The organism is Rhodovibrio salinarum DSM 9154 (assembly GCF_000515255.1).
GTDB lineage: Bacteria > Pseudomonadota > Alphaproteobacteria > Kiloniellales > Rhodovibrionaceae > Rhodovibrio > Rhodovibrio salinarum.
Window position 1 is genome coordinate 2,356,573 of sequence record NZ_KI911559.1, and the last position, 55,655, is coordinate 2,412,227.

Genomic DNA, 55,655 nt, shown 5'->3' on the forward strand with positions numbered 1-55,655 from the left:
AGGCGGATGGCGTCGTTCGTTTCCTGCGACGGGATGCCGTAGCGGGGATAGGCGTAATCTTCCATGAGCACGACATCCTCGGCCTCGATCGCGTGGGATAGTCCGACCAGATCGCCCGTATTGCGGGCGATATCGAGTACCTGGTTGCGCGCTTGGTCCGGTGTTGCGGACGCGTCGATGCCGATCACCTGACGTTGGCGACCGTCGGCGGCGAAGCCAACCACCATGCCCGCGTGCGTGGAGCCGGTCACCGTGCACACAACGATGTAGTCGAACTGGATACCGAGTTTACGCTCTTGCGCGCGCACTTCTTCGGCGAAGCCGACGTAGCCAAGACCGCCCAGGCGGTGGACCGATGCGCCGGCCGGGATTGCGTACGGCGTGCCCCCGTTGGCCTTGACGTCCTCGATCGCCGCTTCCCAGCTTTCGCGGATGCCGATATCGAAGCCCCGGTTCCAAAGCTCCACGTCGGCGCCCATCAGCCGGCTCATCAGAATGTTGCCGACGCGGTCATAAACGGCGTCGGGATAGGGGACCCAATCCTCCTGAACCAAGCGGCACTTAAGCCCGAGCTTCGCGGCGACGGCCGCGACCTGTCGGGTGTGGTTGGATTGGATGCCGCCGATGCTCACCAGCGTGTCCGCGCCAGAGGCAAGGATGTCCGGAACGATGTACTCCAGCTTGCGCAGCTTGTTGCCGCCGAAGGCGAGCCCGGAATTGCAATCTTCGCGCTTGGCGTACAGCTCAACGTTTCCGCCCAGTTCCGCGCTCAGCCGGTTCAGGGGCTCGATCGGGCTCGGTCCGAAGGTCAACGGGTAGCGGTCGAAGGAATCCAGCATCTCGGTATTTCCCTGCGGTTTAAGGGGGGCGGACTTCTGGGCGGGTGCTGTCACGCAGAAGACGGTAATCGGATCGCGCAGCGAATGCCAAATCTCTGTGCTGGATCGAATGCCTTGCCTGTTACGCAAGACCCTTTTGCCGTCACGGCGGCTCCCGGATTCGGCAGGTTGAGGGTATATTGCAGTGCAGCATTAGGGCTGTTCAAAACCTGCAAGGAGGTCTGTGATGACCCGTAAGGCCCATATGTCTGAGACCTTCGTGAGCCGTCAGCCGACGCCCGTGGAAATCGCCCGGCACATTCGACGCGGCCGTCAGCAACGGGCGATCTTCGTCGCTTTCATGCTGCGGCGCGGCCTTAAGCACCTATCCAGGGCGGTTGACGGCTTGGTGCACGGTTTGACCCGGCGCATCGCACGCCGACCGCAGATTGCCCGCACCGGACACTAGGGTGGCTCGGGTAAGGTATCTTCGCTTTGCCCGTGAGCTCTCCCTGGCTTCGATGCAGGAGAGGACGATTAACGCTTAGGGCGCTCGCGCCTGCAGTGGATGCTTCTGGGTCGAAGCCAGGCACCTTGGCTGGTGCTATTCGTGCAGCCATGCTTTCCCATCTACGCGGTGTCGCGTAGGCTTGTTGCAGTGCAACAAGAGGGGGCTGCCATGGATCTGCCCAGCCAAATGATTCTGTTCGCGCGCGTCGTCGAGACCGGCAGCTTCTCGGCGGCCGCCCGGTCGCTCGGCCATACGCCATCGGCCGTGAGCCGGCAGATCGGGCATCTCGAAGACCAAATCGGATTGCGGCTGCTCCACCGGAGTCAGAACGGCATCGTTCTGACGGGCGAAGGCGAGGCGTTCCACGAACGCTGCCGCACCGTGGCCGAGGAGGTGCACGCCGCCGAGGAATTGCTCGCCGGCCTGGGCGAGGTGCGCGGCACGCTACGGGTGGTGTCGACGGTTGCCTTCGGCAAGGCCCAGCTTTTGCCGGTCCTGCCTGCGTTTCTGGAGGCCTATCCCGACCTGCGTATGGACCTTGAGCTGACGGATCGGCACGTCGATCTTGCGACGGATCAGGTCGACGTAGCGATTCGGTTCGGCGAGCAGATCGATGATCCCGATGCGATCACCCGGAAGCTGCTTCCGAACGAGCGTGTGATTTGTGCCGCCCCCTCCTACATCGAGCGCTATGGCCGGCCGGAGACGCCGGCGGACCTCGTGCATCACAACTGCCTTGGCCTGACGACCGTGTCGTCTTGGAACGACTGGGTGTTTGGCCCGGACAGCGAACAGACGTTGCACGTCGACGGCAACTTGCGGGCCAATAGCGCGGACGCGATCTACCACGCAGCGCTCGCGGGTCTGGGGGTTGCGCGCTTGTCGACCTATTTGATCGACAATGACCTGCAGTCGGGCCGGCTTGTTCGGCTTTTGCCGGATTACGTCCAGGAGGCCGGTAGCATTACGGCGATCTTTGCCAACCGACGTAACCTAGCGCCCAAAACTCGGGTATTCATCGATTACTTGGCTGAACGGTTCGTCGGGCGGGCAAATCCCCACACCTGGGAGGCGATGCCCGATACGAAAACACCCGTGAAACAGAAAACAACCTGAGGCTGCTGCTGCTTGGGTGCTTGCGACCCCTAAGCATTGTCCCATACGGCACATGGGGTTTGACTTAGAGACAAAGCGTGAATTGTTGCGGTGTGAGGGCACCTGTATCAGGGTCAATACAGCACGGCGATGACCGTCGTCGTGTTGTTAACGCGCTCTATGAGCGGTTACCTCCCCAGACTTTGGGCCACGCAGAGCATTCTGCGTGGCCCCGTTTTTTTTGACCAATGGGTCATAATCCACCGCGTCGGCCCGCGAAGCCCGAATCCCCGATCTTGATGGGGACGCTTCCGGGCACGCAGGGCTTACGTCGCGGTTGATTTCAGCGTCGCCATGTCGATGACGAAGCGATACTTCACGTCGCCGCGCTTCACCCGCTCATAGGCGTCGTTGATGTTGTTGATGTCGAGCATCTCGATATCGCAGGTGACGCCATGCTCGGCGCAGAAGTCGAGGACTTCCTGCGTCTCTGGCATCCCGCCGATCAACGAACCGGCCAGCACGCGCCGCTGGGTCACGAGGGCGCCGGCCTGCAGCGGGGGGTCCACAGGCTCGAGCAGGCCCACTAGAATGTGCGTGCCGTCGTAGGTCAGGGCCTGCAGATAGGGGTTCAGGTCGTGTTGGACCGGGACAGTATCCAGGATGAAGTCCAGCGTCCCAGCCGCGTTGGCCATCTGATCTTCATCGGTCGAGATCACGACGTGGTCAGCGCCCTGGCGGCGGGCCTCGCCGGCCTTGCTTTCGGAGCGGGTGAACATCGTGACCTCGGCGCCTAGGGCCTTGGCGAACTTGATGCCCATATGGCCAAGGCCGCCCATACCGACGACGCCAACCTTGTGGCCCGGTTTGACGCCATAGTGGCGCAGCGGGGAGTAGGTGGTGATGCCGGCACATAGCAGCGGTGCGGCCTGTGCCATATCGAGCTGATCGGGTACACGCACGACGAAACGGTCGCTGACGACGATGCTGTCGGAGTAGCCGCCGAAGGTGACCGATCCGTCATGGCGGTCGTGCCCGTTGTAGGTCACCACAGGGCCTTCCTGGCAGTACTGCTCCAGCCCTTGCTCGCAAGCGGAACACTCGCGGCAGGAATCGACCATGCAGCCGACGCCGACACGATCGCCGGGCTGGAAGTTGCTGACCGAGCTGCCAACCGCGGTCACCCGACCGACGATTTCGTGGCCTGGCACGACCGGGTAGATCGTGCCGCCCCAGTCGTTCTGCACGAAGTGGATATCGGTGTGGCAGACGCCGCAGTAGTCGATCTCGATCGCGACGTCATCGGCTCGCAGGTCGCGGCGCTCGAAGTTGATCGGCGCCAGGCCAGACTCAGGCGACCGCGCGGCATAGCCGTGGGCTTCGCTCATCGCAGAAGTCTCCTTGCTTGGTTTCGTTGGCGGACGGTTGTCGCCAGATAGACAGATGGCTCCGTCTGCTGCGCTGCACCATGGCGGATCGTGGCGAAGGTTTGCCAAATTCTGCAAGAAAGACCGTGACAGATGGCCTGGCGGATCGGATAAGCTGACCGAAAATCCGCAACCCACATTCGGATGGGGCAGCAGGAGGTGGCATGGAGCGCGTGCAACATCCCCGGACCAGGCCGGCGGCCAGCGATCTGGCGGACCTGATCGCGCCACTGGTGCGGGCAGACGGTTACGCCGACACCTCACTCGACGGCGTCCGGCTGATGGCCAGCCATCGGCCGATTCCGCGCACGCCGTTGCTCTACGAACCCAGTATCATCGTCGTGGCGCAGGGCGGAAAGCTTGGCTACCTGGGCGAGCGGACGATTCGTTACGGGCCTGGGACCTATCTGGTGCAGACGTTGCCGTTGCCGTTTGAATGCGAAACGCGCGCCTCGTCCGATGCACCGCTGCTCGGCGTATCGGTGCGGATCGACCCGGCGATGCTGAATGAACTGGCGTCGGCGGGCGGGCCGGTTGACGAGTCGCAAGATCAGGCAATGCTGTCGCCGATGGCCGCGGTGACAATGAGCGAGGAGATGCACGGGGCCGTCGCGCGGCTGCTGCGGGCGCTGCACGACCCGGTGGAGGCCCGAGCCATGGGCGAAGCCCGCATTCGCGACGTGATCTTCGCGGCGCTCCAGGGCGCCCAAGGGCCCGCGTTACGGGCGCTGGTGTTCGGCGAAGGTAACTATGCACGCATCGTGCAGGCGCTGTCGTTCATGCACGAGGCCTACAATCGCGATCTGTCGGTGGAGGCGCTGGCAGGCCGGGCCTACATGAGCGTGTCCTCTTTCCATCACCACTTCCGGGCGGTCGCGGGCACGACGCCGCTACAGTACTTGAAGAAGTTGCGCCTGATCAAAGCACGTCTGCTGCTGTGCCAGGACGGGCAGACAGTGCATCGCGCCGCTGGGGCGGTGGGCTACCGTAGCGTTCCCCAGTTCAGCCGCGACTACAAACGGACCTTTGGCATGCCGCCCTCGCGCGAACGGCAGGAGCCGGAAATCGTTGAGGCCGCCTCATAAGGGAAGGCGCCGATCGGCATGATTACGTCGGCTGTTGGGCGCCGGCTCCCTCACGTTCGTGACGGTAGAACATGCGGGCCATCAGGACCGCGAGGACGAGCGTCAGAAGCGCAGTTCCACTGGCTTCGATCATGGCGACTGCGTCCGATAGATCGAAGATCATCCGGCCCAACGACCAGACGAAGCCGAACAGGCAGGTGAAGATCTCGACCGAGATGGCGATGGTGGCGGACCAGACGGCGAGGTGGATTTCGCCGTTGGCGCGAGGCGTCGCCGTTTGGGCATTGGGCATTGGGTGTCTTCCTGATCAATAGCGTCATCAATGACAAAAACGGTCGCCGATGGGTGGCGCGGCCGTGGAACGCACTAGTTTTGGCTTTCGTCTTGCACCTCCGGTGCAGAAGCCCAGTCCCGGGCATCGACCGACCAGCTTTTGATCCCGTGATCGCTCAAGAACCGACCTGCGGCATCAAGCTGGGTAAAGGCCAAGGGATACTGGTCGGGCGTACAGACGAGACAACCGCCGTGGCCAACCCTGACACGGATATACCAATGGCAACGTACCGCCTCCACGACCACGGCCTGGAGAGCGCCGGCACGGGCCAAAGTCTTGAGATCCTGGGGGCGGACCACGACGGTGTCCTCATTGAGTTAGGCAGGGATGACGGGTCTCCGGCTCAGCTCGCCGCGGACCAGAGATTGCACCATCCGTTCGGCGAGATCTTGCCGGCAACGATCTGGCAGCTTCCCATCTCTTCGCCGGATTCTGGTTGAATGAAGAAATTGCAGTTAGCGCACTTGCTGTTCTGTTTTGGTTCTTCCTGATACTGAACAGATTGCTTCGGTGCCTTCTGGGCCCGTGCCGGCTTGCTGCGCGCCAGGACCACTGCGCCGCCGAGCGCCGCGAGCGCTGTGCCGGCAGTACTTAAGAATTTACGGCGGCTGGTCGGAATCTCTTTTTTCATTGTCTTCACTCCTCATATGCAAACTGTTTGTCTTATTGCTGGGGCGGCGAAGCCGCCGTGTTCCGGCATATGCCGGAAGATCGGCCCTAAGCATGGCGGGCAAGGCACGGCTACCGGCGGCCATGTCTTAGGGAAATCCGGTCAAGAGGTATTGGAGACTGCTCACCACGCGTCCGAGCGTCCCGACCTCCTCGACTCGCTTGCTGGCAAAGAGAGGAATCTGCCGTGCGTCTCGGCCGGGCACCTCGATTTCCAGTGTGGCTAATTGTGTATCGCGGTCGACAGGGGCCGGGATGGGGGACTCGTAGCGCACCCGCACCATGAGCTCGTCCAGCCGTTCAGTGGGCACTACGGCCCAGACGGGCTGGCGGCTGACCAGCGGGATGCTGGCTTGCGCGCCCATCCAAACCGACGCGCGGTCAACGGTTTCGCCTACCGCGAACAGTCTCAGCGACTTGAACGTGCGGAAGGCCCAGGAGATCAGGCGTGCACTCTCCCGGCCACGCCCTTCGGGGCGCTTAAGGCCGTTGACCACCGTGATGACCCGGCGTCCATTGCGCTCGGCCGAAGCGGTCAGGCCATAGCCGGCGTTGCGCGTATAGCCGGTCTTCAGTCCGTCGACGCCCTGCAGTTTGCCCAGCAGTGGGTTCCGGTTGGCCTGTCGGATACCGTTCCAGGTGAAGCTCCGCTGGGAGAAGAAACGGTGATAATAGTCCGGAAAGCGTTGGATGATCGCGCGCGCTAATCGGGCCAGACCGAGCGCGCTGGTCCGGTGCTTGGGGTTCGGCCAGCCGTTAGCGTTGGCGAAATGCGTCCCCGGCATGTTGAGCCGCTTGGCGGCAGCGTTCATTAGATCGGTGAAGGCGGCTTCGCTGCCGGCCACCCCTTCGGCGAGTACGATCGCGGCGTCGTTGCCAGACTGCACCAGCATGCCCTGCAGCAGGTTTTCGACCGAGACCTCCTTGCCGACTTCGACGAACATCTTGGAGCCACCCTTGCGCCAAGCCTTTTCGGAGACGCGGAAGGTGTCCTGCATCGTCAACTCACCGGCGCTCAACCGGTCGAAGACGACGTAGGCGGTCATCAACTTGGTCATCGAAGCCGGCGGCATCGGCCGGCGCGCGTGCTTGGCGAACAGCACCGTGCCGGTCGCGTAGTCCAGTACAACCGCCTCACGCGCATTCGTTTCGATTGCCCGGGCCGGGCCGGGCACAGCGGCAAGGGTCAGCGCGGCCAGGGCAAGCGCCGCGATCCGTACGACCAGGCGTTGGCACATCCCCTAGAGCACCGCACCGGTCTTGAGCAACGCGACCACGATCAGCAACGGGACGGTCGAGAACAACAGGGCGAGCGGCCACTCGACCTTGCCGAACACCTTGGTTGGGTTGCGGTTCTCGTCCTCGAGCATACCTTTTCGATCCTTCCCTTCGATGCACGGCGCACGCGGTCCCCGTCGGCTCGAAACCGACCGGGACCGCGTGGTCAGCCGGGATCCTCAGCGCCGCCCGGCATAGCCGGTATTCCCAACAACAAACTTTTGCAGAGCGGACCGGTGGTGTTGCGTTACGATTTGTTCATCCGGCGGCAAGACAGAAGCGGTGTGCCTAGGCGCGCCAAAAAGCGGGGGTGAACAGAACGAACAGGGTGAACACCTCGAGCCGGCCGATCAGCATGCCGGCGGCGAGCAGCCATTTCACCGTGTCGGGGAGGTCTGCGAAGTTGCCCGCCGGGCCGATCCGTTCGCCCAGCCCCGGTCCGACGTTGGCGATCGCCGTGGCGGCACCGCTGAGGGCGGTCGTGAAATCCATACCGAAGAAGCCAAGTGCGAGCGCCAGAATCCCAAAGGTACCGATGAAGAAGGTAAAGAAAGCGATCACGCCGGTGGTGACGTCGTCGCTCAGCGGCACCGAGCGATAGGTCAGGGGGTAGATGCGGTGGGGAGTCTGCAGTCCAGCCATCAGCCGGGAGACCATGCGCACCAGGATCTCGAACCGGAAGATCTTGATCCCGCCGGCGGTCGATCCGGTGCAGCCGCCAACGAAGGTCAGCACGAAGAAAAGTGCCACCGCGAAGCCGCCCCACTGGCCGTAATCGGCAACGGCGTAGCCGGTCGTGGTCGCCACAGACACGACGTTGAAGGCGGCAAGCCGTACCGCATCCATGCCGCTCGCCTGACCGGAGGCGGAAAGCCAGAGCGCTAGTCCCGCCACGATCGCGGCCAGCACGGCCAGGAAGACGCGCACCTGACTGTCGCGGAACAGGCTGTCGGGCCGGCGCTGGAGCGTGCGGACATAAAGTGCGAATGGCAGGCTGCCGGCCAGCATGAACACCGTCGCGATCCAGTGGACTGCCGGTTCCCGCCAGGTGCCGAGCGACCCGTCGGAGGTCGAATAGCCGCCGGTCGCGACCGTTGTCATGGCATGATTGATGGCGTCGAACCCGCTCATGCCGGCGGCGATATAGGCCAAGGTGCAGGCCGCGGTAAGTGCGAGGTAGACCGAGCCGATCGCTGTGGCAATTTGGCCTGGGCGCGGCAGAACCTTGTCCGAACGGTCGGAGGACTCGGTGTGGAACAACTGCATCCCCCCGACCCGCAGGAAGGGGAGGATCGCCATCCCCAGCACGATGATGCCGATCCCGCCCATCCATTGCAGCAGCGAGCGCCAGAGCAGAAGGCCGGGCGGCATGGTGTCGAGGCCGGTCAGTACCGTCGATCCGGTCGTGGTCAGCCCCGACATCGCTTCGAACAGGGCATCGGTGTAGCTCAGCCCGAGCGAGGAGAAGCTGAGCGGCAGGGCCGCGAACACGGCGGTCGCGATCCAGGCCGTGGCGGTTAGGACGAATGCCTGTCGCACTCCGATCTCGAGCGGTCCGCCGCGTGTCGTAAGTCCGCCCATGCCGGCCACCGACAACGTCACCGCAGCGGCGACCAGGAAGCTGTGCCAGTCCGGGTTGCCATAGGCGAGATCAACCGCCGCAGGGATCAGCATCGCCACGGACAAGCTTGCCAGAAGCAGGCTGATCAGAAACCCGACGGGTTGGAGACGTGGCATCCAGGCGGTCCAGAAGTTGGTATACGAAGCGGGAAGCCGCCGCTTGGAGGCGGTCGGAGACCCGCTGGGTCAGGAAGGGGTGTGAAGCATGCGCACGGCGATGTCGCTTCCCGTGCGGTTATCTTGCGTTAGCAGCTTGCCGCAGGTCAGCCCTTGTCGGCTTGCAGAAGATAGTGCTCGTGTTCCAGCTTATCCTGTCAGCAATGAAGAAAATTTAATGGCATGGGCGGCCTTGATAGCGCTGGCGCTGAAAGCCTCGTCTTGCAGTGGAAGCAGCTTAATCTGACGGTTGAGATGCGTCCGCAACAAGAGGAGTTCGTGATGCCAAGACGCTACGAAATCAAGGACGCGGATACGGGGGACACCGTGATGCAAGGAGACTCCTTGCGACAGGTGCTGACCAAGTGGTCGCAAGAGCACAGTGACCGGCCCGAGCGCAACCTACAACTCTGCAAGGATGGGAACAGAATCGTCATCCACCACGGCACGGTCGTGAACAAGGATCAGCTGAGCGACGAGGAGCTTCGGCTAATTTCGAACGAACACGATACATTGGTGCTGTAGCAGAGGGGCCGCCCAGTCAGGTTTTGTTCAGGCTGGCGTCGGTTCCGGTTGCGCCATGTTAGCCGGTCCCACGGCTGCCGCCTCTTGAATTCCCGCATGTGAGCCGTGTCCACGGTTCGCGTGCGGGTGAAATCAGTCTAGTGTACTGTGGCGATATCTCGGCGGCTGGCGCCGCTTACCTATATCGTTCCAGAGAACGGTCGATTGCGGCCGTTTCTCGAGGTCAGAGTGTTCGAGAATGCGCATACTTGTCATTGAAGATGACGCCGAGGCGGCCAGTTATCTGGCGAAGGGCCTGCGTGAGAGCGGTTACGCCGTCGATGTCGCCGACGAGGGATCTGACGGACTGTTTCTGGCCGCTAACGAGTCGTTCGATGCCATGATCATCGACCGGATGCTGCCGACGATCGATGGGCTGTCGATCGTGCAGTCGCTCCGGCAGAACGGCAACGACTGTCCGATCATGCTGTTGACCGCCGTCACCAAGGTGGACGAACGGGTGCGGGGGCTGCGCAGCGGGGCGGACGACTACCTGCCGAAACCCTTTGCCTTCTCGGAACTGCTCGCAAGACTGGAGGCGCTGCTGCGCCGTGGACAGGCGGCACCGGCCGAGACGATGTTGCGTGTCGGAGAGCTGCAGATGGACCTGCTGGCACGTACCGTGCATCGCGATGGCCGGGCGATCGATCTGCAACCGCGCGAGTTCCGTATCCTCGAATACCTGATGCGCCATGCCGACCAGGTGGTGACCCGCACGATGCTGCTGGAGCACGTCTGGAACTACCATTTCGATCCGCAGACCAACGTGATCGACGTTCACATCAGCCGGCTACGCCGTAAGCTCGATAAGGATTTCGATACGCCGTTGCTCCATACCATCCGCGGCGCGGGGTACTGTTTACGTGCGCCTCAATCGGCTGCTTCGTAGCTCCACCTTTCGGCTCACCCTGATCTACTTCCTGCTGTTCGGTCTGTCATCGGCCGGGCTGTTGGCGTTCGTCTATCTGACGACCGTTCAGGTCATCACGCACCAGACGGATGAAACGATCCGGGCGGAAGCGCTTGGCTTGGTCGAGCAGTATGAAGACGGCGGGTTGCCCGGCCTGGAACGGATCGTCACAGACCGCAGCCGATCAGGCATTGGGGAGATCGGCATCTATCTGCTGGCAGATGAGCAATATCAGCGTGTTGCGGGCAATCTTCCCCAGTGGCCGGAACAGGCGCGCGGGGTGGCGGACTGGTACCAGTTTCCCATCCAGGGGCTACATGGCGGCGGACACATGCAGGTGGCCCGGGCGCGCACCTACACCCTCAGCGACGATTATCACCTGCTGGTCGGCCGCGACATGACCGAACGCAGCGAATTCCGTACCTTGATCTCGGAGGCGCTGCTCGGTGCCCTTGGGCTGACAGTGATGTTCGGCGGCGCCGGCGGATTGTTCATGAGCCGTTGGCTGCTCGGCCGGATCGATCGGGTGAACCGGACCAGCCAGCAGATTCTGGAAGGCGATCTTAGCCACCGTGTGCCGCTTGACGGCAGTGACGACGAGTTCGACCGCTTGGCCGGCAACCTGAACCGCATGCTGGACCAGATCGAACAGCTGATCGCCAGCATGCGCTCGGTCAGCGACAACATCGCGCATGACCTGCGCACTCCGATCTCGCGCCTGCGTAGTCGACTTGAGGTCACGCTGCTGTCCGACCGTGATACCGAGGCGTATCGCGATGCGATCCAGGACGCGATCGGTGAGGCGGATCAAATTCTGAACACCTTCAACGCGCTGCTGGACATCGCGCTCGCGGAATCTGGCGCGCTGCGCGATCAGTTCGAGCAGGTCGATCTGACCGCGGTCGTCGACGATGTGGTGGATTTGTACGAGCCGCTGGCCGAGGAATTGGATGTCACCCTGTCCAAGCGGACGGCGTCTGATGTGTGGATCGACGGCAATGCCCATCTGCTGTCGCAGGCACTCGCCAATCTGATCGATAACGCGATCAAGTATACGCCCAGTGGCGGCGTGATCGTCGTGACCAACCAACAGCACGACGGCAAGGTCGATTTGTGCGTGAGCGATAGCGGTCCAGGCATTCCAGCGGACAAGCGTGCGGAGGTCCTGAAGCGCTTCTCGCGTCTTGAGCACAGCCGTAGCGCGGCTGGCAGTGGCCTGGGGCTCAGCCTGGTCGCAGCGGTGGCCCGGCTGCACGAGGCCGAGATCGAGCTGTCGGATAATGCGCCCGGGTTGGTCGTGCGCCTGCGGTTCGGCTGAGAGCGGAGGGGGCCGACGGCCCATAGGAAGGGGCCGCCGGCCAGACGAGAGCAGATCGCCTTGCTTCTTCAGCCCCTGTGCCGCCGTGGCATCTTTGGGGGACCATGCCCGCCGGGCACGTGGGGCTGCATGCTGACGACGGGACGTCGGGAGACCGTCGGAAACCGCGTCAAACTGCGTCGCGGACCGGGTCAGAAGCGTCGGCGGCGCAGGCGCAGGCGGCTGGACACGGGCACCACGTCCTTACGGGCGTGGGACCACCGCACACTACGCTCACCCGACGGTTCTCCGGGTACAAGCCGGCTGGGCAAGAGCCCGGGTGCCTTACACAGTGCCCGAACCCTGTCCTGACCGGCCCGTCCCGCCGTCAGCGCCTCCATATTTACCGAGCAGGCGGTTAAGTCGTTCTGCACGGCGCATGAAGGTTTATTCATACCGGCGTCTTTCGTGCGGGCCTCATCCCTGAAAGTGCCGCAGCACCTCGTGCCCGACATCGTCCAGGGAGATCACGCCACGTACGTCGTGAGTGCGTGGCACGCCCTCGGTGTCGATCACCAGTGCCAGACGCGCAGCCCCACGACCCAATCGACGCATCACGTCGTGCAGGATGTCGTCCGGACGGGCCAGCACGAAGGCCTCCGCCGGCAGGTCATGTCCGCGGGAATCCTTGGTGCGGCCGTAGCCGTGGTGATGCCCCTGACTATGATCGACATAGGCAGACGCGCTGCCATGTTGCGCCACGTCATAGACCGCGTGGGACGGGAGCACGCCAGCGATGTGGTCGCCCTCGTGCAGGATCACGAAAGCGGGGTAGGGGTCCATTTCGTCCAGCGTGTCGGAGGCTGTCTTGGCATCCATGTCCGCTGGCAAGAACGCCAGATGTGTTTCCATCACCTCGTGGGCATGGCGGACCAGGAACATGTTGGTGTGGCGTTCCTTGGGTATGTAGCGTCCGCGTGCGGCGAGCTTGATGGTGTAGATGTTCTCCGGCGACAGCACGCGGCGCACGCCGATTGCCAACGCTGTGGCGACGATCATCGGGACGATGATGTTGTAGTCCCGCGTCATCTCGAAAATCATCACGATCGCGGTCATCGCCGCGCCTGTGGCCCCGCCGACAACGCCGGACATACCAACCATCGCGAATTCGGGGATGGTAAAGCCAGCTTCAGGGAATAGCTGCGTCAGACCGGCACCCATTAGGCCGCCCAGGGTGCTGCCAAGGAAGAGTGACGGCGAAAAGATCCCGCCGGACGCGCCAGAGCCCAGACTGATCGTCGTGGCCAGCAGCTTGCCGACGAACAGCAGCATCAGCAGGCCGATCGTCGTGAAGTGGCCGTCCAGGATGCCCTGGATCGTGGCGTAGCCGACGCCCTCGACGAAATAATGACCGTAGACCTGCGAGAAGGTGTACATCATGACGCCCACCAGGCCCATGCCGAGGGCATGCTGGATGTAGGGATTAACCGGCAGCCGCGGGAACTGCTCTTCCAACACGGCGAGCAGTCGGACGAACACGAACGATCCGAGCCCGCAGGCCAGGCCGAGCATGACGAAGCCGCCCAAGCGCATCCAGTTGAGCGGTTCCACATCCGGCATCGAGGCGAGCGAGACAACGAAGGCCGGTTCGATGCCGAAGAACAGGCGCCCGACATAGGTGGCGGTGCCGGTCGCCAGAACGACTGGCAGGAAAGTCCGGCTCGAGACTTCCGGCATCATCAGCTCGATGGCGAACATCACCCCGCCCAGCGGTGTGTTGAAGGTCGCGGCGATGCCTGCGCCCGCGCCGCAGGCGATCAGCGTGACCCGTTGCCAGGCGGCCAGGCCGATGGCCTGGGCGAAACTGGAGCCGAACGACGAGCCGATCTGGATGATCGGTCCCTCGCGCCCGACGGCGGCACCGGAGCCGATCGATAGAGCGGACGCGAGCGATTTCACCACCGCCACGACCGGGCGAATTTTGCCTTCCTTGTAGTAGATCGCGTCCATCACCTCGGGCACGCCGTGGCCGCGCGCCTCGGGGGCGAAGGTATTAACCAGGAACACCACGCCCATACCGCCGATCACAGGGGCCAGAATAATCCAGGGGCCCCAAGCGCCGACCGGCGTCATCGCCGCGCTGTCCTCAAAAACCGATAGCTCGCCGAGAAAGAACCAGTTATGGATCAACGCGATTAGAAGACGAAAAAAGATTGCGCCAACACCGGTTACGACGCCGACAAGGACAGCAATCAGCGATAAGGTTACGAGATTTACCTGAGACTGTTTTGTTTTCATGAGGGCTGGTTAAATTTTCGTCATGTCAGTTGATGACTGTTGATTTGGGAACGAGATAGCCGTCAAAGCTAGGACTGGCGGCGCTGCGAACCCGAACGGATACCGCGCACAGATGCATTTCAGTGGACTCCATCAACTTCTCTCCCGCCGCACCTTGTTGTGGACGGCGGTGCTGTTCGGTCTGTGCGCGGTTTACCTGGGCGTTCTCGTGTACGAACAGCACCGCGCCGAACAGCGGTTGAGCCGGATGCGTGACAGTGATCCCGCGACCTATCTGGATACGATCCGGGGCCGCGAGAGCTTTGCCGAGTTCATGCGCGATGTTGCCGAGATTCGGGGTTACCGGACCTGGCGTCCCCGCGTGCCGGAATTCCTTGCCGGGCGCTGGGCGTTGTTCCGCGCCGAGCAACGCGTCGGCCCGGAGTTCGTTCCTGCGCCCTGCCATCCTTCCGTGCTGTTCGAAGACGGCGGGGTGCATGTCTATGCCGGAAGCGAACGCCGCTATGGCGCGCGGTATCGTATCCAGGACGGCGACGTCATGGTCGAACTTGACGGCAAATCCGCGCTGCGGGTTCACGTCGTCGGCCTCGAGCGGCGAATTCGCAATCTGAGTCTGGAGCTTCCGGAGGACGGACTGCGCTACGCGTATCGTTGCGGATAGCCCCGACCTTCGGCGGGCTGGCCGATCCGTCGGGTTGATCTGTTGGGATGGCATGCGTGCTCCGGATCGTCCGGCAGACTGAAACGCGCGACCGAAAAAAGCACATCACCCCTGATTCAGAGGTGTTACAAATTCTTCATCCGGTTCGGATGCCGGGCGTCAGCGCGCTTTGCGGGCAACGAAGAACACCGCCACACCCGCGTATCCGAGCAACAGCAGCATGCGTAGCAGCTTTGCCGTGCTCGTCTGGAAGCCGAGCCAGTGGGCACCGGCCCCGATTCCGCCGGCGATTAGCCCAACAGCCAGCAGCAAGAGTACGAACCGCCCGATACGCCGCGCCAATGCGGCAAGCGCCCGGACGATCGGGCGCAGCCGCGCGAGCGACACGTCGACCGTGGCTTTGTCGTCGAGGTCAGCTCGCATCGCTATGGAAGACCGCTGCCAGGAAGAGCGAGAGGACCGTTACCAGTGCCAGTACGGCCGCTACACGCGGGTCGACGAACTTGAGGGCGCCCGCGGTGGGCAGGCCGAGAAGAAGCCACTTCCAGGACAAGAGTATTACCTCGCAAACGATGGAGCTGTCCGGAGGCTGCGCCGCGGCAGCGCGGTCCGGTCTTCAATGGGCCGGCGACCCTGGGAGGTCAGCGGGCCGCCGGCCCGACCCAAGAGCAGGGTGAAACCGCTGCGGGCCAGGGTGGCTCACAGCGGTTCCATCCCGAGGGGCAGACGATGCACCCGGCGCGAAGCCGAGCGTTTGCGAGGCTATCGATCCAAAGCCTACGGTCGGCTAAAGGCAGGCTGAATTCGCGTTCATCTCACGCCACGATGAAGCTACCGGCGAGGCCGAGCAGGAAGCCGCCGACCGCCCCCAACGGCGGGGCCCAATGCCGGTCGAGGCGGACCTGCGGGGCGATGTCCTGGAAGGTCAGGTAAAGGATGCCGCCCGCAGCGAACAGCATGATCATGGATAACGCGTATGGGTGTGCTTCCAGCACGGTCATGCCGATCCAGGCTGCCGCGGGACCGAGCGGCACCAGCAGCACGAACGCGGCGATCAGCATTGCGGGATTATGTCGACGCGTGGCCTGCAGTTCGCGGTAGGCGTTGAATCCCTCGGGCAGGTTTTGCAGTCCGATCAGCAGGGCCAGCAGTACCCCGGCTTGGCTGCGTTGCGCCAGCATCGCGCCCATGGCGAGCGCTTCCGGCACGAAGTCCAGCAGCATCGCCATCAACTGCGCCGCCGCACCGCCGCGGCGTTCGATCGCCCGGTCGGCTATGAAGGCGATAATACCCCCTGCGGCGAAAGCTGCCAGGCACGCCCAGGGCGGTAGATCCCGGACCCCTTCGGGCACGAGCACGAGCGCGATCGCAGCCAGCAAGACCCCGCCCCCGAAAGCGATCACGCTGTGCCGGAATTCTGCTTCCAGCCAATCGGACTGAAGGCGCTCACGCACGGCCGCCAGCGCGCCCAGCGGCATCGCGGCTCCGGCGATCGTTGCAAACAGTAGCGCCTGCTCCAGGTTGGTCACCCCTGCGGTCTCCCTCGCGAGTGTACGGCTCTACATGCCCTACGGCGCGCGACGGCCCGTCGTCCAGCCTCCGGTCGCTGCCCACGATCGTGCGCGGCCAGGCGGAGCCGCACCAAAAGCATCCGGATCGCATAGAACGCAAGGCTGGCGTGAGAAAAGTGCAAACGCTGTTTACCGTCCAGACCCTTGCAAAGCGGTTGGTGGCCGTCAGACTGCGGGCAGTGTGATTTCCATCGAGGGATCGGTACACCGAATGCGCATGCCGAAGATACTCGCCCTCCTGATCGTTTGCGCCGGCCTTGTCGGGGGTGGTTATTGGGCGTGGTCGACCTATTGGCCGGCGGCGAAATCCGACTCGCTGACGCTTTATGGCAACGTTGATATTCGCCAGGTCGATCTGGCGTTCAACGCCGAAGGCAAGATCGCCGAGGTCTTGGTAGAGGAAGGCGATACGGTCGCGGCGGACCAGTTGCTCGCTCGCTTGGATGGCGCGATGTACGACGACCTCGTCGCCGCTGCCGAGGCACGGGTTGCGAAGAGCGAAGCGCAACTGGACGAACTGCATGCGGGCACGCGGCAGGAAGAGATCGCGCGCGCCCGGGCGGCGGTCCAGCAGGCCGAGGCGCGGGTGCAGGAGACCGAGTCCACTTTGGCGCGCCGGCGCAAGCTGCTGGCAACCGACAACGTCTCGGAGCAGGCGTTCGACGAAGCCCAGCGCGCCTACGATGAAGCCAAGGCGGTTCTGGCGCAGAACCGGGCGGAGTTGGAGCTTGCAGTAAAGGGACCGCGTACTGAGAAGATCCGCGCCGCCGAGGCGCAGCTGGCGTTCGACCGGGCGACCTTGCGCCTGGCCCGGGAGCGGCAGGATAAAACCAGTCTGCTTGCGCCGACCTCAGGCACGATTTTGACCCGTATCCGCGAGCCGGGCGCCACGGTAGGGCCGACCACACCCGTATTGACCCTGGCGGTACGTCGGCCGGTACGGGTGCGCACCTACGTCGGCGAGATGAACCTTGGCCGGATCGAGCCCGGTATGGCCGTGACGGTCACGACCGACAGCTTCCCGGACAAACGCTACCAGGGGCGGATCGGCTATATCTCGCCAACTGCGGAATTTACGCCCAAGAGCGTCGAGACTCCCGAGCTGCGTACGGATCTCGTCTATCGGGTGCGTGTGCTCGTCGACGCGCCGGACGAGGGCTTGCGCCAGGGCATGCCGGTGACGGTGCATGTCGACGCTGAGGGCGCGGGCCGGCCGGGCGACGCATGAGTGCTGCTGCGCTCTCGGTCGATGGCCTTGAGAAGCGCTTCGGTCAGCGCGGCGATCCAGCGCTTGCCGCGCTGACAGCGCAGGCGAAGACCGGGCAGATTACCGGGGTGATCGGCCCCGACGGCGCGGGCAAGACCACTTTGATGCGTCTCCTCGCGGGCCTTCTAAGCCCGAGTTCGGGGACGATCCGGATCGCGGGTACGGCGCATCCGACCCCGCTCGGTACCTTGGGCTATATGCCCCAGCAGTTTGGCCTCTACACCGACTTGAGCGTGCAGCAGAACCTCGATCTCTACGCTGATCTGCAAGGCGTTCAGAAACAGGCGCGGGCCGAGCGGTTCGACCAGCTCTTATCTTTCACCGGTTTGGGGCCGTTTACCGACCGGTTGGCGGGCCAGCTATCCGGTGGCATGAAGCAGAAGCTGGGGCTTGCCTGTGTGTTAATACGTCGCCCTAAGGTTCTGCTGCTCGACGAGCCCAGCGTCGGCGTCGATCCGCTGTCGCGCCGCGAGCTGTGGGACATGGTGCGCGCAGTTGCCCAAGACGGCATGGCGGTAATGTGGTCGACCGCCTATCTGGACGAGGCCGAGCGTTGCGACGACGTCTGGATCCTGGATCACGGGCAGCTCATCGCACGCGGTCCGCCAGATGATTTCCTGGCCGAGGTACAGGGGCGGTGTTGGCGGGTTGCGTTACCCGAACGGGGCCGCCGGGAGGTGCAGGCGCGCGCGCTGCGGGCGCCTGGCGTGCTCGATTCCCAGATCCAGGGGCGCACGCTGCGTCTGCTATTGGCCGCGGGTGCTGAGCCCCCGACAACAGCCGATCTGGGGGCGGTCGGCGCGCCCGAGCTGGTCACGCCGCGTTTTGAGGATGCCTTCGTCGCGCGGCTGCGGGCGCAGGCCGGCGACGATCACCCGCCGGGGACCCCAAAGGTTCCGGAAACCGCCGCCGCATTCGTGGGCGACGGTCCGGTCATCGCCGCACGGGATCTGGTCAAGCGCTTCGGTGACTTCACGGCCGTTGACCGTGTTTCCTTCGAGGTTGCCGCCGGCGAAATCTTTGGCCTGCTCGGCCCCAATGGCGCCGGCAAGTCGACGACCTTCCGCATGCTGTGCGGTCTATTGGCCGCCAGCGACGGGCAGGCGCGGGTTGCGGGCTACGACCTGGGACATGCCCGCGCGGCCGCACGGGCCAAGCTGGGCTACATGAGCCAGCGCTTCTCCCTCTACGGCGATCTGTCGGTGCGGCAGAACCTCGCGTTCTTTGCCGGCGTCTATGGCCTTGCAGGCCGGACCGCCCGACGGGCGATCGCGGATGCGCTTGAAAGCTTCGCGTTAGAGCCGCTGAGCACGACCAATGCGGGCGCATTGCCGCTTGGCTACAAGCAGCGCCTTGCTTTGGCCTGTGCTGTGATGCATCGGCCGGCGATCCTGTTTCTGGATGAGCCGACCAGCGGTGTCGACCCGCTGACCCGGCGCGAATTCTGGGCCCGGATCGCCGCGATGGCGGAGCAGGGCGTAACGGTCCTGGTCACCTCGCACTTTCTGGACGAGGCCGAGTATTGCGACCGGCTCGCCATCATGTACCAGGGCCGCCTGATCGCAACCGGAACGCCCGATCATCTGAAGGAAACGTACGCGGGCAGCCGCGAGGCCAGCCTGGACGATGCCTTTGTCGCCCTGGTTCAAGCGCAATCGCGTGGGCAGGCGGGGGGCGGCACATGACCGGCGCGGCTGGGCGCATCTGGGGGCTGGTTCGGAAGGAGGCTTGGCAGATTCTGCGCGATCCCTCGTCGGTTGCGATCGCGTTCGTGCTGCCAGTGGTCTTGCTGTTCCTGTTCGGCTACGGCGTCTCGCTGGATGCCCGCCGTGTGCCCCTTGCCGTTGTGATGGAAGAGCAAACGCCAGCGGCGAATGACTTTCTGGCCTCGCTGACGAACTCGTCCTATTTCGTGCCCACGGTCGTGCACCAACGCCCGGCGGCGAACCGCGCACTGCTCGCCGGGCGGGTCGATGGCATCGTCGTCCTGCGTCAGGACTTCGCCGAACGCCTGCATGGGCCGGCTTCGGCGGCGATCCAGGTGATCGTCGATGGGGTCAATCCGAACCGTGGGCGCATTCTCCAGGGCTATCTGCAAGGCGCTTGGGAGAACTGGCTGCGCCAGCGCCGGCTGGAAGACCCCGCGGAGCCGAAAAGCACGCTCCGGCTGCAAAGCCGCGTCTGGTACAATCCGGGCGTCGATAGCCGCGACTTCATCGTGCCCGGATTGGTCGCGATCATCATGACGTTGATCGGTGCGCTGCTGACCGCGCTGGTGATGGCGCGGGAGTGGGAGCGCGGGACGATGGAAGCGCTGTTTGCCACGCCCGTGCGGCCCGGCGAGGTCGTGCTGGGCAAGCTGCTGCCCTATTTCGTGCTTGGTATGGGCGGCATGGCGCTCTCGGTCGCCATGGCGGTCTGGCTGTTCGAGGTGCCGTTGCGTGGGTCGTTGGGTCTATTGATCCTGACGTCCGCCGTCTTCATGGCGAACGCGCTTGGCATGGGGCTGTTCATCTCGACCCTGACACGCAGTCAGTTCGTCGCCGCCCAGGCCGCGATCATGGCGACCATGCTGCCGGCGATCATGCTTTCGGGCTTCATCTTCGACATCTCCGCGATGCCGGGTTGGGTGCAGGCGATCACCTACCTGGTCTCCGCGCGCTATTTCGTGTCGATCCTGCAGACCCTGTTCCTGGTCGGGAACGTTTGGCCGCTGATCTGGCCGAACCTGGCTGCGCTTGCCGGCTTTGCGGTGCTTCTGATCGGAATTGCCGTGCTGCGCACCCGCAAGAGTCTGGAGTAGCGGCGATGTGGGGACGGCTCGCTGCGCTTGTTGTGAAGGAATTCCGGGCGATCTGGCGGGACCGCCGCAGCCGCGCGGTCCTGATCTTGCCGCCGCTGGTGCAATTGCTGATCTTCGCTTATGCGGCGACCTTCGACGTCGACAATGCGCGGCTGGCGATCCTGAACCAGGATATGAGTGCGGAGTCCCGGGATCTGGTCGCGCGTTTCACCGCCTCCGATGGCTTCCGCCCGGTCGCGCGTCTGGACCATGTTGACGAGATCGCCCCGACGATCGACGAGAAAAGGGCGCTTGCCGTGCTGCACATCGGTCCCGATTTCGCCGCGGACCTGAAGGGCAGTGGGGCGGCCGAGGTACAGCTGATCCTAGACGGCCGGCGGGCCAATTCCGCGCTCGTGGTCCTTGGTTACGCGGATGAGATCGTTGCGGGGTTCGTCCGTGACCAGGGTGAAACCGCAGGGGCCGCTGGCCCGCCGGCGACGCTGGTCAGCCGGGCATGGTTCAACCCGAACCTGAAAAGTCAGTGGTTCATCGTGCCTGGGCTAGTCGGAACCCTGACGTTGGTGGTCACGATGGTCGTGGCCGGGTTGTCCGTCGCCCGGGAGCGGGAACTCGGCACCTATGAGCAGCTCATGGTCACGCCGCTTCGACCGGTCGAGGTGCTGATCGGCAAGATGGTCCCCGCGCTTTTGATCGGCCTGTTCGAGGGCGCGGCGATCACAGCGATCGCGATCTACTGGTTCCAGGTCCCGTTCCGCGGAGACCTAGCCTTACTCGCGCTCGCGCTTGTCCTGTTCCTGATCTCATCGGTCAGCGTCGGATTGATGATCTCGGCCTATGCGCGTACCCAGCAGCAAGCGATCGTGGGCGCGTTCCTGTTCCTGATGCCGGCCATCATTCTGTCCGGGTTCGCGACCCCGATCGACAACATGCCGACGTTCGTCCAGTTGCTGACCTACGCCGATCCGCTGCGCTACATGCTGGTGATCTTGCGCGGACTGTTCCTGCGGGATCTGCCGGTGGAACTCGTCCTGCAACAGCTTTGGCCGATGCTGGTGATCGCGGTGGTGACCGGTGTGGTCGCGGTCTGGCTGTTTCGCAAGCGCGTCCAGTAAGCTGCTTTAAAGCACGCCTCAGCAGTTGGCTGTCCGGACAGAGTCGGGTTGCTGGCTTCACGGTGCTGTCAGAACGGGCCCGCGCCAGCCAGCAACCGGCCAGCGCGGGCATTTCTTGAAGATGGCCTTAGACAGTGCCGGCGAGCAGAAGCAGTCCGGCACAGGATGCGGCGGCGCCGGTCACGCGCATGAGTTTGGCGCCCGAGTCGAACCGGGCCAGAGCATACCCGGCCAGCAAGCCCGCGCCGTGCAGCAGGGCCGTCGCGAGAACGAAACCAAGCCCATAGGTGATCCCGGAAGCGGCCACGGGCATCTCCGCCCCGTGCGCATGCCCGTGGAAAACGGCAAACACGCCGACGACAGCGATGGCGAGGATGGATGGCAAGGCCCGGCCACTGGCGACGATGGCGCCCAGCACCACCACGGAGAGGACGATCGCGAGCTCGACGAGCGGCAGCGTAATCGCCGCGGCGCCGAGCACACCGCCAACCACCATCATACCGACGAAACTAGCCGGCACGGCCCAAGTGGCGCGACCTCCCATGTGGAAAGCCAGCAGGCCGACCGTCACCATTGCAAGAACGTGATCCAATCCACCGATCGGGTGCAGGAAGCCGGTTGTAAAGCCGCCCGTGGTCATCGCCCCAGTGTGCGCAGTTGCGCTGGAGGCGGTCAGGACGGTTGCGAGAAAAGCGAGTAGAAATCTCATAAAGTCTCCTTTCGGCGCCCACCGCGCCGTTGGTCTGAGGTCGGTCGTTTGAGTGCGGTCGGTCTCCTGGCTGAGGATGTTGCCGCGCTCGCCTTCCCAGCACGATGCCAGTGGCCTGATGAGCGTGGTTTCGTCCAACACAGTGGCGGGGGCCACACCGGACTTGCACCGGTTTCCCGTTCGCAGGGTGCGAATACCGCGTGGAAGAGGGTACCGACCGTTAATGACTTCGAGCAAGCATCCCGACCGATTTTTCGCTCGGGCGGATCAACTCTGATTCGGGCTATATCGCCTATTCGAAAGACGCACGCGGGTAAGTGTGGTCGCGGCAGTGGTGTTCTGATTGTTGCCACGCAACTGAGCTCTTGTACCTGCGCCAGCCGGCCCAAACCTACACCGGGTAAGATAGATGCACGGTGATGAAGAGGAGCGGTCCGGTGCCCACGCACAACCGCGATATCGCGGCGAAGTTCGACGAACTGGCGGATTTGCTCGAAATTCAAGGCGCCAACGTTTTCCGGGTGCGCGCCTACCGCAACGGCGCCCGGACCCTCCGCGATCTGCCGCACAGCGTCGTCCAGCTATTGCGTGACGGCACGGATTTGACGGAGTTACCCGGGATCGGCGCGGATTTGGCGCAGAAGACCCGCGAGATCGTCGAGACCGGCGAACTCAGCGACTTACAGGAAATCGTTCAGGACGTCCCGGAAAGCCTGATCGATGTGATGGGTATTGCCGGTCTCGGGCCTAAGCGGGTCAAGACGCTCTACGAAGCGCTTGGCGTGCGGGACCTGGCCGGTCTGAAGAAAGCGACTGAGTCCGGTGAAATTCAAGACCTCTCCGGGTTTGGTAAGAAGACCGAGCAGAACATTCTGGAGGAGCTGGCGACCCGTGGAAGTGGTGAGAAACGGTTCCGGCGCCGGGATGCCGAGGAGCTTGCCGAACCGTTGATCGAAATGCTGCGGCAGATCGACGGCGTCGACCAGGCGATCATTGCCGGCAGTTACCGGCGCCGGAAGGAGACGGTCGGCGATCTCGACATCCTGCTGAGCTGTTCGGACGCCGGCCCGGTGATGGACCGTTTCGTCGCTTACGACGACGTCCAGCGCGTGCTCTCGCACGGACAGACACGGGCGAGCGTGGTGCTTAAGGGTGGCCTGCAGGTCGATCTGCGGGCGGTTGCGCGGGAAAGCTATGGCGCCGCGCTGCACTACTTCACCGGCAGCCAGGCGCACAATATCAGGGTTCGCCAACTGGGCCAGCAGCGCGGCCTAAAGGTCAACGAATACGGCGTTTTTGAAGGCGAGACGCGGGTTGCCGGCAGGCGCGAGGTCGAGGTGTTCGAGGCCGTCGGTCTGCCCGAGATCGTGCCCGAGCTGCGCGAGGATCGCGGCGAGATCGAGGCGGCGCAGACTGACAAACTGCCCGATCTTGTCACGCTCGACGACATCTGCGGCAACCTCCACAGCCATACCGACTGGTCCGACGGAGCGGGCACGCTGGAGGAGATGGCCCAGGCGGCGAAAGCGCGTGGCTTGAGCTACCTGGCGATCACCGACCATTCCAAGGCGGTACGGGTTGCCGGCGGCCTGGACGCCGACCGGCTGGCCCGGCAGATCGACGCGATCGACGACCTGAACGAGTCGCTCGACGGTATCACCCTGTTGAAGGGGATCGAGGTCGACATTCTGGAGGACGGGACGCTCGATCTGCCGGACGCGGTCCTCGCGCGCCTTGATTTGACCGTCTGTTCGATCCACAGCCGGATGAACCTGTCTGGCGATAAGCAGACGACCCGGGTGCTCAAGGCGATGGAGAACCCGAACTTTACCATCCTGGGCCATCCCACCGGCCGGTTGCTGGGCGAACGGGCAGGCTACCAGCTCGACATGGAGCAGGTGATCGCCCAGGCCTCCCAGGGTGGCCACGTGCTGGAGATCAATGCCCAGCCGGCGCGCCTCGACCTGGACGATACGCACGCCAAGATGGCGCGTGAGGCCGGGGTGAAACTGTCGATCGCCACCGATGCGCACGCCGGTACGCACCTCGACCTGATGCGCTTCGGTGTGGATCAGGCCCGGCGCGGCTGGGTGACGGCTGACGACGTAATCAACACGCGGGACCTACAAGGGCTTCGGAAGCTTCTGCGCGGCTAACCGCCCAGCTATCCAAACCGAGAGGAGCGAGAGAACGCGGTATGCCCGAACTGCCGGACGTTGAAGCGAACGCGATAGAGCTGCGCGCACACGCCCTGGACCGTGAAATCGCACGGGTCGCCCTGCACGATCCGCAGCGCCTGCGCGGCAGCAACCCGGCGGATCTGGAAGCAGCGCTGACCGGTTATGCGTTCGAGGCCGTAGCACGCCACGGTAAGATGCTGTTTGTGAAGGTTTCTTGTGGTTGGCACCTGGTCGTGCACTTCGGCATGACCGGCCATCTGACGCGGCTCGATGATGGCGCGCGCGAGCCGGCGCACTGCCGTCTGCATCTGCTCTTTCGTGACGGCGGCGGGCTGGCCTTCACCGACCAGCGCCGTCTGGGCTGGGTCGAGTTGACCGACGATCCGGCGCACTACCTGCGCAGCCAGGATCTTGGTCCGGACGTGCTTGCGCTTGAGGCCGAGACGTTCGCCCGGCGGATCGGCGGCAAGCGGGGCCAGCTCAAGACCGCGCTGATGGATCAGAGCGTGGTCGCTGGTCTTGGGAACGTTTGGGCGGATGAAGTGCTGTTCCAGACTGGCCTGCGCCCGGACGTCAAGGCGCACGAGCAGAAACCGGAGGTGCTGCGCACGCTGCACGCCACTATCCGCAAGGTGTTGCCCGTCGCCGCCGAGCACGGCGCCGATCTGGCCCGGCTGCCCGCCAGCTTTCTGACGCCCCAGCGCGGGCAGGAACACCCGACGTGTCCCAACTGCGGCCACGCGCTGGAGACGCCGAAGATCGCCGGACGCACCGCCTACCTCTGTCCGGTGTGTCAGGCTTCGCGGTAGCCGACTGTCGCTGGCTGCCCGCTAAAAACCGAACAACGCTGGCAGGCCGGTCGTGATCGAAGGCACCAGGATGATCACGGCGAGCGCGACCAGGGCAGTCACCACGAACGGCCAGATCGTGCGGAACAGGTCTTCCAGCGGCACCCGTCCGACGGCGGAGACGATGTAGACGCATGCGCCCATCGGCGGGGTGATCAGCGCGATCGTGATGTTGAGCGTCATCACGATGCCGAAGTGAAAGGGATCGATCCCGGCAGCTGTCGCGACCGGCGCGAACACCGGGGTAAGCAGCACCAGCGCAGCGATCTCCTCCATGAACATGCCGATCACGAAGGTGATTGCGCTCAGGATCACCAACACCAGCAGCGGGCTGTGCGCGAATTCCAGGACGAAGCTGGCGAACGCTTGCGGCACTTGGTTGAATGACAGCAGCCAGCCGATCACCGCCGCTGCACCGATGATCAGGAAGATCGCGCTGGAAAGGCGCGCCGTCTCGGCGACGGAAGCGGCCAGGGCGCGTATGGTGAGCTGCCGGGTCAGTAGCAAGCCGGCGATCACGACGTAGGCCACGGCGAGCGCACCGGACTCGGTCGGGGTCACCACGCCCCAGATGATGCCGCCCAGGATGATCACCGGCGCGATCAGGGCTGGGAGCGCGTAGACCACGGCACGGCCGAGCGCGGCCATAGAGAAGCGTTCGCCGGTGGGCTGGAACCCATTGCGTTTGGCGTGCAGCCAGTTGAGCCCGATAAACGCGATGCCGAGCACCAGTCCCGGGATGATCCCGGCCACGAACAGGCCGCCGATCGAGGTGCCGGTCATCGTGCCGTACAGGATCATGAAGATCGACGGCGGGATGATCGGGCCGATCAGCGAGCTTCCCGCCGTCAGTCCGGCGGCGTAGGAGCGGGTAAAGCCGTCCTTCTCCATCGCCGGGATCAGGATCGAGCCAAGCGCGCTGGAATCCGCGGCCGCGGAGCCGTTGACGCCCGCGAACAGGATGCTCGCGACGACGTTGACGTACCCCAGTCCGCCGCGCAGGAAGCCGACGACCGCCCGGCACAGCACCAGCAGCCGGTCGGTTAGGCCAGCATGGTTCATCAACGTGCCGGCCAGCACGAAGAAGGGGATCGCCATCAGCGTGAAGACGTCGATCCCGCCGAAATACTGCTGGATCATCAGCCGCAGCATCGAGGGATCGCCGATCCACGCAAACCCGGTCAATCCAGCCGCCAGCAGCGAGACGAACAACGGCGCGCCGACCACCATCAGCACGATGAACACACCCAGCATGGCCCAGGTCACGGCACGACCTCCGTGTCGTTGCGGCCGGCCGGGCCGGCTAGCAGGATCAAGAGGTACTGCAGCACCATCAGGCCCATGCCGGCTGGGATCGATGCCGTGGGGACGCTGCGCGAGACGTTCATGGCAAGCGTGGTCATGGCCGAGACCTTCTGGGCATAGTAGGCGCCCATCACCGTCATGAAGATGAGGATGGCGAGCACCACGAGGCGCCGGAACGTCTGCACGACGACGGCGACTCTGGGCGGCAGCCGGTCGACGACGATGCGGATCTGCATGTGTTCGCCGCGCCTGAGCGCCGCGGCGCCGGCCAGCAGGACGGACCAGATCAGCGCATAGCGCGCCAGCTCTTCCGTCCAGATCGGGGAAACGTCAAAGCCGTAGCGCGCGACAACGGCGAACACGATCACGCCGACGTTGAGGGTGAGGCAAAGGCCGGCCGCCCAGGCGCTGACGTGTTCGACGCCACGCGCCCAGACGGCTGCCTTGCGTTGGAGGGAGTGAGTCATGCGGAGCTAGTGATGCGCTCAGGAACCGTCGGAAGCCATCTCGTTGGCTTTGGTCGCGCTTTCCTTGGCGAGGTCGATCCACTTCTGATCGATCTTCTCCGCCAGCCACTTGTTGTAGGCCGGCTGGCCCTGCTCCCGGAACGCCTGCATCTCCTCCTCGTTCGGGTGGTAGACCTCCATCCCGTTTTCCTTGAGGAAGTCGACGCGCTCCTGGACCTTTGCCTCGACCCAGATGCGGTTGATGACGTTGGCCTCGTGCGCGGCCGTGCGGATCGCCTCCCGCTGCGCGTCCGGCAACTGGTCCATCCAGGCCCCGTTCACCAGCAGGAACTGCATCGAGTACTGGATATTGGCCATCGTCAGGTACTTCTGCACTTCCTGCAGGCTGCCGATGATGATGTACATTGGCGGGTTCATCTGCCCGTCGGCGACGCCGGTCTTAAGCGCCGTGTAGACCTCGGTCCAGGGAATGGGCGCACCGGACGCGCCGAATGCCTGGTAGAGCGCCACCTGGCTCTGATCCATGGCGCGGAACTTCAGGCCTTCGAAGTCCTCCGGGGAATGGATCGGACGCTCGGAGTTGGTGAACGCGAGGAACCCGCCTTCCTCCACGGCTTCCAGCAGCTCGGCACCGGTGCGCTCGCGGAAGGCTTCCGTTGCCTGCTCCCAGTAGGCGCTGTCCTCGTAAAAGTGGTGCGCCGCTTCGAACGACTTGAACATGAACGGGGCGTTGCCGGCGAAGATTTCCGGGAAGACGGATTGCATGCCGGCGAGCGAGGCGACGTTGATCACGGGCCCGCTCATCACCTGCTCCATACGGGCGGATTCCTTGCCGAGCTGGCTGTTAGGGTATAGCTCGACCTCGATCGCGCCCCCGGTGCGCAGCTTGACGAGTTCCTTGAAATTGCTCGCGAAGCGGTGCACCGCGTTCTTGGTTGTTTCGGGCGGGCCGTTATAGGACATCTTGATCGTCATCGTGTCCTGCGCCGCCGCGGCGTTGCCGCCGATCGCTCCGATCGCCACGAGCGCGGCCGTGAGCCCGGCCACGACATGCCGGCGTTTCAGCACCCTTGTCATTCGAAGCCTCCCTGGTTGGTGTCAGGGCTTGAAACGAGCCGAAAGCCGATGAGGGTGTCAACTCTTCTTGTGTTTGTTTCGATAAAGAAATGCATGGTCGTCAGTCGTGAACAGAGTGGGTGTTACCAACACTTTGGTTTGGGCTGGGACTCGGACCATTCGAGTGTCGGTTGTGTCGGAAAAGACTGGCAGTCTGCAGTAACCTCGCATGGGGATAGGGGTTTAAATAGATCGGTGATTTTGATCCACGCGTAACACGACCCCCCGGTTTTGGCGGATGACGACCTGCACCGATCTGAATGCCTGATAGACACGCATCACGGTTACGCTGCGGCAGTTGACGCAACTGCACTGCATTCGCACTATCGCCGGGCGGGCGAGGAGGCGTGATGATCTCAGGTTGGTGTCGTGGGTTGGTCCGGCTGGCATGCGCGTGCGGCCTCGTCGGTAGTTTGGGCGCGAGCCCGCACCTAGCTTCAGCGGGGGCGGACACCACGATCTACAAAACGCAGCAACACGACGTGCGGCTAGTTACGGTCGCCGACGGGCTCAACGCGCCTTGGAGTCTGTGCTTCCTGCCGGACGGGCGCATGCTGGTCAGCGAGCAGGTCGGCCGCCTACGCCTCGTTCAGCCGGACGGCACGTTGGGGGCGCCGATCGGCGGCTTGCCGGATCTGTACGTGTTCAACCAGGGCGGGCTGCTCGACGTTGCCGTGGCCCCGGATTTCGCGCAGACGCAGCGGATCTATTTCACCTTCAGCGAGCCGGGAGAAAGCTTCGTCGGGACCGCTGTGGCGCGAGCCCGTCTGGACCTGCAGGCGCGTCGCCTGCGCGACGTGGAGGTGATCTTTCGCCAGCGGCCCAAGCTGCCGGGTAACCGTCACTTCGGCGCGCGCATCGTGTTCGGGCCGCAAGGCAACATCTTCGCGACGCTGGGCGATCGGGGCGAGCGTGGCCGGGTGCAGGACCTGTCCAACACCCTGGGGAGCGTGGTGCGGGTACGTCCAGACGGCCAGATACCAGCCGATAACCCCTTCGTCGACCAGGTCGGCCGGGTGCCGGCTCTTTGGAGCTATGGCCATCGCAACCCACAGGGGGCCGCCATCCATCCGCGCACCGGCGACCTTTGGATCGTCGAACACGGGCCCACCGGTGGGGACGAACTCAACCTCGTGAAGCCGGGGCACAACTATGGCTGGCCGACCGTCACGCATGGCGTCGACCGGGACGGCAGTCCGATCGGGGTGGGGAAGCACGCGCCTGGCATGACGCCGCCGATCCACACCTGGACGCCGTCGATCGCGCCCTCCGGCCTGAGCTTCTACACCGGCGATGCCTTTCCGAAGTGGCGCGGCGATCTGCTGGTGGGCGCGCTGGCGGGGCGGACCTTGATCCGTCTGCAGATGGAAGGGGCGCATGTCCGCGCCGAGGAACGCCTGCTGGACGGCCTCGACGAACGTATCCGCGACGTCGTCCAAGGGCCGCGTGGGCGCGTCTACCTCCTGACCGATATGCCGGAGGCCAAGCTGTATCGGCTGGAACCAGTGGGTCGTTGAGCCCTGAGGCGCTCTTGCCCTAACGCCCCATTCGCAGGCTCGGGTGTCGGTTCACGTCCTTGTACAGCAGGTAACGGAACGGTTCCGGTCCACCGGCGTAGCAGGCCTGCGGGCAGAAGGCGCGTAGCCACATGAAATCGCCGGCTTCGACCTCCACCCACTGGTCGTTAAGGCGGTAGACACCCTTGCCCTGCAGGACGTAAAGGCCGTGTTCCATCACATGGGTTTCCATGAACGGGATCACGCCGCCCGGCTGCAAGGTCACGACGGTGAGATGCATGTCGTGGCGCAGGTCATCGGGATCGATGAAGCGGGTGGTTGCCCAGACGCCGTCGGTTTCCGGCATGGGGGTTGGGGCGATGTCCTGTTCGTTGGCGATTACCGGGTCCGGGACATCCAGGCCGTCGACGAAATCGTAGGCCTTGCGGATCCAGTGGAACCGCACCGGCGCTGGACTTGAATTGTGCACGTGCCAGCCGCTATCGGGGGGAAGGTAGGCAAATCCCCCGGGGCTCAGACTGTGGCGCTGCTGGCCGATCGTCAGGTCGAGTGTGCCTTCCAGCACGAACAGCGCGCCCTCGGCGCCGGCGTCGGGCTCTGGAGTCTCGCTCCCGCCGCCGGGGCTGACCTCCATGAGGTATTGCGCGAATGTTTCGGCAAAGCCGGACAAGGGCCGTGCCAGGATCCAGGCGCGCGTGTGGTTCCAGAAGGGCAAGCGGCTGGTGACGATATCGCGCAGCACGCCCCGGGGAATCACGGCAAAGGCATCGGTGAAGATCGCTCGGTCGTGCAGCCGTTCGTGTTGGGATGGCAGGCCACCGTGCGGGGCGTAGTAGGTTGGAGCGGTCATAACCGAGGTCCCTTGGTCCTTCCGGATTTGAGGTTAGAGGCGGAACCGGCGCATCCGGGCCAAAGCGTCCCAGACACGCCGGTTCCAGGCGGTTTAGGCGCTTTCGCCGATGGCGTGCTTCATTTTGCGCATCGTCACGTAATAGAAGCCGGCGCCCAGCAGCGCGCCGATCACCCAGGCGTAACCGGACAGCGCATCCAGCGCCGGCACCCAGACCGAGGCGATCGAGAAGGCCGCGGCCGGCAACCACGCGATCAGCGCCCGGGTGTTCCAGCCGTCGACATACCAGTAGGTGCCGTTCTCGCTGGCCGAGAAGAGTTCCTGGATATCGAGCTTGCCGCGCTTAATCAGGTAATAGTCCAGCACCATGATGCCGTACACCGGGGCCAGGATCGCGCCCAGCGTGTTGACGAAGCCGGTGATGCCCATCTGACTGATCAGCGACACCCATAGCCCGCCGATGAAGAAGGCAGCGATGGCGGTGATCAGGCCGCCGATGCGGAAGTTGATCTTCTCCGGCCACAGATTTGCCAGGTCGAAGGCTGGCGGGATGAAGTTGGCCACGAGGTTGATGCCGACCGTGGCGGTGAAGAAGATCACGGCGGCCACGATGGTCAGGGCCAGATTGTCCACCCGTTCCACGATATCGGTCGGGTTGGTCAGGTGCTCGCCAAACAGGGCGACCGTGCCGGCCGTGATCACCAGGGCCAGGAACGAGAAGATCACCATGTTGACCGGCAAGCCCAGCAGGTTGCCGATCTTCATCTCGCGTTCGCTACGCACAAAGCGGGAGAAGTCGCCGAAGTTGATCACTACCGCGGCGAAGTAGGCGACCATCGTGCCGGTCACGGCCAGGAATGCGCCCAGCGTTCCGCCTTCTGGCTCCTGTTGTGCGGCGAAGATGTCGCCGAGTTCGGTGAACAGGCCGCTGCCGGCGCGCAGCACGATCACAATCGCCAGAATGATCATCACCAGATAGACGAAGGGGCCGGCCCAGTTCAGGAAACGGCGGATCCATTCGATGCCGTTCCAGAACAGGTAGAGCTGGAACAGCCAGACAAGCGCGAAGGATATCCAGCCAATCAGCGTCATGCCGAGGAAGCTGGCGCCGCCTTCGATCCCCGTGACCCCGGTGATCAGCAGGTCAACCGCGGTCGAGGCGAAATAGGTTTGTGCCCCGTACCAAAAGATCGCGACGATACCGCGGACCATCGCCGGGAAGTTCGCCCCGCGCACACCCATGCTGGTACGCGCGAAGACAGGGTAGGGGATGCCGTAACGCACGCTGGGCTGGCCCGATAGGTTGACCAGCACCATCACGATGAAGCCCGACAGGATGATTGCTGCGAACACCAGCCAGCCATTCAGCCCGTAGGTGAGGAACAGCGACGCAGCCAGCGTGTAGCCGAACAGGCTCTGAATATCGTTGGCCCAGACGTTGAAGATCTCGAACCACCCCCAGGAGCGGTTCGACATTTTCACGGGAGCCAAGTCTTGGTTATATAGCGATGGGTCCGGGTTTCGGACCTCAAGGTCTTGATTTGTCATCTCCGTGTGCGCCTCCCTTGCGCAGGTGAGCCGTCATTTTGTGACGGTCGATTGGCTGCCTCCCCGTGCAGCCCGCCTAGGTACCTTCGATCGTCGTTTCTGTGCCGGGTTCGAAGGCGCGTTCTTCGAGGCGTGCCCCTTTGGTCTGGAACTGGTCGCTGCTTTTGCAGCGCAGCTACATTGAACAGGTGGCAGTGTGCCCCGCTTAATGAGGTGATCGTTCAGCACGACGATGCCTTAGACCGGGGATGGTGGATGGCCTTTAGGGCCAATGACATGCCGCCTGCGGCCTAGCGTTTCCCAGGAGACAGGCGTGCGAACTCACCGGTGTAGTTTTTGGGAATGGGGTAGGCGAGATCCCCGTGTTTGCTGGTCGCAAGTCCGGCGCCGGCCAACGCTTCAACGAAGCGTACCGCCACCGAAACACCGTCAATCACAGGGATACCCAGTTCGTTGGTGAGTTCTTGGGTGAGGTCGGCCATGCCAGCGCACCCGAGCACGATGGCGCCGGCGCCGTCGGTATCGCGTGCCTGGCGGCATTTCTCGACGATCCGTTCCCAGGCCGCCCCGTGATCATCCAGCAGCCCGAGCACGGGGATTTCGCAGGCATAGATGCTGCGGCAGTGCTCGCGCATGCCATAGCGCTGGACTAAGTGTTCGGCGATTACGCACGTGCGCTCCAAAGAGGTCACCACCGAAAACCCGGTCGCCAGCATCGAGGCGGCGTGCATGGCAGCTTCGGCGATCCCGATAACCGGGCCGGTTGCCACCTCTCGCGCCGCATTCAGGCCTGGGTCGCCGAAGCAGGCGATGACGAAACCGTTGACCCCGTTGGCTTCACCATCGCGGACCATCTCCAGCATCGGGACCGTGGCAACGGCCTCGTCATAGTGATTCTCGATCGCTGGGGGGCCTGAGTCCGGGTTGACGGCGTTGATCGTGGCGTTCGGGGAGGCTGCGCGGGTCGCCGCATCTCCAATGATCCGGGTCATCTCTACGCTGGTATTCGGGTTGATGACGGTAATCCGCATGGTGGTTTGGCTCCGAGCGAACTGAGAATAAGGGGGCGATAGGCGGGGCAGGGGGCCGGGCCAGGCACCGTGGCACCTAGCCCGGCAACTGCGGCGATTAACTACTCAAGAAACCGCTGGCATGCCGGCCAGTGGCGCATGAGCAGGTAGTAGCTCAGTCCGGCCGGGATCAGACTGGCGTACCAGGAAATGTCGGAGAAGAGCAGGGCAAAGGCAGCCCCGATCGCGGTGGCCACGAATGCGGCATAGTTTATTCCCCGATACGGACCGTTCGCATCGTAGATCTTGTCCATGTCCAGGGTACGTCGACGCAGAACATAGTAGTCCACCACCAAGATCGCGAAGATGGGACCAAGGAACGCCGAGTAGGTCTGCACAAAGATCTGCAGGCCCACTGCGGACCCCTCTTGGACCAACACCCAGGGGAAGGTGGCGAACGCCAGGAAGCCGACCAGAACGGTCGCAGGGCGGAAGGACATTTTGAACATGTCCATCAGCGCATACGTTGGCGGTACGACGTTGTTGAGGACGTTGGTGGTGACCTGCGCCGCCGCGATGAAAAGCAGCGTGGTCATCAGCAACGGCGTGTTGTTCGTTGCGTTGGCGAACACCTGGATCGGATCAGCCACGCCGGTGGCTTCGGACACCATGAACCCGATCAGCCCCATGAGAATGGTGGCCGGCAGGATGGACATGGAATAGATGATGGTGAACAGGCCGGGGCCGGTTCCAGGCGTGTGTTCGCGGCTGTAGTCGCTGACGTTCAGCATCATTGTCGCGTAGATACCCATGAAGAGCATCGTCGCACCCCAGAACGGCAGTCCCCAGGAGCCTTCCTTCGTCAGAAGGTTTGCGGAGACCTCGTCACCGTACATGCTGATGGTGCTGTAGAAGATGTAAAACAGGGACGCGAGAATGAAGGCGCTTCCAATATTCTCCAGCCACTTGATGCCCTGAAAGCCGAATGCGGACAGCGCGATCTGGAGAAATTGAAAGCAAATGAAGTATAGGACTAGGTTGTCGAAGCCAAACAAGGTGGCCGACACCATGTTCAATGCGCCGGCGCCGATCCAGCTTTGGAACCCGTACCAGATGACGGCAGGCACGGCTCGGACCACGCCCGGCAACCGTGTCCCGGTGAAACCAAAGGCGGTGCGTGCTTGCACCATGAAGGGAATGCCGTACTTGTAGCCGGCCTGTCCGTTGATCGTGAGCGCTAGGCCGATGACGAAGCATCCAATGGCGATGGCGATGGTTGCCTGAATGAGGTTGAGCGTCTCGACCACGCTTGCCCCCATGGCAAAGGTGCCGATGGATACGCAGCCACCTAACCAGGCAAAGAAGTAGGACGCCCGCCCCATAATGCGGATCTGCTGTGGCTCCAGGGACTCATCTCCTGGAGCTTTGGTGCCGTCTCGTGCCGCTGCGGCGGTCTCTGTGCTTGTGGACATCTCCTTGTGCGCCTCCCTTGCGCGGACTTGGCCGCCAAGCCAGCCAACGACTCATACCTGACGGCCATCGGCGTGGAACCACGCGGATGCGTGGTCAGATACCTTCGATCACCGTTTCTGTGTCGGGTTCGAAGATGCGTTCCTCGAGGTTCGTGCCCGGTCCATGCCGGTCGAGCACGAGGAAGTCCTGGGTCGCGTCGAGTACGAGCAGCGGGTGGTGCCAGACGCCGCGGGCATAGCGAACGCCCTGGTCCGGTCCCGCGCGAAAGCAGCGGCAGTTTGCTGGTGTCGGCTGTTCGCCTGGTGCGACGACCACGAGCCAGTCGCCGCCGCCCAGCGGAAAGAAGGCCTGATCGCCCAGCGGGTGGCGCTCCAGCATGCGGATGGCGATCGGAGAAGGCCGGCGTGCGCCGTGGAAGATCGATACGATCACCTCGCCCTCCGGCCCCGGATCGACATGGCTCAGAGCGTTGAACCGGCGTGTGGTGCCGTCGTTGATCAGGTAGTTCTCCGCACCATCACGCTGTATTACCGTCCCGAACGGCGCGAAGCCTTCTGCGGTCAGCGGTTCCGGGCGCAGCGTGATCATGCCGCGGGCCCGTCGGCGGGCTTGTGGTAGGCGTGCCAATGTTCGGCGATGTCGATGCGTCGGGCGAACCAAACTGCTTCGTGTCCGGCGACATAATCCAGGAAGCGTGCCAGCGCCGCCGCCCGTCCTGGTCGTCCGGCCAGCCGGCAATGCAGGCCGACCGACATCATCTTGGGCGAACCGGCCACCCCTTCGGCGTAGAGCTGATCGAAGGTGTCGCGCAGGTAGGCGTAAAACTGGTCGCCGCTGTTGAAGCCTTGCGGGCTTGCGAAGCGCATGTCGTTGACGTCGAGCGTGTAAGGCACCATCAGGAACGGCCCGTCCGGCCCGGCGACCCAGTAGGGCAGGTCGTCGCTATAGCAGTCGGCGCTGTAGCGCACGCCGGCCTCTTCCATCACCAGCGGCACGGTATGCTCCGACGTCCGGCCGGTGTACCAGCCCTTCGGCCGCGCGCCTGTAACCTGCTCGTGGATGCGCAGGGCCTCGTGCAGATGGGCGCGTTCGCTCTCCCGATCGAAGTCGCGGTAGTCGATCCACTTCAGACCGTGCGAGGCGATCTCCCAATCCGCGGCCTGCATCGCCGCGACAGCATCGGGGTTGCGCTGCATCGCGGCCGCCACGCCGAATACGGTGACCGGTAGGTTGCGCTCGGTGCACAGCCGGTGCAGCCGCCAGAAGCCCGCGCGGCTGCCGTATTCGTACAGTGATTCCATGCTCATGTGCCGCTGGCCGGGCCATGGCTCGGCGCCGACCATCTCCGACAGGAAGGCCTCGGACTCACCGTCGCCGTGCAGCAGGCAGCGCTCGCCGCCTTCCTCGTAATTGATCACGAGCTGAACTGCGATCCGCGCGCCCCCCGGCCATTTCGGGTCCGGCGGTGATCCCGCATACCCCACGAGGTCGCGTGGATAATCGGCACCAGTCGGCCCGATGGAGACGGAATGCCGGTCGGCCATGGTCGATCGCCTCTCATGTCACGGTTAATGCAGCGCAATATACTGAAACAGCAAATTTCATGGATCAAGAAGTTTTGAAAAATTTATATCACTCTGAGTTGACGCACAGGGATGGCGGTCGCACTCTTCTGCCCATGGCGCAGACCCACCAACGCAGTTCGGACAGCTCTTCACCAGGCGAGCCGGCATCGGCCTCGCTGGAATCCCTCGTGCGCGCAGCGTATGAGGACTTGCCGGGTTCGGAGCGGAAGCTGGCGGATCTGATTCTGGCTGCGCCTGGCGAGATAGCCGGCTATTCGGCGACCGAGCTCGCCGAACTCGCGGGCACCTCGAAGGCGGCGGCAACGCGCTTTTTCAAACGCCTGGGGTTCAAGAATTTTAGCGAAGCGCGTCAGCTTGCCCGGGCCCGGCAGGACTGGGGCTCGCCGCTCTATCTCGACCGCCGAACCGCGGTTGCGCCTGACCCCTCGACGGAATTGACGGCCTATCTGGATGACGAACTGCGCATCCTGCAGGAAAGTTTTAGCCAACTCGATCCCCGCGACCTCGACGCGGCGGCGGCCAGCATTGCCCGGGCGCGTCGGGTCTGGGTGATTGGCTTCCGCAACAGCCATTTTATCGCGGGCTATGCGCGTTGGCAGTTCATCCAGTTCCGTCCTGACGTGCACCTGCTGCCACGCACGGGTGAGACGCTGGCCGAACAACTGGCCAACGTTGGCCCGCAGGATACGGTGGTCCTGGTTGGGGTGCGCCGGCGCGTGGTCGGCTTTCGCCGGGTGATCGAGGCGTGCGCGGATCAGGGGGCGGAGATCCTCTACCTTACCGATCCGACCGCGCGGGCGGAGAGTGCCCGGGCCACCTGGACGCTCGTCTGCCAGGTGGAAAGCTCTTACTTGTTCGATAGCTACGCCACGCCGATGAGCCTGCTGCGCTTTCTGGCAATCAACGCCTACCGCAAGATCGGCCGTGCCGGTCACGAGCATCTGGAAGCGATCGAGCGCCTGCACGACCGTCTCCACGCCTTCGATTGAGCAAATGGCGCGCGCCTTTTGACGTTGGTCCGCTGATTGAGCCGCATACGTGCGTATGTGGCTCTCTTGCATGTGAGGGGGCGCCCCGGGTAAGCACGCGGTGAACGTCACTGGTCGCGGGGCGCACCCGGGCGCGTCCGCGCGCGGCCGATATTCCAATGTGCCGTCCGCTTGAACCGGTACGCTGCCGGCGTGCTGCTTGAGGCGACCTCTGCGTCGTCGCAGGACAGGGCGGCTTTTGATGGGGAGATAAACATGCTCCGGACCCTCACCCGGGGATCCGTCTACATGGTCGAGCGTTACCTGCCGGATCCTTATATCTTCGTTCTGCTCCTGACCCTGGTGGTGTTCGCCGCCGGCATGGGGATCGAGCAGCAATCGCCTCTGGAGATGGTCCAGTATTGGGGCAACGGCTTCTGGAACCTGCTGACCTTTGGCATGCAGATGGTGCTGGTGCTGGTCACGGGCTATGTCCTGGCCTCCAGCCCACCGTTCAAGCGCCTGCTGCAGACGCTCGCGCGGCTGGCCTCCACCCCAGGGCAGGCGATCGTGTTGGTCACGGTGGTTTCGATGATCGCCGCTTGGATCAACTGGGGCTTTGGACTGGTGATCGGCGCCTTGTTCGCCCGCCAGCTGGCGCAGGTGGTGCCCCGTGTCGATTATCGCCTGCTGATCGCCAGCGCCTACACCGGTTTCCTGGTGTGGCACGGCGGCCTGGCCAGTTCGGTCGGTCTGGTGATCGCTACGGAAGGCCATTTCGCCCAGGACCAGATCGGTGTCGTGCCGACCTCCGAGACGATCTTCTCCAGCTTCAACCTGCTGCTGGTACTCTCGATCCTGATCGTGATCCCGGTGGTCAACCGGATGATGATGCCGCCAGCCGACCGGGCCGTGACGGTCGATCCGCAGAAGCTCGCACAGGAGGAAGCGCAAGCTCCGGTGACCATCGACCGACCGGCGGATCGGCTGGAAAACAGCGTGATCCTGGCACAGGCGGTCGGTTTGTTGGGGCTGGCGTTCCTGGTCTACTACTTCGTCGCCGGGGCGAGTTCGCTCAACCTCAATATCGTCAACTTCGCCTTCCTGTTCCTCGGCATCATGCTGCACGGCCGCCCGAGCAGTTTCCTGAACGCTGTGCAAGAGGCGGTGAAGGGCGCCGGCGGGATCGTCATCCAGTTCCCCTTCTACGCCGGTATCATGGCGATGATGATCGACAGTGGGCTTGCTGAAAGTCTGTCCAACCTGTTCGTCGCCGCGTCCAACGAGGTGACCTTCCCGCTGTTCACCTTCCTGAGTGCGGGAATCGTCAACATGTTCGTACCCTCCGGCGGTGGTCAGTGGGCCGTACAGGCACCGGTGATGCTGGATGCCGCGGAACGCCTTGGGGTGAGCGTGCCGCGGACCGCCATGGCGGTCGCCTGGGGGGATGCCTGGACCAACATGATCCAGCCCTTCTGGGCACTCCCGGCGCTGGCGATCGCCGGGCTGAACGCCAAGGACATCATGGGCTATTGCCTGGTCGTCCTGCTGGTGTCCGGGGTGATCATGGGCGCCGGGCTCATGTTCTTCCCGTAGGATGGGGGCGACACACGGTGGCGTCACGGCGCCGGCTGCGCCGGGCGTCACCGTGTGGTCCGCTACATTCAAACCCTGCCTTTCCTGTCAGCGCTGCAGGGCTAGCCATATTTGCCGCCAAAGCGCTTCGAGTCCGGTTTGCTAACCGCCGCTGCGTTGTTTATCGTTCACGCGGCGCTGGACACGTCTTGAATTGAATTAACCGTCAAGAAGAAGAAATGCCGTGGCGGTGTTACGCCGAACCACGGTCTTGCAGCTATTGAGATACGCGCACACGCAGGGGAGGTGCCTATGTCGTCGCGTAATGGGCCCAATTCCGAAGCGGTCGAGGAGGCCAAACGGAAGTATTGGGCTGCGAATATCCGGGTTATCATCGGGAGCCTGATCGTCTGGGCTCTGGTTTCCTTCGGTTTTGGGATTCTGCTCCGGCCTCTGCTGTCAGGTATCGAGATTGGCGGGACCGATCTCGGTTTCTGGTTTGCTCAGCAAGGCAGTATTCTTGTCTTCATCGCGTTGATTTTTAATTACGCGCGTTTGATGAACAAGCTCGACCGCAAATACGATCTCGACGAGCAGTAGGGCGGGGCATCCATGGATCAATATGTTATCAATCTGCTGTTCGTAGGGGCGAGTTTCGCTCTTTACATCGGCATTGCAATTTGGGCGCGCGCTGGCTCGACGGCGGAATTCTATGCCGCCTCCCGCGGCGTCCATCCGGTCGTCAACGGGGCGGCCACGGCCGCCGACTGGATGTCGGCCGCTTCGTTCATCTCGATGGCCGGTTTGATCGCCTTTGTCGGCTACGACAACAGTTCCTTCCTGATGGGCTGGACCGGCGGCTACGTGCTGCTGGCGATGCTGTTGGCGCCATACTTGCGCAAGTTCGGCAAGTTCACGGTGCCGGAGTTCATCGGCGAACGTTTCTATAGCCCGACCGCACGGATGGTTGGCGTGATCTGCCTGATCGTCGCGTCGATCACCTACGTGATCGGCCAGATGACGGGCGTGGGCGTCGCCTTCTCGCGCTTCCTGGAGGTTTCCAACACCACCGGCCTGCTGATTGGTGCGGCGGTCGTGTTCTTCTACGCCGTGCTCGGCGGCATGAAAGGCATTACCTACACCCAGGTGGCGCAGTACTGCGTCCTCATCCTGGCGTTCACGATTCCCGCCGTGTTCATTTCGCTGCAGCTGACCGGCAATCCGATTCCGCCGCTTGGTCTGTTCAGCGAGCACACGGCCAGCGGCCAGCCGCTGCTGGAGCGCCTGGATCAGGTGCTCACCGACCTCGGCTTCAGCGAGTACACCGGCCACGGCGGCAACACACTGAATATGGTGCTGTTCACCTTGTCGCTGATGATCGGTACGGCAGGCCTGCCGCACGTGATTATCCGCTTCTTCACCGTGCCCAAGGTGTCAGATGCGCGTCTGTCGGCCGGCTGGGCGCTGGTGTTCATCGCGCTGCTTTACCTCACGGCCCCGGCCGTGGGCGCGATGGCGCGGCTGAACATCACCGACCTGATGTGGCCGAACGGCACGAGCAGCCAGGCGGTTACGATCGATGCGATCGAGAACGACCCGGAGTACGCCTGGATGGAGACCTGGCAGCAGACCAATCTGCTGGGCTTTGAAGACAAGAACGGCGACGGCCGCATCCAGTACTACAACGATAGCAATCCGGAGATGCAGCAGGTTGCGGAGCAGAACGGCTGGGAAGGCAACGAGCTGACCAAGTTCAACCGCGACATCCTGGTGCTGGCCAACCCGGAGATCGCCAATCTGCCTGGCTGGGGATCGGTCTGATCGCCGCAGGTGGCCTTGCGGCTGCCTTGTCGACTGCCGCTGGCTTGTTGCTGGCGATCTCGGGAGCTGTCTCCCACGACCTTGTGCGCGGGGCGATCAACCCGAACATCAGCGAGCGGGGCGAATTGATGAGCGCCCGGATCGCGATGGCGGCGTCGGTCCTGGTCGCCACGTACCTGGGCCTGAACCCGCCAGGGTTCGCGGCGGAGACGGTCGCGCTCGCCTTTGGTCTGGCCGCGGCGTCGATCTTCCCGGTGCTGATGATGGGCATCTTCACCAAGCGGGTGAACAACCGCGGTGCGGTCGCGGGGATGCTTACCGGTCTGATCTTCACCCTCGGCTATGTGTTCATGCACAAGGGGTGGCTGTTCATCCCGGGCACGAACCAGTTCCCGGACACGGTGGACGGCTCGCTGCTGGGCCTGAAGTCCACGGCGATCGGAGCGGTTGGCGCGATCGTGAACTTCGCGGTGGCGTTCATCGTCTCCAAGTCGACCGAAGACACGCCGCAGGAGATCAAGGATCTGGTCGACAGCGTCCGCTCACCCCGAGGGGCAGCGGAGGCTCAGGCCAATCACTGAGCCGAGCGTCTGATACCGGCGTCGACGGGCCGGAACCTTCCGGGTTCCGGCCCGTCTTTTCTTGAGGATGGATCGCGACGGGAGGCCCGGATGACCGAGGCGGCCGGATTGTCGGAAGACGGGGTGCTCGCGTTTCTGCGCTCGGTTCATCCCTATGACAGTCTGGATGATGCGATGCTCGCCGATCTTGCCCGGCGGTTCGAGCAGCACACGTACGCAGCCGGGCAACAGATTTATGCGCTGAACGATGCTCTGCCGGGCCTCTACCTGATCAATGCCGGCGAGGTGGAGGTGCGCGACGCCAACGATGCCCCGGTGTCGCTGCTGGGCCCGCGTAACTCGTTCGGCGAGCGCGGTCTGATGCGCGACGGCATCGCGGTCACGACGGCCAAGGCGGTGCGCGACAGCCATATCCTGCTGCTGCCGCGCGGCGACTTCGACGCGTTTCTGCGCCATCACGCGGTGGCCCGGCGTTTCTTCGATCGCTCCGGACGCTCCCGGCGCGACAGCGACGATCTGGGAACCTCGCGGGTGTCGACGTTGATGGCTGGCGAGCCGGTCACCTGCACTCCTGACACGTCGGTGCGCGAAGCCGCGGGTCAGATGGCCGAGCGCCGGATTTCCTCGCTGTGCGTGGTCGAGAACGGCAGGCTGGTCGGCATCCTCACGGTCCGCGATCTGACGAACAAAGTGCTTGCCCGCGATCTGCCGAGCGATACGCCCGTGCGCGACGTGATGACCGCCGATCCGCTGCATCTGTCGCCGCGTGCGATCGGGTCCGACGTCCTGCACGCAATGCAGGAGCGCGGCATCGGCCACGTGCCGATCGTCGAAGATGGCAAGCTACGCGGTATCGTGACCCAGACCGACCTGATGCGCTTCCAGGCGCTGTCGTCCGCCACGCTGGTGCGCGAGGTCGCCACGGCCGGCAGCGCGGCCGAGATGGTTCCGGTTACCGCGCGTATCCCCCAGTTGTTGGCCCAACTGGTCAGCCTAGGCCATCGCCACGAGACGATCACCCGGCTGATCACCGACATCGCGGATGCGGCAACCCGTCGGCTGCTCAGCCTGGCGGAACAGGAGCTGGGGCCGCCGCCGGTCCGCTATCTCTGGCTCGCTTGCGGCAGTCAGGGCCGGCAGGAGCAGACGGGCGTGTCCGACCAGGACAATTGCTTGATGCTGGACGATCGCGTGCGCGAGGAGGACCTGGCGTATTTCGACCAGCTCGCCCGCTTCGTGAGCGATGGGCTGCATATGATCGGGTATGTCTACTGCCCGGGCGAGATGATGGCGACCACGCCGCGCTGGCGCCAGCCGGTGAAGGTCTGGCGTAGCTACTTCCGGGACTGGATCGACACGCCGAACCCGGAAGCGCAGATGCTGGCCAGCGTGATGTTCGATCTGCGCCCGATCGGCGGCGATGTCACGTTGTTCGAGGGGCTGCACGAGGAGACGTTGCAGCGGGCACGCCAGAACAGCATCTTCGTCGCGCACATGGCGTCCAACGCGCTTAAGCACACACCGCCACTTGGTCTGCTGCGCGGTTTTGCGACGATCCGTTCCGGCGAGCACAAGCGCCAGCTCGACCTTAAGCTTTCCGGCGTGGTGCCGGTGGTCGACCTAGCGCGCATCTATGCGCTGAAGGGCCGGCTCAAGCCTGTGAACACGCGCGCGCGTTTGGAAGCGGCAGCCGAAGCCGGCCTGATCAGTCAGAGTGGCGGCGACGATCTGCTCGCGGCCTATGATACGATCGCCGAGACCCGGCTACGCCATCAGGCCCGCCGGGTCGAGCAGGGCGAAAAACCGAACAACTATATGTCGCCCGAAGATCTGCCGCATCTGGAACGTAGCCATCTACGCGATGCCTTCGTGGTGGTGAAAGGGTTACAGTCCACCCTCGGCCACGGCCGTAGCGTGGGTTAAAGTCTGAAAAGCAGTAGACGGCCAAGTGCGCGACAAGATGCGCTGGCCCTCTGGGGAGAGTGCGTAGTTACATGTTGCTGGAATTGATCGCGACCGTCACGGCGGGCGTGGGCGCTGCCGGCGTTGCCATGCTGCTGCGCTATCTTGTGCGCGGGCGCGTGGGGCGTTGGGTCGTCCCGGTTTTCGCCGGACTGGGGATGCTCGGGGTGACCATCGCCAACGAGTACACCTGGTACGATCGGACGCAGGAGAACCTGCCCGCCGGGGTAGAGGTAGCCCATACCCATCAGTCGCAGGTGATCTACCGGCCCTGGACCTACCTTCACTCCTATGTCGACCGTTTCGTTGCGATCGATCGGGCGTCGATCCGCACCCACCCGAACCGACCTGAACGGCGTATCGTCAAGCTGCTGTTCTACGGCCGCTGGTCGCAGCCGCGTGAAGCCACGGTCGTCGTCGATTGTGCCCGCGATCTCCGCGCGCGTCTGACGCAGCAGGCCCGTTTCGGTCCGGACGGTGGGATCGCGAACGTCAAGTGGCGTAAGGTCTCTACCGACGATCCGGTGCAGCGCGCGAGCTGCGCGGAAAGCTCGTGATGTCCACGCGCCTCGGCCTGCGGGTGCGGATCTTCCTGCTGTTCGCACTGCTGGCCGGGGCGAACGTGCTCGGTGTCGGGGGCGGGTTGGTGCTGGGCTATCGCTACGCCGATGCGCCCGAAGCCTGGAACGGCTTTCTTGCCGCCGGCATTCTGTCGGCCTTCGCGATCGCGGGGCTGAGTGTGGCGGTCTGGCTGTTGTTTGATGAAAACGTCGCCAAACCGATCCAGCGGCTGGCCTGTCAGTTGCGCGCCAAGGCACACGCGGGGGCGGGGCAGCTTTCCGATATCGACGCGCGCTATTTGGGTGATCTTGGGCCCGCAGCTCAGGCGATTGCCGAGCGGCTGGGGGAGGGCGGCCTGCAGGCCGACATTGGGGAAGCGGCCGGTCGGTTGCAGGCGGAGCGGGAGTGGCTGACTGCGTTGTTGAGCGAGATTCCCGTCGCCGTCGTCCTGATCAGTCCGTCCGACCGGATCGTGCTGTACGATGCGCAGGCCGGGGCCATCCTGGCGCAGATCGCGCCACCGCGGCTTGGGGCACCGATCTACGATTATTTCGACCGGTCGGCCATCGAGGCCGCGCGCGGTGAGCTTGTGTGGCGGGATCGGGAGGTTGCGTTCGATGCCCCGGCCGTCCACGGGGATGTGCGTGTTGGGGTGCGCCTGAAGTCACTGGCGCGCGGGTTCGGCGAAATGTTGATCCTGGAGCCGCGGGACGTGCCGCTGTCGCCCACCAAGGCGCGACCGCTGGTATTCGATTTCGAACTGCTGGAGCGCCAGGGCGATGGGCCGCTGGCCGAGCGGGGGCTGATCGAGGTGCCCTATGTCGTATTCGACACCGAAACCACCGGCTTGCAGATGGACCGGGACGAGATCGTCCAGATCGCGGCGGTCCGGGTGGTCAACGGCCGTGTCGTGGCTGGGGAGGCCCTGGACACGCTCGTTGACCCGAAACGTCCGATTCCACCCCGGGCCTCGCGGGTGCATGGGATTACCGACGATCAGGTCACGGGGGCGCCTTCGGTCACCACGGCCGCAGCGCAGCTACATGCCTTCGCGCGGGAGGCCGTGCTCGTTGCCCACAACGCGCCGTTCGACCTTGGTTTCCTGAAACGGCGGGAAGCGGCGATCGGTGCCCGCTTCGACCAGCCAGTGGTGGATACGGTATTGCTGTCGGCGATCCTGTTCGGGGCCAATGAGGCACATAATCTGGATGCTTTGTGTGCTCGCCTCGGGATCGAGATTCCGGCCGAGCGTCGGCATACCGCCGCCGGCGATGCCGAAGCGACGGCCGCGGCCCTGTGCGCAATGCTGCCGATGTTGCGCGGACAGGGCTTCACCACGCTGGGTGACGTCCTGCGGGAGACGTGCAAGTACGGTCGTCTGCTACAGGATCTGAATACCTGAGCCCGGAGACGCCCCCCACACACCGGTTTCGGGTGCGCGAGGGGCCGGTTGGAAAGAAATTGGGTCAGGCCGCGTGACTATCCGCCAGGAAACGATAGTCGGTATAGCCTTCGGCGCCACCGCCGTAGAAGGTGTCACGGTCCGGGGTGTTGAGCGGTGCATCGCGCCGGAGCCGCTCGACCAGGTCCGGGTTGGCGATGTAGGGCCGGCCGAAGGCAATCAGATCGGCCTTGCCACTCTCGACGGCGTCGATTGCCAGCTGTCGGTCATAGCCGTTGTTGGCTATATAGGCGCCGTCGAACCGCTGGCGCAGCGCGGCGTAGCTGGCGCCCTCCGGTAGATCGCGGCTGCCGCCGGTCTCCCCTTCAATCAGGTGGATGTAGCCCAACCCAAAACTGTTGGCGACGTCGATCGCGGTGCCGAAAGTTTCCATCGGCGTGCTGTCGGCGACGTCGTTGAAGTTGGAGAAGGGGCTGAAGCGCACGCCCACGCGGCCGGCCGGCCAGACCTCAGTCACCGCTTCCAGAACTTCCCGCAGGATGCGCACGCGGTTTTGGATGGTGCCGCCGTACTGGTCGGTGCGTTGGTTCGGATGATCGCGCAGGAACTGATCCAACAGGTAGCCATTGGCAGCGTGCACCTCGACGCCGTCGAAGCCGGCTTCCCGGGCGTTGCGAGCGGCAACGCGGTAGTCCTCGACGACCCTGGGGATCTCGTCCGTCTCCAACGCGCGTGGCGTGGAGGTCTCGACGAAACCGTTGCCGTCGAAGGTGTAGGATTGCGCCGCCACCGCTGTCGGGGCGACGGGCGGCTGTCCGTTCGGCTGCAGCGAGGTGTGCGAGATTCGCCCGACGTGCCAGAGCTGCAGCACGATGCGTCCGCCCGCGGCGTGCACCGCGTCGGTAACCTGACGCCAGCCGTCGATCTGCTTTTGCGAATGGATGCCTGGCGTCCAGGCGTATCCTTTACCTTCCGGGGTGATCTGCGTGGCCTCGCTGATGATCAGGCCGGCGCTGGCACGCTGGCTGTAGTAGGTGGCGTGTAGGTCGAAAGGCTCGTTGGTCTCGTTGCGCGCCCGGTTGCGGGTCAGGGGCGCCATGACAACCCGGTTGGGCACCTGGATGTCGCCCACGGTCGTCGGGGTGAACAGCTTTGGTGTGGTCATCGGTCGTCTCCGTTCGGTTTGGCTAAGTTATGGACTGTTTGGTCCAAAAATAGGCCCACGTCGTTGCCGTTGGATGAAGGCTGATACGCTGTCAGCCGGCCGGAAGCAGGCCCTCCGCCTGGTCCAGGGCCCGGGCAATCTGATCGCCTGGAACGCCCGCCTTGCGCAGCGTGATCGCGCCGATGGTGATGGCCACCACGGCACGCGCCCGGTCTGCGACCGTCTCGTGCGCTTCTCCTGGCAGGGCCGGCGCGAGGTTCTGGGCAATCAGTCCCTCGATCCGGGTGAGGTGTTGCTGCACCACCGCTTGGACCTCGGGATCGTTGCCGGCCAGCTCGGTGATGCAGTTGACCAGCAGGCAGCCCCGACAGCCGTCCTGCGTGTCCACCATCGACCGGATCATCGCCTGCACCGCCGCGCGCGGAGTCTCGGCGCTCCGGGCGACGGTGGTTAGATCGGTTACGCTGCGATCGGTGTAGGCGCGTAGGGCTGCGAGCAGACAGGCGTGCTTGGCGCCGAAGCAGCAATAGAAACTGGACCGGCTCAGGCCCATTGCCTGGGTTAGGTCATCCAGCGAGGTCGCCTCGTATCCCTGTCGCCAGAACACGTCGAGCGCCGCCGCCAGCGCAGCCTCCTTGTCGAAGCTGCGCGGGCGTCCGGGGCTCGCGACGTGTCGGTCGGACGGGGCCAGTGGGGTCATGTTTGGGATATTGGACTGATCAGTTCAGAACACAAGACCCATCAAGGTAGTCAAAAAGACATTGCCCAAGGCGAGTCGATCGGTTCGAACGGCTCCGCCGCTCAAGCAACGGATGTGTCGCCGGATCAGCGTTCGAACACGTAGCTGCCAGGCGCCGGTTCGTGGGGTGGGTAGCCGGCTGCGGCATTACCGATCTCGGGCGGTGGCATACGTCGTGCGCCAGAGTGCTCGGCAAGCCAGTGATGCCAGGCCGGCCACCAGCTGCCGTCGACGACCTCTGCTTGGCCAAACCAGACTTCCGGATCGCGGTAGGCGTCGGTGCTCCCGGTTGTATGTATCCGGTAGTACCGCCCGGGGTGTCCAGGTTCGCTGACAATTCCGGCGTTGTGCCCGCCGCGGGTCAGCACGAAGGTGATCTGAGTGTCGCTCAGCAGGTGCAGCTGGTAGACCGACCGCCAGGGGGCGATGTGATCCGTCTCAGTGGCTACCGCGAAGATCGGTGCGCGGATGTCGGGCAGTGCGACCGGCCGCTCGTTAACGCAGTAGCGGCCGTGTGCGAGCTCGTTGGCGAGGAATAGCTGGCGCAGGTATTGGGCGTGCATCCGGTAAGGCATACGGGTTGCGTCCGCGTTCCAGGCCATCAGGTCGTTGACCCGGTCGCGTTCGCCCAGCAGGTACTGGCGCACCATGCGCGACCAGATCAGGTCGCTGGAGCGCAGCATTTGGAAGGCGGCGGCCATCTCCCGCGTCTCGAGGTAGCCCTTGGCCCACATCGTGTCCTCGAGCAGCGAGACCTCGCTTTCGTCGATGAACAGTTCCAACTCGCCCGGTTCGGTGAAATCGACCTGGGCCGCGAACAGGGTAAGGGAGGCGAACTCGCGTTCACGGTCACGGGCCATGCGCGCCGCTTCGATCGACAGCAGGGTCCCGCCGATGCAGTAGCCGACTGCGTGGATGTCGTGGTTTGGCACGATGGCCTGCACGGCCTGACGTGCGGCGGCGATGCCGAGGCGTCGGTAATCCTCTAGCGAGAGTTCGCGATCCGCGGCGGTCGGATTGTGCCAGGAGATGCAGAAGACTGTGTGCCCCTGGTCGACGAGGTAGCGGATCAGCGAGTTTTCCGGCGACAGATCGAGAATGTAGTACTTCATGATCCAGGCCGGCACGATCAATACGGGCTCCGGGTGCACGCGCTTCCGGGTCGGGTGATACTGGATCAACTCGATCAGACGGTTGCGGAACACCACTGTTCCCGGTGTTACCGCCACGTCCTGCCCGGGGCGGTATCGTTCCGTGCCCTCCGGCGCGGCCCCGGCCTGCTGGCGTTGAATATCGGCGATCAGGTTCTCCCATCCCCGGATCAGGTTGGCGCCGCCCTGGTCACGGGTTTTTTCGGCAACCACCGGATTGGTCCAGGGAAAGTTCGACGGCGCGACGGTGTCCAGCATCTGACGGGCCATGAACTGGACACGCCGCTCGTGCGCCGGCGCGACGCCGTCGACGCTGTTGGTGGCGTTCCACCACCATTGCTGGGTTAGCAGAAAGCCCTGGTAGAGAAGATCGTACGGCGCGTTCTGCCACTCTGGCTCTTTGAACCGCCGGTCACCCGGAAGCGGCTGGATGCACGGCGGCGTATCGGGATCGCCCACGCGTTGCCAGGCGTAGGTCATCAAGCGGGTCGTCTTGCGCAGCGCCTTGACCTGCAGTTCCAGGTGCTTGCCGGGCGACAGCGTGAGGTGGAACAGCCAATCCGCAAGCGCGAGCCCGAGCGAGGGCGGCGATATGTTGCCGGTCCAGGTGGCCAGATTGGCCCGCAACACCCGGTCCAGCACGTCGGTACCTGGCGGCAGGGGAACCATCGTCCGGGCCCAGGGGGAGTCGTCGCTGCTCATCGGGGGTGGGGGCAGGGTCGGCTCCACCGAGGGCGCCTGCCGCCTGCGCCGGGCTGGTCGCGCGCTGCGCGAGCCGCCCGGATGTGCTTGTGCGTCGGGCGCGGATTGAGCGGTCTTGCGCGGTTCGCTCGTAACCTCGTGCGCAAGCCCCTCGGGGGCGCCGCGATCATCCGGCGATTTTTCGTCATTCATATCGTGGCCATGTCCCAGATGCAGGATCTGCTACCAGCTTGTGGGCCACTGCGCCGGCAAAGCGTTGATCGTGGACAAAACAAGGGACTCACGACCCTACAGCAGACGGTGCTATTCTGATCCGTGGCGCTGGATGGGAGGTGCGCCATGTTAACTTATCAAGACGTGATGGAACTGGCCGAGCTTACCGAAGACGAGATTCACGCAATCGCCGAACACGAGGGCGTGCCTGAGATCTGCGCAGCGGAATTCGGCTACTATCTGTGCCACACGCCGGACGGCGTGCCACGGATCAAGCACTTCATCCTGGACGATATCGCCGCAGCACGGGCGCGTGGAGACATGCAGGAGGTGCTGAAGCTGCGTGCGGTGTTGGCGCATTTCGCCCGCACGCATCCCGAGGCGGAACCTGCCGGCAGATAACCAACGGCGACGTGCAGCAGGAGTGTCCGGGTAGGGGGCTACTTCGATGTACCCCTAAAGAGGATTGGCAACTTTTAATCGGAGTCAATCCAGTGGGCCGGTACTTCGGTCAAACTGTCCGGTGCTGACGGTCGTCCCATCGCAGCGATTGGCGCGGCCGTCAGCCATTGGCCACAAGGCGTTCTGTGGGAGGGCATGATATGGCCGATACGGAAAGCAAGCTGCAGGCACGTCCGCGCGAGACCGCGCCGGAGACCAGTTGGATCAGCCCCTTCTTTGACTTGCGTCGACGTATGGAGAGTCTGTTCGACGATATGCTGACCGGTGGGGCGGTGCCGTCGCTCTCCGGCGGCGAGGCTTGGCCAGCCGCCTTCGCCGGCGCCAATGGCGCGGACATTCGCTTCGAAGTGCGTGAAAGCGACAAGGATATCGAAATTACGGCCGAACTTCCGGGGCTGAGCCCGGAGGATGTGAACGTCGAGCATACCGATGGTGTTTTGACTGTTTCTGGTGAAAAGACCACCGAGCGGAAGAGCGAAGATAAGAACGTCCGCATGAGCGAGCGGCGCTATGGCACCTTCCGCCGGGCGTTTTGCCTGCCGGATACGGCTGATGCCGACAAGATTTCAGCGCGTTTCAAGGATGGCGTGCTGACGATCGCCGTTCCCAAGGCGCCGGAGAGCGCTGCCAAAGCGAGTAGGATCACGATCAACCGGGAATGACCTGCAGAGATGCTGGGGGCGTACCGCCTGGCATCTGCGACTACCCGTCATTTCCACTTTTCTCGGCACTCTCAAGCTAGACGAAAGGAAGGCGTGATATGGCGACACGCAAGTCTGAAAGCCAGCAGACAAGTGACGCCGCGGCGATGATGGCACCGTTCCAGGATACGATGACCAGCATGCAATCTCAGGTGGCCCGGATGATGACCGGCAATGCGGAGCTTGCACGGCGTTGGATGGATGGCTGGTCACGGGTGATGACGGAACTGATGGACTTCTCCGGCCGGCGGTTGCAGGACAATCTGGACACGCTGGAACGCGCCGCGCGATGCAATGATCCGGGCGAGGCCTTGCGCATGCAGATGTCGGGTCTGGAAAGCACGGTCCGCGTCTACGCCGACGAGGCTGGGCGGATTTATGATTTGTGCAGCAAGACCGGACAGGAATGCATGGACGCCTTTGACGATAACGGGGATGCGGCCGGGACGAAGCCTTCGCCCAGCCGGCATGCGGCCGAGTAGCGGACGTTCATTTCCGTCGGCAGCAGTTATTTGCTGTTGGCGGAGGGATTTGTACGCGCGCTATGACCCAAGGGTCGCGATCGTTTTGCCTTGGCCGCGTAGCAGCCACGCCAGCTCACCGATGACGGGAGTTGGGCTGGCATGCTGCGCGGCATCTAGTTCAGACCGTTCGGGTGGGGTGGTCCATCGATCCCGGGTTGGCGAGTGTCTCCACCGTTCGCATTGTGACTGATCCTTTGGATCAGTTGGACGAACCAGGCTCGGGTTTCGGGCTCGCTGATTTTTTCGATCCGGGCGATTTGACGAAGACTATATCCGGCTAGGAGGCGTCGAAGCAGTCGACAGTCCTGGTGGGGTAGGCGTTTCATGGGAGTGCCCCTGATGCCTAAAGGAAGATGTATCCGTTGTTAAGCGGCGGCCCCGGAGATCCGCTATGCCCCGTGAAGTGCCGCAGCAACCTCTTGCTCGAACTCGATGACCTAGGGGATGCCGGGCTATTCCCTCTCGAGGGTAAAAAAAAGCTGTGCGCTGTCGCATAGACCATAACGTTCGCGTCTCCGGCTAAGTCCACACGCCCATTCCCACTGCTAGAGTCATGCTGATCCGTGATGATGGGCCTGGCGCGACAAGTCCGGTAGTCTGCTGGCTGTTTTCATGCCTTTCTTACGCTGACCTTCTCAGCTTAGGGCCGAGGGTATGCCCTCCGGGGGTGGGCAGCATTGCGGATTATCAAATGACAATCATTTCATGTTGCTTGGCTATGACGGAGATCACGATACGGGTGAGGCGTTGTGTATCGCTGGCGGCACGGACGCAGACAAGTCAGTGCGTTGTCTCACGACAGCAGCGGGACCCTGCGTGATTTGCGGGGCGATCGTGCTGATCGTTTCCTGACTTGCCGGTTCCCTGAACGAGCGCTACCGTTTCGGTCCGCATGTTTTTCATAATGCGACAGAATTATGGAATATGTGCACTCAAGAACATATTTATGCAGAACACGGCAACGGTTGTAGCGAGGAGATGCCGCAGGACCGAGAAGACGCCCACTGGTCGCGGGAATTAAGCGGCGCATTCGGCGATCTGGGCACTTTCCTGCCGCACGTCGTGGCCGCGCTGAGCGTTGTCGGCATGGCGCCGTTCGGCGTGTTGGCCGGTTTTGGTCTGTTTTACATCGCAACCGGGTTGATCTATGCGCTGCCGGTGGCGGTGCAGCCAATGAAGGCCGCTTCGGCGGCGATCCTGGTCTCCGACATGTCTCCGGGCAGTGTGGCAGCGTGCGGACTGATCGTTGGACTGGTGTTTTTGGCGCTTGGCGTGACCGGGGCGATCGGGCGGTTGGCGCGGATCGTTCCGGATGCGGTGGTGAGCGGCTTGCAACTCGGTCTCGGCCTGACGCTTGCGCTGCTGGGTCTGCGGATGATGCTGACCGACTGGGTGATCGCGGTCGTGGCTGCGGGGTTGCTGGTCGCCTTGCTATGGGTGCCGCGGTGCCCGGCCGCGCTTGTTGCGCTTGCCGGCGCGACGGGGGTGGCGGTAGTGCGCGATGGCGTGCCAGCGGTATCGCTTGACCCTGGCCTCCCCAACCTTGCGCTGATCGTGCCGTCCTGGACGGACCTGTGGCGTGGATTTGAACTGGCCGCGCTGCCGCAGATTCCACTCACGTTGACGAACGCGATCATCGTCACGGCGACGCTGAGCGGCACGTTGTTCGCAAAACGCGCGCACCGGGTAACGCCGCGCAACCTGGCGCTCACCACCGGAGCCGCGAACTTGTTACTGGCCCCGTTGGGTGCCTATCCGATGTGTCACGGCGCCGGGGGCATGGCCGCGCACCATCGCTTCGGCGCGCGTGGGCGCGGCGCCCCGCTGATCATGGGCAGTTGTTGTCTCATCTTGGCGGGATTGGTCGGGGGCGAGGCGCCGGCCCTGCTCGCGCTGGTACCGGAAGCGGCGGTGGGCTGCCTGCTTGTCGCGACAGGCTGGGAATTGGCGAGTGCCTTGCGCGCCCGTGCCCAGCCGTTGGTGAACTGGCCGATTCTGGCGGCCACGGCAGCCGCGACACTAGCGGTGAACGCCTTTGCCGGCTTCGTCCTTGGCTGCTTGTTGGCTTGGCTCTGGCCCTGGGTGCGGGGTCGGCTGTCCGGGCGGCCAAGCGGTACGCACTCGGGCGCAGCACAGCGCTATGAGACGACCGACGCCTTCAAGACTTCATGACCGCCCAGCCCGCAGACCCGCCGATAAGCGCGCTTGCCAACGGCAGCCAGCGGTCAGTCGGTTGCCAGCATGACGTCGCTGGCCTTGATCACCACGTTGATCGGCTTGCCTTCGGCCACGCCGAGTTCCTCCGCAGCTTCCAGGGTGATCGAGGAGGTGATGACGTTGCCGCCGCCAATGTCCACCTTGACCGTCGCGGTGACCATGCCGCGCTTGATCTCCTTCACGGTACCGCTGAGCGTGTTGCGTGCGCTGATCGCCATCGAAAGGCTCTCCCATGTCCATGCGTTCGAGGTCGGGGCCCGGGATCACATCAACCGCTGTGATCTGGCCTCATTGCGGTGTTTCGTTCCGGAAGGTTTGTAAAGGTTTGCGCGGTGCATTGGCAAACCACACGGCATGGGCCCTTGTCGTCACCGGGTTGCTTGCGACAGGTGCCTTCGCGGCAACCGCGGCCGGCGCACAGCAGCGCAATTTTACCGACGACGCCGGTCGTACCGTGCAGTTGCCAGGCCAGGTGGACAGCGTCTACCCAACCGGCCATCCGGCGTCGATCCTGCTCTACACTCTAGCGCCGGAAACGCTGGCCGGTTGGACGCGCACGCTGCCATCGGACATGCAGGGCCTGATGCCGGCGCGTTATCAGGAACTTCCGGTGATCGGCCGACTGTCGGGACGGGGGGATACCGCGAACCTGGAACGTGTGCTGACGCTCGCCCCCGATGTTCTGTTCGATTATGGCGCGGTACGGGAGCCCTATATCTCCGCCGCCGATCGGCTGATGGCGCAGACCGGTCTGCCGACCGTCCTGTTGGGTGGGCGTTTCGATGGGCTACCGGCGTCCTATCGCAAGCTGGGTCAACTGCTCGGCAAACCAGCGCGGGCGGACCGGTTCGCATCCTATGCTCGGGAGACGCTTGCCCTGGCCAAGCGGATCCGCGAGCAGGTTCTGGAAGCCGAGCGACCCAGGGTCTACTACGGCCGCGACGCGGATGGATTGACGACTGCGTTCGCGGGGTCTTTGAACGCGGAGATCCTGTCGCTGGTCGGTGCCCGCAACGTGGCGGACGATACCGACGAGCCGGGCCTGGGCGCGGTCAACCTGGAACAGATCCTGGCCTGGAACCCGGAGGTGATCGTCACCATCAATCCGGCGTTTTATGACAGCTTGCAGGACCCCGACGGCGTCTGGTCGCAGGTCCAGGCCGTGCAACAGGGTCGCGTCTATCTGGCGCCCGAACGTCCGTTCGGCTGGTTCGACCGGCCGCCGTCGGTCAACCGCTTGATCGGGGTGCGTTGGCTGCTGCACCTGTTCTATCCAGAGCGCATGCCCGGCAGTTTGCGCGGCGAGGTTGTCCGTTTCTACGAGCTGTTTTACCACGTCAGCCCAAGCGACACCCAGCTCGACCGCCTGTTGGTCACCGCGATGCCGGAGGAGCGGCGGTGAGGCGTTTGTCGAAGGTGCGATGGGGCCGGCATCCCGCTATGTTGTCTAGCCGGGCAGCACGTTTCACCGAGGATAGCGGATGGCCGGCATGACCGCCGAGGCTCCCTTGGCCGGCGGCGTGCCGCGGTGGGTGGTGGGCTATCTGCTCCCGGCACTGGGGATCGTCGCGCTGGTCTTGCTGTCGTTCGCGATCGGCAAGTTCCCGGTTGCGCCGGGGGAGCTCGTGCAGGTTGTCGCGGCCAAGCTGTTCGGTGGCGCGCACGGTCTTCCGGACACGTATGAGGCCGTGGTCTGGCGCATCCGCTTGCCCCGGATCGCCACGGCCTGCTTGGTCGGGGCCGGGTTGGCGGCGGCAGGGGCGACCTACCAGGGGCTGTTCCGCAACCCGCTGGTCTCGCCGGATATCCTGGGCGTTTCCTCCGGCGCGGGCTTTGGCGCGGCGCTGGCGATCCTGATGAGTTTGCCGGTGGTGGCGGTGCAGGGGATGGCGTTCGTGTTCGGCCTTGTCGCGGTCGCGGTGGTTTACGCGATCGCACAGCTGGCCGGTGGGCGGCACGAGCCGTTGCTGGTGCTGGTGTTGGCCGGTGTGGTGGTGGGCGCGCTGTTTTCCGCGGCGATTTCGTTGATCAAGTACGTCGCCGATCCCTACGACCAGCTGCCGGCGATCGAGTTCTGGCTGCTTGGCGGGCTGTCCGGCGTGCGTCTGATGGACATTCTGCCGGTCCTGCTCCCGGTTCTGATCGGTCTGGTACCGCTCGTGCTGCTGCGCTGGCGGCTCAACGTGCTATCGTTGGAGGATGAGGAGGCCCGCGCACTTGGCCTGCGTACCGGGCCGTTGCGGGCGCTGGCGATCGCCTGCGCCACCCTGATGACCGCTGCGGCTGTATCCATCGCGGGCATGGTTGGCTGGGTCGGGCTGATCGTGCCGCACATCGCGCGCATGCTGGTTGGTCCCAGCTTTGTGCGGCTGCTTCCCGCAGCGATGCTGATCGGTGCGGCCTATCTGCTGGCGGTCGACAACATCGCGCGCACGGCTGCCGTGATCGAGATTCCGCTGGGCGTGCTCAACGCCTTCCTTGGTGCGCCCTTCTTTCTGTTCGTACTCGCCCGGGCGCGGCGGAGCTGGCAATGACGCTCACCGCCCGCGAGCTTGCCATCGGCTATGGAAAAACGGCGGTCGGTCGTGATCTCACGCTCGACCTTGCACCCGGTGAACTCGTGATGCTTCTGGGGCCGAACGGGTGTGGCAAGTCCACGCTGTTCAAGACGCTGCTGGGGCTGATCCCGGGACTGGGCGGCACGGTCACGCTGGACGGGCAGGCTCTGGAGGAGCTGAGCCGGCGGCAGTTGGCGCGCGGGCTCGCCTACGTGCCGCAGGCCGCGGGCGGTTTCTTCCCCTTCACGGTGGTGGATACGGTGCT

Annotated in this window: 54 protein-coding genes and 1 riboswitch (2 of these 55 only partly in view); of the genes, 29 read left to right on the plus strand and 25 right to left on the minus strand. The window is 64.0% G+C overall.

Annotated elements, in window-relative coordinates; all coding sequences use genetic code 11:
* Window positions 1-839, minus strand: the 5' portion of a protein-coding gene (locus RHOSA_RS0110875; RefSeq protein WP_027288683.1) for a 1-aminocyclopropane-1-carboxylate deaminase. It extends 175 nt beyond the left edge of the window; 839 of the gene's 1,014 nt are visible here — the first part of the coding sequence; it begins with the start codon at window positions 837-839; the stop codon falls past the left edge of the window.
* Between the two features lie 226 nt (window positions 840-1,065).
* Between RHOSA_RS0110875 and RHOSA_RS0110880 the strand changes: the two genes are divergently transcribed.
* Complete coding sequence (locus tag RHOSA_RS0110880; protein WP_027288684.1) at window positions 1,066-1,287, plus strand: hypothetical protein; 222 nt, start codon at window positions 1,066-1,068, stop codon at window positions 1,285-1,287.
* 210 nt (window positions 1,288-1,497) lie between these two features.
* Window positions 1,498-2,445: a LysR family transcriptional regulator gene (locus tag RHOSA_RS0110885; RefSeq protein WP_027288685.1), complete on the plus strand. Its 948-nt coding sequence runs from the start codon at window positions 1,498-1,500 to the stop codon at window positions 2,443-2,445.
* 305 nt (window positions 2,446-2,750) lie between these two features.
* Here RHOSA_RS0110885 and RHOSA_RS0110890 read toward each other — a convergent pair whose 3' ends face one another.
* Window positions 2,751-3,812 (minus strand): NAD(P)-dependent alcohol dehydrogenase, encoded by a 1,062-nt coding sequence (locus tag RHOSA_RS0110890; RefSeq protein WP_027288686.1) that lies wholly within the window; start codon window positions 3,810-3,812, stop codon window positions 2,751-2,753.
* Window positions 3,813-4,015: 203 nt separating this feature from the next.
* Between RHOSA_RS0110890 and RHOSA_RS0110895 the strand changes: the two genes are divergently transcribed.
* Window positions 4,016-4,936, plus strand: coding sequence for an AraC family transcriptional regulator (locus RHOSA_RS0110895; protein ID WP_037256098.1), 921 nt, complete (start codon window positions 4,016-4,018; stop codon window positions 4,934-4,936).
* A 22-nt stretch (window positions 4,937-4,958) separates the two neighbouring features.
* On the opposite strand, the gene RHOSA_RS0110900 is transcribed toward RHOSA_RS0110895, so the two are convergent.
* From RHOSA_RS0110900 to RHOSA_RS0110920, 6 genes are all read right to left on the minus strand, one after another.
* Complete coding sequence (locus RHOSA_RS0110900; RefSeq protein ID WP_027288688.1) at window positions 4,959-5,228, minus strand: hypothetical protein; 270 nt, start codon at window positions 5,226-5,228, stop codon at window positions 4,959-4,961.
* Window positions 5,229-5,302: 74 nt separating this feature from the next.
* Entirely contained in the window at window positions 5,303-5,569 is a 267-nt protein-coding gene (locus RHOSA_RS24750) for a hypothetical protein (protein ID WP_081728659.1), read from the minus strand.
* Between the two features lie 44 nt (window positions 5,570-5,613).
* A complete protein-coding gene (locus RHOSA_RS24755; protein WP_081728660.1) occupies window positions 5,614-5,901 on the minus strand; it encodes a high-potential iron-sulfur protein in 288 nt (95 codons plus the stop codon).
* A gap of 127 nt (window positions 5,902-6,028) precedes the next feature.
* Window positions 6,029-7,177, minus strand: a complete 1,149-nt coding sequence (locus RHOSA_RS0110910) for a D-alanyl-D-alanine carboxypeptidase family protein (RefSeq protein WP_027288690.1) — start codon at window positions 7,175-7,177, stop codon at window positions 6,029-6,031.
* A 3-nt stretch (window positions 7,178-7,180) separates the two neighbouring features.
* Window positions 7,181-7,309, minus strand: coding sequence for a hypothetical protein (locus tag RHOSA_RS25900; RefSeq protein ID WP_276570058.1), 129 nt, complete (start codon window positions 7,307-7,309; stop codon window positions 7,181-7,183).
* A 196-nt stretch (window positions 7,310-7,505) separates the two neighbouring features.
* A complete protein-coding gene (locus RHOSA_RS0110920) occupies window positions 7,506-8,954 on the minus strand; it encodes a TrkH family potassium uptake protein (protein WP_027288691.1) in 1,449 nt (482 codons plus the stop codon).
* 222 nt (window positions 8,955-9,176) lie between these two features.
* On the opposite strand from RHOSA_RS0110920, the gene RHOSA_RS0110925 reads away from it, so the two are divergent.
* From RHOSA_RS0110925 to RHOSA_RS0110935, 3 genes are all read left to right on the plus strand, one after another.
* On the plus strand, window positions 9,177-9,518 hold the full coding sequence (locus RHOSA_RS0110925) for a hypothetical protein (RefSeq protein ID WP_027288692.1): 342 nt from the start codon (window positions 9,177-9,179) through the stop codon (window positions 9,516-9,518).
* Window positions 9,519-9,756: 238 nt separating this feature from the next.
* Window positions 9,757-10,446, plus strand: coding sequence for a winged helix-turn-helix domain-containing protein (locus RHOSA_RS0110930; protein WP_027288693.1), 690 nt, complete (start codon window positions 9,757-9,759; stop codon window positions 10,444-10,446).
* Window positions 10,421-11,785 (plus strand): sensor histidine kinase, encoded by a 1,365-nt coding sequence (locus tag RHOSA_RS0110935; protein ID WP_027288694.1) that lies wholly within the window; start codon window positions 10,421-10,423, stop codon window positions 11,783-11,785. Before RHOSA_RS0110930 ends, RHOSA_RS0110935 begins: the two co-directional genes overlap by 26 nt.
* 456 nt (window positions 11,786-12,241) lie before the next feature.
* On the opposite strand, the gene RHOSA_RS21950 is transcribed toward RHOSA_RS0110935, so the two are convergent.
* A complete protein-coding gene (locus RHOSA_RS21950; RefSeq protein ID WP_200372042.1) occupies window positions 12,242-13,897 on the minus strand; it encodes a chloride channel protein in 1,656 nt (551 codons plus the stop codon).
* A 334-nt stretch (window positions 13,898-14,231) separates the two neighbouring features.
* Between RHOSA_RS21950 and RHOSA_RS0110945 the strand changes: the two genes are divergently transcribed.
* On the plus strand, window positions 14,232-14,723 hold the full coding sequence (locus RHOSA_RS0110945) for a hypothetical protein (RefSeq protein ID WP_156092698.1): 492 nt from the start codon (window positions 14,232-14,234) through the stop codon (window positions 14,721-14,723).
* A gap of 159 nt (window positions 14,724-14,882) precedes the next feature.
* Here the strand turns inward: RHOSA_RS0110945 and RHOSA_RS0110950 are convergent, their stop codons facing one another.
* Together RHOSA_RS0110950 and RHOSA_RS0110960 are read right to left on the minus strand one after the other, a co-directional pair.
* Window positions 14,883-15,146: a hypothetical protein gene (locus RHOSA_RS0110950; protein WP_027288696.1), complete on the minus strand. Its 264-nt coding sequence runs from the start codon at window positions 15,144-15,146 to the stop codon at window positions 14,883-14,885.
* A gap of 392 nt (window positions 15,147-15,538) precedes the next feature.
* On the minus strand, window positions 15,539-16,252 hold the full coding sequence (locus tag RHOSA_RS0110960) for a ZIP family metal transporter (protein ID WP_027288697.1): 714 nt from the start codon (window positions 16,250-16,252) through the stop codon (window positions 15,539-15,541).
* A gap of 259 nt (window positions 16,253-16,511) precedes the next feature.
* On the opposite strand from RHOSA_RS0110960, the gene RHOSA_RS21955 reads away from it, so the two are divergent.
* Genes RHOSA_RS21955 through RHOSA_RS0110980 form a run of 4 tightly spaced genes read left to right on the plus strand, consistent with a single transcriptional unit; the run spans window position 16,512 to window position 21,479 of the window.
* Window positions 16,512-17,522, plus strand: coding sequence for an HlyD family secretion protein (locus tag RHOSA_RS21955; RefSeq protein WP_200372041.1), 1,011 nt, complete (start codon window positions 16,512-16,514; stop codon window positions 17,520-17,522).
* Window positions 17,519-19,246, plus strand: coding sequence for an ATP-binding cassette domain-containing protein (locus tag RHOSA_RS0110970; RefSeq protein ID WP_027288698.1), 1,728 nt, complete (start codon window positions 17,519-17,521; stop codon window positions 19,244-19,246). The genes RHOSA_RS21955 and RHOSA_RS0110970 overlap by 4 nt, the downstream gene beginning before the upstream one ends.
* Window positions 19,243-20,364 (plus strand): ABC transporter permease, encoded by a 1,122-nt coding sequence (locus RHOSA_RS0110975; protein ID WP_027288699.1) that lies wholly within the window; start codon window positions 19,243-19,245, stop codon window positions 20,362-20,364. Before RHOSA_RS0110970 ends, RHOSA_RS0110975 begins: the two co-directional genes overlap by 4 nt.
* A gap of 5 nt (window positions 20,365-20,369) precedes the next feature.
* The gene (locus tag RHOSA_RS0110980) at window positions 20,370-21,479 is read left to right on the plus strand and encodes an ABC transporter permease (RefSeq protein WP_027288700.1); all 1,110 of its coding nucleotides are present in this window, start codon (window positions 20,370-20,372) and stop codon (window positions 21,477-21,479) included.
* A gap of 127 nt (window positions 21,480-21,606) precedes the next feature.
* Here the strand turns inward: RHOSA_RS0110980 and RHOSA_RS0110985 are convergent, their stop codons facing one another.
* Complete coding sequence (locus tag RHOSA_RS0110985; RefSeq protein ID WP_027288701.1) at window positions 21,607-22,188, minus strand: HupE/UreJ family protein; 582 nt, start codon at window positions 22,186-22,188, stop codon at window positions 21,607-21,609.
* 39 nt (window positions 22,189-22,227) lie between these two features.
* Window positions 22,228-22,404, minus strand: a riboswitch (cobalamin riboswitch).
* 221 nt (window positions 22,405-22,625) lie between these two features.
* Between RHOSA_RS0110985 and polX the strand changes: the two genes are divergently transcribed.
* Window positions 22,626-24,344 carry a DNA polymerase/3'-5' exonuclease PolX gene (polX, locus tag RHOSA_RS0110990; RefSeq protein ID WP_027288702.1) on the plus strand — a complete coding sequence of 573 codons (1,719 nt, stop codon included), beginning with the start codon at window positions 22,626-22,628 and terminating at the stop codon, window positions 24,342-24,344.
* A 41-nt stretch (window positions 24,345-24,385) separates the two neighbouring features.
* Window positions 24,386-25,177: an Fpg/Nei family DNA glycosylase gene (locus tag RHOSA_RS0110995; protein WP_027288703.1), complete on the plus strand. Its 792-nt coding sequence runs from the start codon at window positions 24,386-24,388 to the stop codon at window positions 25,175-25,177.
* Window positions 25,178-25,198: 21 nt separating this feature from the next.
* On the opposite strand, the gene RHOSA_RS0111000 is transcribed toward RHOSA_RS0110995, so the two are convergent.
* The 3 genes from RHOSA_RS0111000 to RHOSA_RS0111010 are packed head-to-tail and all read right to left on the minus strand — an operon-like array spanning window position 25,199 to window position 28,065.
* A complete protein-coding gene (locus RHOSA_RS0111000) occupies window positions 25,199-26,482 on the minus strand; it encodes a TRAP transporter large permease (RefSeq protein WP_027288704.1) in 1,284 nt (427 codons plus the stop codon).
* On the minus strand, window positions 26,479-26,988 hold the full coding sequence (locus RHOSA_RS21960; protein WP_051432055.1) for a TRAP transporter small permease: 510 nt from the start codon (window positions 26,986-26,988) through the stop codon (window positions 26,479-26,481). Before RHOSA_RS21960 ends, RHOSA_RS0111000 begins: the two co-directional genes overlap by 4 nt.
* An 18-nt stretch (window positions 26,989-27,006) precedes the next feature.
* Complete coding sequence (locus RHOSA_RS0111010; RefSeq protein ID WP_037256107.1) at window positions 27,007-28,065, minus strand: TRAP transporter substrate-binding protein; 1,059 nt, start codon at window positions 28,063-28,065, stop codon at window positions 27,007-27,009.
* Between the two features lie 521 nt (window positions 28,066-28,586).
* Here RHOSA_RS0111010 and RHOSA_RS0111015 point away from each other — a divergent pair.
* Window positions 28,587-29,621, plus strand: a complete 1,035-nt coding sequence (locus RHOSA_RS0111015) for a PQQ-dependent sugar dehydrogenase (protein ID WP_200372040.1) — start codon at window positions 28,587-28,589, stop codon at window positions 29,619-29,621.
* Window positions 29,622-29,640: 19 nt separating this feature from the next.
* On the opposite strand, the gene RHOSA_RS0111020 is transcribed toward RHOSA_RS0111015, so the two are convergent.
* The 6 genes from RHOSA_RS0111020 to puuE form a co-directional block, all read right to left on the minus strand.
* Window positions 29,641-30,471, minus strand: coding sequence for a bifunctional allantoicase/(S)-ureidoglycine aminohydrolase (locus RHOSA_RS0111020; RefSeq protein WP_027288707.1), 831 nt, complete (start codon window positions 30,469-30,471; stop codon window positions 29,641-29,643).
* Window positions 30,472-30,564: 93 nt separating this feature from the next.
* Window positions 30,565-31,947 carry an NCS1 family nucleobase:cation symporter-1 gene (locus tag RHOSA_RS0111025; protein WP_242468828.1) on the minus strand — a complete coding sequence of 461 codons (1,383 nt, stop codon included), beginning with the start codon at window positions 31,945-31,947 and terminating at the stop codon, window positions 30,565-30,567.
* A 362-nt stretch (window positions 31,948-32,309) separates the two neighbouring features.
* Entirely contained in the window at window positions 32,310-33,050 is a 741-nt protein-coding gene (locus RHOSA_RS0111030) for an aspartate/glutamate racemase family protein (protein WP_027288709.1), read from the minus strand.
* Between the two features lie 101 nt (window positions 33,051-33,151).
* Window positions 33,152-34,501: an NCS1 family transporter gene (locus RHOSA_RS0111035; RefSeq protein ID WP_027288710.1), complete on the minus strand. Its 1,350-nt coding sequence runs from the start codon at window positions 34,499-34,501 to the stop codon at window positions 33,152-33,154.
* Between the two features lie 94 nt (window positions 34,502-34,595).
* Window positions 34,596-35,090, minus strand: coding sequence for an ureidoglycolate lyase (locus RHOSA_RS0111040; protein ID WP_027288711.1), 495 nt, complete (start codon window positions 35,088-35,090; stop codon window positions 34,596-34,598).
* Window positions 35,087-36,046 carry an allantoinase PuuE gene (puuE, locus tag RHOSA_RS0111045; protein WP_051432056.1) on the minus strand — a complete coding sequence of 320 codons (960 nt, stop codon included), beginning with the start codon at window positions 36,044-36,046 and terminating at the stop codon, window positions 35,087-35,089. The genes RHOSA_RS0111040 and puuE overlap by 4 nt, the downstream gene beginning before the upstream one ends.
* A gap of 134 nt (window positions 36,047-36,180) precedes the next feature.
* Between puuE and RHOSA_RS0111050 the strand changes: the two genes are divergently transcribed.
* The 8 genes from RHOSA_RS0111050 (at window position 36,181) to RHOSA_RS0111080 (ending at window position 44,958) form a co-directional block, all read left to right on the plus strand.
* Window positions 36,181-37,077 (plus strand): MurR/RpiR family transcriptional regulator, encoded by an 897-nt coding sequence (locus RHOSA_RS0111050; RefSeq protein WP_051432057.1) that lies wholly within the window; start codon window positions 36,181-36,183, stop codon window positions 37,075-37,077.
* Between the two features lie 255 nt (window positions 37,078-37,332).
* Window positions 37,333-38,652, plus strand: a complete 1,320-nt coding sequence (locus RHOSA_RS0111055) for a short-chain fatty acid transporter (protein WP_027288714.1) — start codon at window positions 37,333-37,335, stop codon at window positions 38,650-38,652.
* A 291-nt stretch (window positions 38,653-38,943) separates the two neighbouring features.
* Entirely contained in the window at window positions 38,944-39,231 is a 288-nt protein-coding gene (locus tag RHOSA_RS0111060) for a DUF4212 domain-containing protein (RefSeq protein ID WP_027288715.1), read from the plus strand.
* Window positions 39,232-39,243: 12 nt separating this feature from the next.
* Window positions 39,244-40,452, plus strand: coding sequence for a sodium:solute symporter family protein (locus tag RHOSA_RS21965; protein WP_244880631.1), 1,209 nt, complete (start codon window positions 39,244-39,246; stop codon window positions 40,450-40,452).
* Between the two features lie 26 nt (window positions 40,453-40,478).
* On the plus strand, window positions 40,479-41,033 hold the full coding sequence (locus RHOSA_RS25750) for a sodium:solute symporter family transporter (protein WP_244880632.1): 555 nt from the start codon (window positions 40,479-40,481) through the stop codon (window positions 41,031-41,033).
* Between the two features lie 90 nt (window positions 41,034-41,123).
* The gene (locus tag RHOSA_RS0111070; protein WP_027288716.1) at window positions 41,124-42,956 is read left to right on the plus strand and encodes a DUF294 nucleotidyltransferase-like domain-containing protein; all 1,833 of its coding nucleotides are present in this window, start codon (window positions 41,124-41,126) and stop codon (window positions 42,954-42,956) included.
* A gap of 71 nt (window positions 42,957-43,027) precedes the next feature.
* A complete protein-coding gene (locus tag RHOSA_RS0111075) occupies window positions 43,028-43,552 on the plus strand; it encodes a hypothetical protein (RefSeq protein ID WP_027288717.1) in 525 nt (174 codons plus the stop codon).
* Window positions 43,552-44,958, plus strand: a complete 1,407-nt coding sequence (locus RHOSA_RS0111080; protein WP_027288718.1) for a 3'-5' exonuclease — start codon at window positions 43,552-43,554, stop codon at window positions 44,956-44,958. The genes RHOSA_RS0111075 and RHOSA_RS0111080 overlap by 1 nt, the downstream gene beginning before the upstream one ends.
* A gap of 64 nt (window positions 44,959-45,022) precedes the next feature.
* Here RHOSA_RS0111080 and RHOSA_RS0111085 read toward each other — a convergent pair whose 3' ends face one another.
* From RHOSA_RS0111085 to RHOSA_RS0111095, 3 genes are all read right to left on the minus strand, one after another.
* Entirely contained in the window at window positions 45,023-46,123 is a 1,101-nt protein-coding gene (locus RHOSA_RS0111085; RefSeq protein ID WP_027288719.1) for an alkene reductase, read from the minus strand.
* A 91-nt stretch (window positions 46,124-46,214) separates the two neighbouring features.
* A complete protein-coding gene (locus RHOSA_RS0111090) occupies window positions 46,215-46,823 on the minus strand; it encodes a TetR/AcrR family transcriptional regulator (RefSeq protein ID WP_037256117.1) in 609 nt (202 codons plus the stop codon).
* A gap of 125 nt (window positions 46,824-46,948) precedes the next feature.
* Window positions 46,949-48,907, minus strand: a complete 1,959-nt coding sequence (locus RHOSA_RS0111095) for a PHA/PHB synthase family protein (RefSeq protein ID WP_242468792.1) — start codon at window positions 48,905-48,907, stop codon at window positions 46,949-46,951.
* A gap of 147 nt (window positions 48,908-49,054) precedes the next feature.
* On the opposite strand from RHOSA_RS0111095, the gene RHOSA_RS0111105 reads away from it, so the two are divergent.
* The 4 genes from RHOSA_RS0111105 (at window position 49,055) to RHOSA_RS21975 (ending at window position 52,787) form a co-directional block, all read left to right on the plus strand.
* The gene (locus tag RHOSA_RS0111105) at window positions 49,055-49,330 is read left to right on the plus strand and encodes a hypothetical protein (protein WP_027288723.1); all 276 of its coding nucleotides are present in this window, start codon (window positions 49,055-49,057) and stop codon (window positions 49,328-49,330) included.
* A gap of 200 nt (window positions 49,331-49,530) precedes the next feature.
* Complete coding sequence (locus RHOSA_RS0111110) at window positions 49,531-50,052, plus strand: Hsp20/alpha crystallin family protein (RefSeq protein WP_051432058.1); 522 nt, start codon at window positions 49,531-49,533, stop codon at window positions 50,050-50,052.
* A gap of 98 nt (window positions 50,053-50,150) precedes the next feature.
* The gene (locus RHOSA_RS21970; RefSeq protein WP_037256120.1) at window positions 50,151-50,573 is read left to right on the plus strand and encodes a phasin family protein; all 423 of its coding nucleotides are present in this window, start codon (window positions 50,151-50,153) and stop codon (window positions 50,571-50,573) included.
* A 1,020-nt stretch (window positions 50,574-51,593) separates the two neighbouring features.
* Window positions 51,594-52,787, plus strand: a complete 1,194-nt coding sequence (locus tag RHOSA_RS21975) for a putative sulfate/molybdate transporter (RefSeq protein ID WP_051432059.1) — start codon at window positions 51,594-51,596, stop codon at window positions 52,785-52,787.
* Window positions 52,788-52,840: 53 nt separating this feature from the next.
* Here RHOSA_RS21975 and RHOSA_RS0111125 read toward each other — a convergent pair whose 3' ends face one another.
* Window positions 52,841-53,050 (minus strand): TOBE domain-containing protein, encoded by a 210-nt coding sequence (locus RHOSA_RS0111125; protein WP_027288725.1) that lies wholly within the window; start codon window positions 53,048-53,050, stop codon window positions 52,841-52,843.
* A 119-nt stretch (window positions 53,051-53,169) separates the two neighbouring features.
* Here RHOSA_RS0111125 and RHOSA_RS0111130 point away from each other — a divergent pair, with 119 nt between their 5' ends.
* The 3 genes from RHOSA_RS0111130 to RHOSA_RS0111140 all read left to right on the plus strand — a co-directional run.
* On the plus strand, window positions 53,170-54,234 hold the full coding sequence (locus RHOSA_RS0111130; protein ID WP_037256134.1) for an iron ABC transporter substrate-binding protein: 1,065 nt from the start codon (window positions 53,170-53,172) through the stop codon (window positions 54,232-54,234).
* A 79-nt stretch (window positions 54,235-54,313) separates the two neighbouring features.
* The gene (locus RHOSA_RS0111135) at window positions 54,314-55,366 is read left to right on the plus strand and encodes a FecCD family ABC transporter permease (RefSeq protein ID WP_437123667.1); all 1,053 of its coding nucleotides are present in this window, start codon (window positions 54,314-54,316) and stop codon (window positions 55,364-55,366) included.
* Window positions 55,363-55,655, plus strand: partial view of an ABC transporter ATP-binding protein gene (locus RHOSA_RS0111140; protein ID WP_027288728.1) — the beginning only. 493 nt of this gene lie beyond the right edge of the window; 293 of the gene's 786 nt are visible here — the first part of the coding sequence; its start codon is at window positions 55,363-55,365; its stop codon lies beyond the right edge, outside the window. Before RHOSA_RS0111135 ends, RHOSA_RS0111140 begins: the two co-directional genes overlap by 4 nt.

Excerpts from the sequence above, each read along its gene's own strand:
- RHOSA_RS0110880 (WP_027288684.1), top strand. The coding sequence starts at position 1,066 with ATGACCCGTAAGGCCCATATGTCTGAGACCTTCGTGAGCCGTCAGCCG.
- RHOSA_RS0110885 (WP_027288685.1), top strand. The coding sequence starts at position 1,498 with ATGGATCTGCCCAGCCAAATGATTCTGTTCGCGCGCGTCGTCGAGACC.
- RHOSA_RS0110890 (WP_027288686.1), bottom strand. The coding sequence starts at position 3,812 with ATGAGCGAAGCCCACGGCTATGCCGCGCGGTCGCCTGAGTCTGGCCTG.
- RHOSA_RS0110895 (WP_037256098.1), top strand. The coding sequence starts at position 4,016 with ATGGAGCGCGTGCAACATCCCCGGACCAGGCCGGCGGCCAGCGATCTG.
- RHOSA_RS0110900 (WP_027288688.1), bottom strand. The coding sequence starts at position 5,228 with ATGCCCAATGCCCAAACGGCGACGCCTCGCGCCAACGGCGAAATCCAC.
- RHOSA_RS24755 (WP_081728660.1), bottom strand. The coding sequence starts at position 5,901 with ATGAAAAAAGAGATTCCGACCAGCCGCCGTAAATTCTTAAGTACTGCC.
- RHOSA_RS0110910 (WP_027288690.1), bottom strand. The coding sequence starts at position 7,177 with ATGTGCCAACGCCTGGTCGTACGGATCGCGGCGCTTGCCCTGGCCGCG.
- RHOSA_RS25900 (WP_276570058.1), bottom strand. The coding sequence starts at position 7,309 with ATGCTCGAGGACGAGAACCGCAACCCAACCAAGGTGTTCGGCAAGGTC.
- RHOSA_RS0110920 (WP_027288691.1), bottom strand. The coding sequence starts at position 8,954 with ATGCCACGTCTCCAACCCGTCGGGTTTCTGATCAGCCTGCTTCTGGCA.
- RHOSA_RS0110925 (WP_027288692.1), top strand. The coding sequence starts at position 9,177 with ATGGGCGGCCTTGATAGCGCTGGCGCTGAAAGCCTCGTCTTGCAGTGG.
- RHOSA_RS0110930 (WP_027288693.1), top strand. The coding sequence starts at position 9,757 with ATGCGCATACTTGTCATTGAAGATGACGCCGAGGCGGCCAGTTATCTG.
- RHOSA_RS21950 (WP_200372042.1), bottom strand. The coding sequence starts at position 13,897 with ATGACGCCGGTCGGCGCTTGGGGCCCCTGGATTATTCTGGCCCCTGTG.
- RHOSA_RS0110950 (WP_027288696.1), bottom strand. The coding sequence starts at position 15,146 with ATGCGAGCTGACCTCGACGACAAAGCCACGGTCGACGTGTCGCTCGCG.
- RHOSA_RS21955 (WP_200372041.1), top strand. The coding sequence starts at position 16,512 with ATGCCGAAGATACTCGCCCTCCTGATCGTTTGCGCCGGCCTTGTCGGG.
- RHOSA_RS0110970 (WP_027288698.1), top strand. The coding sequence starts at position 17,519 with ATGAGTGCTGCTGCGCTCTCGGTCGATGGCCTTGAGAAGCGCTTCGGT.
- RHOSA_RS0110975 (WP_027288699.1), top strand. The coding sequence starts at position 19,243 with ATGACCGGCGCGGCTGGGCGCATCTGGGGGCTGGTTCGGAAGGAGGCT.
- RHOSA_RS0110980 (WP_027288700.1), top strand. The coding sequence starts at position 20,370 with ATGTGGGGACGGCTCGCTGCGCTTGTTGTGAAGGAATTCCGGGCGATC.
- RHOSA_RS0110985 (WP_027288701.1), bottom strand. The coding sequence starts at position 22,188 with ATGAGATTTCTACTCGCTTTTCTCGCAACCGTCCTGACCGCCTCCAGC.
- RHOSA_RS0110995 (WP_027288703.1), top strand. The coding sequence starts at position 24,386 with ATGCCCGAACTGCCGGACGTTGAAGCGAACGCGATAGAGCTGCGCGCA.
- RHOSA_RS21960 (WP_051432055.1), bottom strand. The coding sequence starts at position 26,988 with ATGACTCACTCCCTCCAACGCAAGGCAGCCGTCTGGGCGCGTGGCGTC.
- RHOSA_RS0111010 (WP_037256107.1), bottom strand. The coding sequence starts at position 28,065 with ATGACAAGGGTGCTGAAACGCCGGCATGTCGTGGCCGGGCTCACGGCC.
- RHOSA_RS0111020 (WP_027288707.1), bottom strand. The coding sequence starts at position 30,471 with ATGACCGCTCCAACCTACTACGCCCCGCACGGTGGCCTGCCATCCCAA.
- RHOSA_RS0111025 (WP_242468828.1), bottom strand. The coding sequence starts at position 31,947 with ATGTCGAACCGCTCCTGGGGGTGGTTCGAGATCTTCAACGTCTGGGCC.
- RHOSA_RS0111030 (WP_027288709.1), bottom strand. The coding sequence starts at position 33,050 with ATGCGGATTACCGTCATCAACCCGAATACCAGCGTAGAGATGACCCGG.
- RHOSA_RS0111035 (WP_027288710.1), bottom strand. The coding sequence starts at position 34,501 with ATGTCCACAAGCACAGAGACCGCCGCAGCGGCACGAGACGGCACCAAA.
- RHOSA_RS0111040 (WP_027288711.1), bottom strand. The coding sequence starts at position 35,090 with ATGATCACGCTGCGCCCGGAACCGCTGACCGCAGAAGGCTTCGCGCCG.
- puuE (WP_051432056.1), bottom strand. The coding sequence starts at position 36,046 with ATGGCCGACCGGCATTCCGTCTCCATCGGGCCGACTGGTGCCGATTAT.
- RHOSA_RS0111050 (WP_051432057.1), top strand. The coding sequence starts at position 36,181 with ATGGCGCAGACCCACCAACGCAGTTCGGACAGCTCTTCACCAGGCGAG.
- RHOSA_RS0111055 (WP_027288714.1), top strand. The coding sequence starts at position 37,333 with ATGCTCCGGACCCTCACCCGGGGATCCGTCTACATGGTCGAGCGTTAC.
- RHOSA_RS0111060 (WP_027288715.1), top strand. The coding sequence starts at position 38,944 with ATGTCGTCGCGTAATGGGCCCAATTCCGAAGCGGTCGAGGAGGCCAAA.
- RHOSA_RS21965 (WP_244880631.1), top strand. The coding sequence starts at position 39,244 with ATGGATCAATATGTTATCAATCTGCTGTTCGTAGGGGCGAGTTTCGCT.
- RHOSA_RS0111070 (WP_027288716.1), top strand. The coding sequence starts at position 41,124 with ATGACCGAGGCGGCCGGATTGTCGGAAGACGGGGTGCTCGCGTTTCTG.
- RHOSA_RS0111075 (WP_027288717.1), top strand. The coding sequence starts at position 43,028 with ATGTTGCTGGAATTGATCGCGACCGTCACGGCGGGCGTGGGCGCTGCC.
- RHOSA_RS0111080 (WP_027288718.1), top strand. The coding sequence starts at position 43,552 with ATGTCCACGCGCCTCGGCCTGCGGGTGCGGATCTTCCTGCTGTTCGCA.
- RHOSA_RS0111085 (WP_027288719.1), bottom strand. The coding sequence starts at position 46,123 with ATGACCACACCAAAGCTGTTCACCCCGACGACCGTGGGCGACATCCAG.
- RHOSA_RS0111090 (WP_037256117.1), bottom strand. The coding sequence starts at position 46,823 with ATGACCCCACTGGCCCCGTCCGACCGACACGTCGCGAGCCCCGGACGC.
- RHOSA_RS0111095 (WP_242468792.1), bottom strand. The coding sequence starts at position 48,907 with ATGAATGACGAAAAATCGCCGGATGATCGCGGCGCCCCCGAGGGGCTT.
- RHOSA_RS0111105 (WP_027288723.1), top strand. The coding sequence starts at position 49,055 with ATGTTAACTTATCAAGACGTGATGGAACTGGCCGAGCTTACCGAAGAC.
- RHOSA_RS0111110 (WP_051432058.1), top strand. The coding sequence starts at position 49,531 with ATGGCCGATACGGAAAGCAAGCTGCAGGCACGTCCGCGCGAGACCGCG.
- RHOSA_RS21970 (WP_037256120.1), top strand. The coding sequence starts at position 50,151 with ATGGCGACACGCAAGTCTGAAAGCCAGCAGACAAGTGACGCCGCGGCG.
- RHOSA_RS21975 (WP_051432059.1), top strand. The coding sequence starts at position 51,594 with ATGCCGCAGGACCGAGAAGACGCCCACTGGTCGCGGGAATTAAGCGGC.
- RHOSA_RS0111125 (WP_027288725.1), bottom strand. The coding sequence starts at position 53,050 with ATGGCGATCAGCGCACGCAACACGCTCAGCGGTACCGTGAAGGAGATC.
- RHOSA_RS0111135 (WP_437123667.1), top strand. The coding sequence starts at position 54,314 with ATGGCCGGCATGACCGCCGAGGCTCCCTTGGCCGGCGGCGTGCCGCGG.